Raw genomic sequence first — 56,597 nt, 5'->3', positions numbered from 1 at the left:
TGCCCTTCTTGGCGACACCGCTCGAGGACGTGGTGGAGACGCTGCCCTCGACGCCCGACGTCGTGGTGTACGCCTTGGACTTGCCGATGGTCATCTTCTTCTTGGAGGCGGCCTTCTGGTCGGTGTAACCGCCGAAGACCCACCACGCCGAGTCATTGCGGGCGATGTCCTCGGTGCCCTTGGCGCCCTGCTGGCCCTTGGTGCCCACGGCGGCGAGGGAGCTCGTCTCCTCGTTGCCGTCCTTGTCGTCGTCGGACGTGCACCACTTCTCCTTGAGGATGGCGGGTGCCGACATGCCGATGAGGACCGACCCGTCGCCCTTCTCGTCGTCCTCGAAGCCGATGAAGGTGTCGGGCGACCGGACGTCCCACTCGGCGGGCACGTCGAAGGCCGTACCCCACTTGGGGTTGACGACGACCTTCCAGCCCGCGATGGTCGGCTTCGCTCCGGCGTCCTCGCCGCGCGGGTTGTCCTCGGTGCTCTCCGACGCGGTCGGCGACGGGGAGGCCGAGGGAGCCGACTGGGTTTCCGACTTGTCCTTGTCCCCGTCGCCTCCGAGGACCAGGAAGCCCGTCACACCGGCCGCCACGACGACGGCCGTGGCCGCGATGATCGCGATCAGCTTCGTCCGGTTGCCGCCGCCTCCGCCCGGCGGCACCGGCGGGCCCGCGGGGGCCTGCGCGCCCCACTGCGGTTGCTGCCCGTACTGGGCCTGCTGGCCCGTCGACTGGTATCCGGGCTGCTGGTAGGGGTTGGGCTGCTGGTACCCCGGCTGTTGGTATCCCGGCTGTCCCGGCTGTCCCGACTGGTCGTACCCCGGCTGCTGGTACGGGTTCGGCTGCTGCGGTTGGTGCTCGCCCCCGGGCGGCTGCTGCTGTCCTGGCCACATGGCTCGCAACCATAGATGCGCCAGGGGGCGGGGTGCCACGAGAGTCCACGAAGCGCCTTTGCAGTCGGGACGAACGGCTCCAAAACACCCGAGGTTGACGACTTTTGCCCCGGCCCTCCGTCGGCCCTCCGGCGGCCGCCAGCCGCCAGCCGCCAGCCGCCGGCCGTCAGCCATCCGCCGGATCGTCGTACAGCCGAACCCTGCCGGTCGTCGCGTCCGGAGCCTCCTCGGACACCTCCTTGGGTCCGGCGAACGATCAGGCCACGAAATCCCGTTCGGCGTTCTTGCACGCGAACGTCGTCGACTTGCCGTCGGAAAGCTGGTCACCCCGGCTGCGACCACCACGGCCATCGCCGCGTCGCCCTGGCGTACGCCCACGACCGCCACCTTCGCCGCCCGGCCGCGGTACGGTCCCGCCGTCGTCGGCCGTCGACGTGCTCCAGGGTGGCTGCCGCTCTCCTGGTCACGTCAGCGGCAGCGATACGACGGTCACACGGACGTCCCTGGTCAGGACTGCCTACTCGTGGGTAACATCGTGGCATGAGCGCAGACCAGATGTCGATCGGCGAGATGCTCGCCGCCACGGTGCCGATGGCCAGGACCCTGAACCTGGAGTTCCTGGAGACCACGCCGGAGAAGGCCGTGGTGGCACTGCCGGACCAGGGCGGGTTCCACAATCACGTCGGTGGGCCGCATGCCGGCGCGATGTTCACGCTGGGTGAGTCGGCGAGCGGGGCGATCGTGCTCGCCGCGTTCGGCGACCAGCTCTCCCGTGCCGTGCCGCTCGCGGTCAGCGCGGAGATCGCGTACAAGAAGCTCGCGATGGGACCCGTCACGGCCACCGCCACGCTGGGCCGCCCCGCCGCCGAGGTCGTCGCCGAACTCGACGCCGGACAGCGCCCCGAGTTCCCCGTCGCCATCGCCATCCAGCGCGCCGACGGCGCCGTGACCGGAGAGATGACCGTCGTCTGGACCCTGCGCCCCAACTCCTGACCCAGGGCGTCTCCGCAGCCGCGTCCCGGGTGCCTTCCGGACCGCGGCACAGGGCGGCAACGCACTGATGCTCGCCGTGCTCACCGTGCACGGTGAGCATCAGTGCCGACTGTGGGACAACCTGTAGGACTCCGTCGCCGTCCGAGTAAGCGGGTAGGCTGCCCCGGCGTGCGCTCCGTCGTGAGCACGCGCCGGGGCAGCACGGGACTTTCACAACACCCCCTTGATCCGCTACACGGGAGGAACCGGCTTTGCACGTCCAGGAGTGGCTCGAAACAGTGCCCCCGCTCAGCATCTACCTGCTGGTGGGGCTGGTCATCGGCCTGGAGAGCCTGGGCATTCCGCTGCCGGGCGAGATCATCCTGGTCTCCTCCGCGCTGCTGGCCTCCCAGCACGGTGAGATCGACCCGTTCGTCCTCGGCGCCTGCGCCACCGCCGGCGCGATCATCGGCGACTCCATCGGCTACGCCATCGGCCGCAAGGGCGGCCGCCCGCTGCTGGACAAGCTCAATCGAAGGTTCCCCAAACACTTCAGCGAGAGCAACATCGCCGTCGCCGAGAGCTCCTTCGACCGGTGGGGTATGTGGGCCGTATTCTTCGGCCGCTTCATCGCCCTCCTCCGCATCTTCGCCGGCCCCCTCGCCGGTGTCCTCCAGATGCCCTACTGGCGCTTCCTCGTCGCCAACGTCCTCGGCGGCATCCTCTGGGCCGGCGGCACCACCGCCGTCATCTACTACGTCGGCGTCGTAGCCGAGGCCTGGCTCAAGCGCTTCTCCTGGCTGGGCCTGGTCCTGGCCGTCCTGATCGGCGTCACCTCGATGCTGGTGATCAAGCGCAAGGCGAAGAAGGCGGCGGAAGCGGCCGAGAAGACCGAAGGGGAACTGGTCACCGCCGCTGAGTGAGGTGCGCCCCAAAGGGACGCGGGGCTGTTTCGATGTGCGGCTCCGGCGCGTGGGTGCGACCAGCCACACACGACCCGTAGACCGCTATGCCCCGTACTCCTCCTGCGCTTTCCGGTGCGCCTTGGCCAGTTCCGTGTAATGCGTCCCGTTCAAGGTCACCAACTCACGCTCCTCATCGGTGAGCGGCCGCTTCACCTTCGCCGGCACCCCGGCGACCAGCGAACCGGGCGGCACCCGCATCCCCTGCGGCACCAACGCCTGCGCGGCCACAAGAGACCCCGCACCGATCACCGCGCCGTTCAGCACAGTCGCCCCCATCCCGATCAGACAGTCGTCCTCGACGGTCGCCCCGTGCACCACCGCGTTGTGTCCGATCGAGACCCGCTCACCGATCGAGACCGGGAACCCGGGGTCTACGTGCAGCGTGCAGTTGTCCTGGACGTTGGCGTCAGCGCCGATGACGATCGGCTCGAACTCGGCCCGCAGCACCGCCCCGTACCAGACGCTCGCCCCGGGCCGGAGCGTCACGTCGCCGATCACCACCGACGTGGGGGAGACGAACGCGGCCTCCTCCACATCCGGCTTCTTGCCGTCGAACGTCGTGATCAGGGCCCGCTGCCGGTTCATCGCCGCCTCCTGGTGGTGACCGTGGTGGCCTGTGATGGCCATGGTGATCAGTCCTCACCGGCACCGTAAGCCATGGGGCGCGCATCGCGTGGGGTGAAGATCACAGCCGTACGACGTCATGCGTGTGCCGCCCGGTGAGTACGGTGAGCGGGTGCCGAAGAGCAAGAACACGTTCTCGTCCTGGCGGGGCCGCCTCGTGCAGCGCGCCGTCCATGCGGGCTGGGCGTGGCTGCAGCGCACGGGGTCGGTGACCGCCGAGCGGCCCGGCCGCTTCCGCTTCGGCGCGATGGGAACCGGTACCAGGCTGGCCTTCCCGCTCGGCACGGTCTTCGGTGAGCCGTGGATCCATCTGGGCTCCCACTGCATCATCGGCGAGCAGGTCACGCTGACCGCCGGGCTGATGCCCGACCTGGACCTCGGCGCGGAACCGATCCTGCGCGTCGGAGACGGTGTCGTCCTCGGGCGGGGCAGCCATGTCATCGCCGACACCACCGTCACCATCGGCAGCGACTGCTACTTCGGGCCGTATGTGTATGTGACGTCCACTAACCACTCGTACGACGACCCGCACGAGCCGATCGGCAGGCAGTGGCCGCGTATGGACCCGGTGTCGATCGGGCCGGGGTGCTGGATCGGTACGGGTGCGGTGGTCCTGCCGGGCGCGCGGATCGGGCGGAACGTGGTGGTCGCCGCGGGGGCGGTGGTGCGGGGGGTGGTCCCGGATCACTCGGTCGTGGCCGGGGCGCCCGCGCGGGTCGTGCGCCGGTGGGATCCGGTCGAGGGGTGGCAGCCGCCGATCCGAACGCCTGCGCCTGTGCCGATTCCCGACGGGATCACGCCGGAGCAGCTGCTGGCGTTGGCCGAGTGGGATGCGGAAGAGGCGGGGGAGTCCGCGTAGGAGCTCGGGGGTGTGGTGCTTTGGCGGGTGCGGGTGCGGGTGATGGGTGGCTGGTGGCGCCCACGCGGCGGAGCCGCACATCGATACAGCCCCGTGCCCGTTGAGTTGGCCGGAGCGCAGATCGCTCGCCAGGGCGAAGGGTCTCGCCAGGCTGAAGGGTGAGGTCGTCGATCAGCCTCGCAGTACAGTTCGGTGAACGAAGGGTGTACCCATCCGTAGTTCGCTGCGTTGAACTCTGCCATTGAGAATATTGGACGGAATGTGTCGGATCTCGACCTGCTGACCCAGTCCCTGGCGCGGAACGTCAAGCGCTGGCGCACCGAGCGGGGGTTCACCCTGGACACCCTCGCGGCCCGCGCCGGAGTCAGCCGCGGCATGCTCATCCAGATCGAGCAGGCCCGCACCAACCCCAGCCTCGGCACCGTCGTCAAGATCGGCGACGCCCTCGGGGTGAGCATCACCACACTGCTCGACTACGAGCAGGGGCCCAAGGTCCGGGTGGTCCCGGCCGAGCAGGTGGTCCGGCTGTGGCACACCGAAGCGGGCAGCTACAGCAAGCTGCTGGCCGGTACGGAGGCGCCCGGCCCGCTGGAGATGTGGAACTGGCGGCTGATGCCGGGGGAGGGCAGCCGGTCGGATCCGCACCCCGTGGGCACGGTCGAGATCGCCCATGTCACGGCGGGCGAGCTGACCCTCACCGTCGAGGGCGCGGAGTACCGCGTCCCGGCCGGGTCGAGCGTCACCTTCGAGGCCAACGCGGCCCACGAGTACGCGAATCAGGGGGATGTGCCGACGGAGATGGTGCTGACGGTGTCGGTGCCGGCCGTGCACTGACACGCCGACCCCGCTGCCCGCGGGCCTTTGTTAGCGTGCGGCCCATGCACGCACCCATCGGAGACTTCGACCACGCCACCCCCGCCCCCGACTGCCTCGACGATCTCGTCGGCCCGGTCGCCGACGCCGTACGCGACTGGCCCGGCACTGTGCCCGCCGACCAGATCCTGTACGTCGAGACGGACCCGCGGTGGGCCGACACCGCGGTGTTCGTCCAGCACTACGGGCAGGAACTGCTCGAACAGTCCGCGAACTGCGTGGTCGTCGCGGGCAAGCGGGGCGGCGAGTCGAGCCTCGCCGCGTGTGTCGTGCTCTCCACCGCCCGCGTCGACGTCAACGGCGTGGTCCGCCGCCAACTCGGCGCCCGCAAGGCCTCGTTCGCGTCGATGGACGCCGCCACCGGCGAGACCGGGATGGAGTACGGCGGCATCACCCCCGTCGGGCTGCCCGCGTCGTGGCCGGTCCTGGTGGACTCGGCCGTGGTCGACCTGCCGTACGTCCTGGTCGGCAGCGGGCGGCGGCGCGGCAAGCTGCTGGTGCCGGGGAAGGCGTTCGCGGAGCTGCCGAACGCGGTGGTGCTGGAGGGGCTGGGGGTCGTCTGACAGGCCCCCCGGTGCCGGAACGCCGACGCCGGGCCCCGGGCGCATGGCCCGGAACCCGGCGACGTACGGCGGAAGGCCGACTCAGGCGGCGGTGCCCGCCTGGGCGGTGAGCTGGTTCAGGACCTCGGTGAGACCGGCGACGACCTCGGCGTCGTCGGCCGGGTGGGTCTCGGCGAAGCGGACGACGGAGCCGGGGATGGAGAGCTTGGCCTCCTCCAGGACCGTGGCACCGGCGATGCCGACGGACTTGCGGGTCTCGTCCTGCGCCCACACGCCGCCGAACTGGCCGAACGCGGTGCCGACCACGGCGACCGGCTTGCCGGTGAACGCGCCGGCGCCGTACGGGCGGGACAGCCAGTCGATGGCGTTCTTCAGGACGGCCGGGATGGTGCCGTTGTACTCGGGGGAGAAGAGCAGGAAGCCGTCGGCGCTGCCGGCGGCCTCACGCAGCCGCGCGGCGGTGGCCGGGAGGGCGGCCTCGGTGTCGATGTCCTCGTTGTAGAACGGGACCTCGGCCAGCCCCTCGTACAGCTCGATCTCGACGCCCTCGGGGGCGTGCTTCACGGCGGCCTCGGCGAGCTGGCGGTTGTGTGAACCGGCGCGAAGGCTGCCGACGAGCGCGAGGATGCGTACGGACATGAGCTGACTCCTAGCAAGGGTGTGCACGTGGGAAATGCTAAGCGGACCGGGGTCCGTTGAAATTTGTAGCACCTATCCGGACCGGGGTCCACTTGTCTGTGGTGAGCGTTACGCTCCATTCATGAAAGAGTCGCTGCCGCCCTTCCCGGCGCCTCAGGAACCCGACCCCCTCGACGGACTGCTGAGCCTCGCCCCGACCACCTCTGACCAGCCCCGACTGCGCGCGGACGCGGCCCGCAACCGCACCCGGCTGCTGGAGGTCGCCGCCCAGCTCGCGGCGGACTGCGGGGCCGCCAACCTGACCATGGAGGCCGTGGCGACCGCCGCCGAGGTGGGCAAGGGCACCGTCTTCCGGCGGTTCGGCGACCGGTTCGGGCTCATGGTCGCGCTTCTCGACCACCATGAGCGGGAGCTCCAGGCCGCGTTCCTGACCGGCCCGCCGCCCCTCGGCCCCGACGCGCCGCCCGTCGAGCGGCTCCGGGCGTTCGGCGCCGCCGTCATCCGGCACGAGTACGCCCACCGCGACCTCTACCTCGCCGCCCGCGCGGATGTCTCCCGCCGTCACACCAGCCCGGCCGCTCAGCTCCGCCTCGGCCACCTGTGCATGCTGCTGCGCCGCGCCGGGGCGACGGGCGACATCGAACTGCTGGCGCAGACCCTGCTGGGCTATCTGGACATCAACCTCGTCGAACATCTGGTGGGGCAGCGGGAGATGTCCCTCGACCGGCTGGAGGTGGGGTGGGGGGACCTGGTGGGGCGGCTGGTCGTGCCGGCGTAGCACCTGGGGCAGTCAATCGGGACGACCAAAGCGACCGCTTGGTAACTTGGAGGGCGGGTGTCGGGGACCGGCCTCGCACGCCGCGTGAGGGGGAGGGGTCACATGACCGACGAGAACGGCGTGAACGGCGAGAACGGCGAGAACGGCGAGAACGGCGAGAAGGGTGAGAACGGCGAGAAGGGCGAGAAGGGGCGCCCGGAAATCGTCGGCACCGGCTTCTTCGCCTCCGTGGACGATGTCGTTGCGCGGCTCGCCGAAGCGGGGTACCTGGCCTCGACGGCCGTCGCCACCACCGTCTTCCTGGCCGACCGGCTCGGCAAGCCGCTGCTGGTGGAAGGTCCGGCGGGCGTCGGCAAGACCGAGCTGGCCAAGGCCGTCGCCCGGGTCGGCGCCGCCCGCCTGGTCCGGCTCCAGTGCTACGAGGGCATCGACGAGTCCCGCGCCCTGTACGAGTGGAACCACGCCAAGCAACTGCTGCGCATCACCGCCGGGCGGGACGAGGCCTGGGACGAGACCCGCACCGACATCTTCAGCGACGAGTTCCTGCTCACCCGCCCCCTGCTGACCGCCATCCGGGGCGACGAGCCGACCGTGCTCCTCATCGACGAGACCGACAAGGCGGACGTCGAGGTCGAGGGGCTGCTGCTGGAGGTGCTCAGCGACTTCCAGGTCACCGTCCCGGAGCTGGGCACGATCACCGCCACCCAGCGCCCCTTCACCGTCCTCACCTCGAACGCCACCCGGGAGCTCTCCGAGGCCCTGCGCCGCCGCTGCCTCTTCCTCCATCTCGACTTCCCCGACGCCGAGTTGGAGCGGCGGATCGTACGGCTCAGGGTCCCGGGCCTGGACGCCACACTCGCCGACTCCCTCGTCCGCGTGGTCGGCGCGCTCCGCGAGATGGAGCTGCGCAAGGCCCCCTCCGTGGCCGAGACCATCGACTGGGCACGCACCCTGCTGGCTCTCGGCGCCGACACCCTCGACGAGACCGTCGTACGGGACAGCCTGGGCGTGATCCTCAAGCACCAGGACGACATCGAGAAGGCCGCGCGGAAGCTGACGCTGGTATGAGCGCCGGGGCCCGTGGTGCGAACACGGCTCCCGGCTCGCCGCTGACCGAGCGGCTGACCGCGTTCGTACGGGCGTTGCGCGGCCATGGGATTCGGATCGGGCCCGGCGAGACCGTGGACGCGGCGGCCGTGCTGGAGGTGCTGGGCCTCACCGACCGGGAGCGGATCCGGGAAGGGCTGGCGGCGGCGCTGCTGCGCGCCGACCGGCAGCGTGCAGTGTTCGACGCGGCCTTCGAGCTGTACTTCCCGCTCGGTGTGGGGGAGTTGACGGGAGCACGGGGTGCGTCGGCCGGGGACCGGGACGAGCTGCGCGACCGGCTCGCCGAGGCGCTGGCCGCGAACGACACGGCCGCGCTCACCCGACTCGCGGGTGAGGCCGTCGACCTGCTCGGCCGCTATGGCTCCCCGGGCTCGGACGGCTGGTCGGCCCACCAGACGCTGGACCGCCTCCGGCCGCAGACGCTGCTGGCGCGGATCCTGGCTGCCTCGCAGGGGTCGGGTGGGGAGGCTGGTTTCTTCGGTGCGGGTGCGGGTGCGGGTGCGGGTGCCGGTGGTGGGCCTGGTGGTGGTGGGCCTGGTGGTGGGTTCCGTATGGGATTCGGTGGCGGTTTCGCATTCGGCTCAGGAGTGGGCGAGGGCGCAGGCTCGGGATCCGGTCCCGCCTCCAGGGGTGGGGTCGGTTCCGGGCTCGGTTCGGGCGGGTTCACCGATCGGCTGGACGCCGACGAGATCCGGCGCCGTATCGAGGACTTCCGGAACCGGGTGCGTACCGAGGCGCGGCGGCGGGTCGCCGAGCGCCGGGGAGCGGAGATGATCGCCGAGCGGGGCATCGCGCCGAGCGCCGAACAGGTCGACTTCCTCGTCGCGAGCCGCGAGCAACTCGTCGAACTACGCCGTACCGTGCAGCCGTTGGCCCGCAAGCTCGCGACCCGGCTCGCCGCCCGGCGGCGCAGAGCCGCGCGCGGTCAGATCGACATCCGGCGCACGCTGCGGCGTTCGCTGTCCACGGGAGGTGTGCCGCTGCGCCCTGCCTACCGGCGGCGTCGGCCCGCCCGTCCGGAGATCGTGCTGCTGTGCGATGTGTCCGGATCGGTCGCCGGGTTCGCGAACTTCACGATGCTGCTGGTGCAGGCGATGCGGGACCAGTTCAGCAAGGTGAGGGTCTACGCCTTCGTCAACCGCGTCGACGAGGTCACCCACCTCGTCACCAACGGTGAGGCCGACCCCGCCGAACTCGGCCGTCGGATCGCCACCGAGGCCGCGATCTCCGGGTGGCACGGCAGCAGTGACTACGGGGCCGCGCTCGGCGAGTTCGCCGAGCGCCACCTCGACGCGGTGGGCCCGCGTACGTCGGTGATCGTCCTCGGTGACGCCCGCACCAACGGGTTCGACCCCAACGCGGCGGCCCTGCGGCGCGTGGTGGCCCGTGCCCGCCGCGTCCACTGGCTGAACCCCGAGTCGCCGGGCCAGTGGTCGACGGGCGACTCCGCCGCCCATGTCTATGCCGAGATAGTCGACATGCACGCCTGCCGGAACGCGCGGCGGCTGGGGGAGTTGGTGACGCGGCTGCTGCCGGTGTGAGGGGCTGGTGCGAGGGGGCTGGTGTGCGGCGGTCACCGCCTGCGGCTGCCGAGGTCACTCCCGGCCGGTGTCGATCACGCAGAAGCGGTTGCCCTCCGTGTCGGCGAGCACGACGAAATCGGCGTCCTCCGGGTAGAGGTCCCAGCCGACGCGGCGCGCTCCCAGTCCCAGCAGCCGCTCGACCTCGGCCGTCTGGTCCTCCGCGTTCCCCGCGTAGAGGTCCAGATGCACCCGGGGCCGCTCCTGCACCGGGGTCTCACTGAGGCCGAGGGAGATCTGGGCTCCGGCTCCCTCCGGATGCACCAGCACGACCCAGTCGTCCTCAGGCTCCTCGCGCGGCACGTACCCGAGGGCAGCCATCCAGAATGTGGCGGCCCGCCGTACGTCTGACGCGCCCAACACCACGGATCCGATTCTCAGCATGGTCCGATTCTCGCCCCTGCGGATCCGCCGCCCTGCGGCGATGCTGGAGACAGACCTCGACCTCAGGAGGTGCGCCCCATGTTCCGCACCGTCACCGTGGGCATCGACGGTTCGCGCGAGAGCCTGGCCGCGGCCGAATGGGCGGCTCGGGAGGCACGGCTCCGCGCGCTGCCGCTGCGGCTGGTCAACGTCTGGGAGCCGGTTCCCGAGCCGATGGGGCGGGCGCCGATGCTGGGGACCGAGACGGAACAGAACCGGCAGGCGGCCCAGGCGGCCCAGGCGGCCCAGGCGGCCCAGGCGGCCAAGGCGGCCCAGGCGGCCCAGAGGGCGCAGGCGGCCCAGAGGGCGCAGCATGGCCGGGGGCGGAGTGCGCACGGTGAGACGGGTGCGGGGAAGGTCCTGAGTGAGGCAGCCGACGGGATTCGGCTGCGCCACCCGGGTGTCGATGTCGCCGTCGAGCAGTTGTCGGGTCGGGCGTCGGAGGAACTGGTGAAGGCGGCTCCAGAGGCTGAGCTGCTGGTTCTCGGCTCCCGTGGGCTGAGTGGGATCGCCGGCTTTCTGCTGGGTTCCGTGGGGCTGCATGTGGTCGCGCACACCGAGCGGCCGGTCGTCCTCGTGCGGGCCGAGGAACGGGCCGCGGACGAGCACGCGCCCGGGCCGGCCGGTGCTCCCGCCGCCAGGACGCCGTTCCGGCCCGTCGTGCTCGGTCTGGACATCGCGCACCCGGATCACACGCTGATCCGATTCGCGTTCGAGGCCGCGGCGCTGCGGGAGACCGCGTTGCGCATCCTCCATGACTGGAGCCCGCCGCCCCGCTCCGGCCTGCGGGAGAGGCCCGGTCTGGGGGCCGATCTCGATGCCGGTCTGGGGCGTCTGGACGCCACCGCTCTGAGCGAGGTACTGGGTCCCTGGCGGCGGGAGTATCCGTCCGTCGAGGTGGTGGAGGAGTCGCGGCGGGGGAAGGCGGCGGACCACCTGCTGGAGGCGTCTCGGGAAGCCTCCCTGCTTGTCGTCGGGCGACATGTCCGGCATTCGCCGCTGGGGGCGCACATCGGTCCGGTCGCGCACGCGGTGCTTCATCATGCGGGGGTGCCGGTGGCGGTCGTCTCGCACGACTGAGGTCCCGGGTTCCGGACTTTCCTCGCCCCCGCCGCCCCTACCCAATCCCATCCCCAGGGGCTGCCGCCTTTTCGACCCCGCCGGGGCGGTGGGTTCGTTGCACGGTCACTCCGAGTCGGGCCGGCCGTGCGGCGACCGAACGCCGACCCCGGCGGTGCAGACGCTCGACGAAGGTCGGGCGCGGGTTGATCAGGGTCATGGTCATGGTCATGGTCACGGTCACGTCGTCGCGCCGCGTCAGGCGGTTGGCCGCCATGACACCGGCGTAACCGCCGCCGATCACGACCACTTCGGTGTTCTCGGTCATGGTGTCTCCTCCGCTTCCCAGGGATTCGACCTCAAGACACCGCCGGATCGGCCGCTGTGCCAGTGTGCGTGGATTTCGGGCTCGTGTGGTCCGCGTCGGTCGGACAGGCCGGGGCCGCTCAGCCCAGACGCGGGATCTCGATCGCCGGGCAGCGGTCCATGATCATGTCCAGCCCGGCCTCGCGGGTCCGGTGGTACGCCTCCTCGTCGATCACGCCCAGTTGGAACCAGACCGCCTTGGCGCCGATACGGGTGGCCTCGTCGGCGACGGGCCCCGCGAGGTCGCTGTTGACGAAGACGTCGACGACGTCCACCGGGAAGGGGATGTCGGAGAGGGCGGCGTAGCCCTGCTCGCCGTGTACCGTCTCGGCCTTGGGGTGCACCGGGACGACGCGCTTGCCGTAGCGCTGGAGGACCTCCGCGACGCCGTACGCCGCGCGATCGCGGTTGCCGGACAGGCCGACGACGGCCCAGGTGTCGCCGAGTTCCGTCAGAACCTTGCGGATCGTGGCGGGGTCGCCGTACATGCCGTCTCCTCTGTCCGTGTGGGAGCGCCCGGGTGCGGGGGCTGCCTGCGGCAACAGCGGGCGGTGCTCGGCGATTCCCGGGTCCCGGAACCTTGATTCGCATGCGATCGACGCGGCTCGGCGCCGGCTCGATGTCCGGCTCGATGTCCGGAATGCCGCCCTCCGTACTGCGTTCGGCCGTTCCCGCGCCTACGCTCACCCCGTGCTGCGTATCACCGACGCCCGGACCGGCGAGCCCGCCGAGATCCGCAGGGCGCTCACCCGGGTCCACGCCCATGTGCCGAGGGACGACGTCTCGGACCTGCGCGTCCTGCTGTTCGCCGACGTCCTCGCCCGTGCCCTGGAACTGGGCGGGAGCCCCGTCCTCCTGGTCGCCGACCCGCCCGCCGCGCTGCGGCAGCGCGCCGACGACCTCGGCATCCGGCCGACCGAGGCCACCGGGACGAGGGGCGGGCAGCGGGTGCTGCACGTGATCGGCTCGGGGAAGTCGATGGGCGGCGGTGACGGCGACGGTAACCGCGACGGTGACCGCGAGGGCGACGGCGACGGTCTCGCGGGCGGCATCGGTGGCGGCGCTGTCCGCTCCGGTGCCGGGGCCGATGCCGAGGTCAGGGTCGAGGTCGCCCCGGTGACCGGGCCCGAGGAGTCGGCCGCGTCGGGGACCACTCTCCGGCTCGCTCTCCTCACCCGCCCCCGCCGGTCCACCGTGACCCTCGACGCCGCCGCCCTGACCGAGGCCGCCGACGCGCTCGATCACTGGCGCAAGGCGGTGGCGGCCTGGGCGACGCGGCCGTCGAGGCCGATTCCCGAGCCCGTACGGCAGGCCCTGCGTGACGCCTGGGAGGACGACCTGGACGTACTCGCGGTGCTCGACGTGCTGCGGGACGTGGAGGGGGCGCAGGACGTGCCGGACGGTGCGCGGTTCGAGACGTACGCCTACGCGGACCGGCTCCTCGGCCTGGAGCTCACCCGAGAGATCGGAGCATGGGCATGATCGCGCGCGCCGGAGCAGGCCCCCTGCGCAGACTCGTCGTCCTGCGGCACGCCAAGTCCGCCTGGCCCGTGGGCGTACCCGACCACGAACGGCCCCTGGCGCCACGCGGCCGCCGCGACGCCCCCGCCGCCGGGCGGGCCCTCGTCGACGCGGACTGCCTGCCCGACCTGGCCGTGTGCTCCACGGCCGTACGGGCGCGCCAGACCTGGGAGCTGGCCTCCGCGCAGTGGGGGACGCCGCCGCTCGTACATCACGACGCGAGGGTGTACGCGGCCGACGTGCCGGAGCTGCTCGACGTGGTGCGCGAGGTCCCCGACCACGTGAGGACGCTGCTGCTCGTCGGACACAACCCGGGGCTCGAGGAACTGGTGCTGGACCTGGCCGGAGACGCCCTCGACGACGCGCTGGACGAGGTACGGACCAAATTCCCCACCTCGGCGATCGCCTGTCTCTCCTGGCACGGCGAGACCTGGGCCTCGCTCGCCCCGGGCACGGCACTGCTGACGGACATGACCGTGGCCAGGGGGAAGAGGGAGGCCTGACCGGGCGGCATCGGGCGGCCGAGCCGTGGCCCACGAGGCCTCGGGCCACCGGATCCCGGCGACCGAGCCTCGGACGATGCCCCGCGCTGGCGGGCGTCGGCCTGCGCATAGGCTGGCCGGATGCAGGACGAGTACCGCACCGTCGCCCGCGCCGGCGTGCACGAGACCGAGGTCAACCGCTCCCGGTTCCTGTGCGCGCTCGCCCCGGCGGCCACCGAGCGGGAGGCCCAGGACTTCGTCGCGGCCGTCCGCAAGGAGCACGCCGACGCCACGCACAACTGTTTCGCGTACGTCATCGGCGCCGACGCGGCCGTCCAGCGGGCGAGCGACGACGGGGAACCCGGCGGCACCGCCGGCGTCCCCATGCTGCAGATGCTGCTGCGCCGGGACATGCGGTACGTCGTCGCCGTAGTCACCCGGTACTACGGCGGGGTCAAACTGGGCGCGGGCGGCCTCATCAGGGCGTACGGCGGTGCCGTGGGCGAAGCCCTGGACGCGCTCGGCAGCATCACGCGCCGGCGCTTCCGGCTGGCCACGGTGACCGTCGACCACCAGCGCGCCGGCAAGGTGCAGAACGACCTGCGGTCCACCGGGCGCGAGGTCCGTGACGTGCGCTACGCGGAGGCCGTCACCATCGAGATCGGACTGCCCGACGCCGACGTGGACGCCTTCCGCGCCTGGCTCGCCGACACCACCGCCGGCACGGCCGGGTTCGAACTCGGGGGAGAGGCCTACGGGGACACGTGACCCCGGGCGCGTGACCGAAGTCCGCACTTCTTCTCCTCTCGGGCATCTACGGCGATTCTTCGTCAATCGCCGGTGGTCGACCGGGGTTCGTGGCGGATCAGGTGTGCGCAGGCGTTAGCGTGGTCGCTGCCAGGGTCGTCGGGGTCGTCGGGGTTGTCGAGGTCGTAGGGGGAGACGTGCGGGTCGGAGCGGTTTCGTGAGAGTGCTGCACACTTCCGACTGGCATCTCGGTCGAGCGTTCCACCGGGTGAACATGCTCGGCGCGCAGGCCGAGTTCATCGGTCATCTCGTCACGACCGTGCGGGAGCGCGACGTGGACGCGGTGGTCGTGGCGGGGGATGTGTACGACCGGGCGGTGCCGGCGCTGGCCGCGGTCGAGCTCTTCGACGACGCCCTGCACCGGCTGGCCGAGCTGGACGTGCCCACGGTGATGATCTCCGGAAACCACGACTCGGCGCGGCGGCTCGGCGTCGGCGCGGGCCTCATCGGCCGGGCGGGCATCCATCTGCGGACGGCGGCCTCGGCGGCCGGGACCCCGGTGATCCTGCCGGACACCCACGGCGACGTCGCCTTCTACGGGCTGCCGTATCTCGAACCCGCCCTGGTGAAGGACGAGTTCGGGGTGGAGAAGGCGGGCCACGAGGCGGTGCTCGCCGCCGCCATGGACCGGGTACGCGCCGACCTGGCCACCCGCCCGGCAGGCACCCGTTCCGTCGTCCTGGCCCATGCCTTCGTGACCGGCGGCGCGCCCAGCGACAGCGAGCGGGACATCTCCGTCGGCGGGGTCTCCTCCGTGCCCGCCGGTGTCTTCGACGGCGTCGACTACGTGGCACTGGGCCATCTGCACGGCAGCCAGGTCATCACCGAACGCGTGCGCTACTCCGGTTCCCCGCTGCCGTACTCCTTCTCCGAGACCGACCACCGCAAGAGCATGTGGCTGGTGGACCTCGGCGCCGACGGCTCGGTCGATGCCGAGCGGATCGACTGCCCCGTGCCCCGCCCGCTCGCCCGGATCCGGGGCCGGCTGGACGATCTGCTCGCCGAACCGGGGCTCGCCCGGCACGAGGAGGCGTGGGTCGAGGCCACGCTCACCGACCCGGTACGGCCCGCCGAGCCCATGGCCCGGCTGTGCGAGCGCTTCCCGCACACGATCAGCCTCGTCTTCGACCCCGAGCGTGCCCCCGGCGACCCCGACGTCTCCTACGCACGGCGCCTCGCCGGCCGCGACGACCAGCAGATCGCCGAGGACTTCGTGGCCCATGTCCGCGGTACCGGCCCCGACGAGCACGAACGGACCGTCCTCAGGGACGCGTTCGACGCCGTACGGGCCGACGAGACGGTCCGGGAGGTCTCCCGATGAGCCTTCCGATGAGCCGCCGGACGAGACGTCGGAGGAGTCGTCCGATGAGCCGCTCGTACTGGCTGAGCTGTCCGATGAGCCGCTCGCACCGGCTGAGCCGGATCCGTTCGGGAGGGTCCCGATGAGACTGCACCGGCTCGACATCACGGCCTTCGGCCCTTTCGGCGGCGCCCAGTCCGTCGACTTCGACGACCTCTCGGCCGCCGGGCTCTTCCTGCTGCACGGCCCGACCGGCGCCGGCAAGACCTCGGTTCTGGACGCCGTCTGCTACGCGCTGTACGGCTCGGTGCCGGGTGCCCGGCAGAGCGGCCAGGGCATGACCCTGCGCAGCGACCACGCGGCACCTTCGACGCGCACCGAGGTCCGCCTCGAACTCACCGTCGCCGGACGCCGGTTGGAGATCACCCGGCAACCGCCCTGGGAGCGGCCCAAGAAGGGGAACCGGCCTGGGACCACGGTCGACAAGGCGCAGAGCTGGCTGCGCGAGTACGACGCGGTCGCCGCTTCCTGGAAGGACCTCAGCCGCTCCCACCAGGAGATCGGCGAGGAGATCACCCAGGTGCTGGGGATGAGCCGGGAGCAGTTCTGCCAGGTCGTGCTGCTGCCGCAGGGCGACTTCGCGCGCTTCCTGCGTGCCGACGCCGAGGCGCGGGGCCGGCTGCTCGGCCGTCTCTTCGACACCCACCACTTCGCCGCCGTCGAGAAGCGGCTCGCCGACCGGCGCCGGGCGACCGAGGCCCAGGTCCGCGAGGGCGACGCGGAACTGCTCGCCGACGCCCACCGGATGCAGCAGGCGGCGGGGGACGCCCCGGAACTGCCCGAGCTGGCACCCGGCGACCCGGGTCTCGCCGACGCCGTGCTGGGCTGGGCCGCCGTCGCCCGCAGCACCGCCCGCGAACGGCTCACCATCGCCCACTGTGCGCGGGCGGCGGCCGAGTCGGCGAGGGCCGCCGCCGACCGCACGCTGGACGACGTACGCGAAGTGGCGCGGCTGCAACGCCGGTTCGCGGAGGCGCGGGAGCGCGCCGGGCGGCTGGAGGAGCGGGCCGACGCCCACCGGGACGACCGGGCGCGGATGGAGCGGGCCCGCAAGGCGGAGGCCGTCGCTCCGGCGCTGGAGCTGCGGGACGCGGCCGAGACCGAGCACCGGGGCGCGAGCGCGGCCGAGGCACGCGCGCGTGCCGGACTGCCGCAGACGCACGCCGACGCCGGTGCCGCCGGGCTCGCGACCGCCGCCCGCAAGGCCGCCGAAGAGCTGGGCGGGCTGGAGTCGGCCCGGCGCGCGGAGCAGCGACTGGCCGAACTCATCGCCGAGCGCGTGGAGTTGGACGGCGAGGAGCGGGCCGACGAGGACGTCCTCCAGGACGCCGAGGGCTGGCTGGTTGAGTGGGAGACGACCCGGGCGGAGCTGCGGACCCGCATCGAGGCCGCGCAGGAGGCCGCCACCCGTGCCGAACAGCTCGCCGTGCAGCGCGAACCCGCGGAGAAGCGGCTCGGGGCCGCCCGGCAGCGGGACCAGCTCGGCCGCGACACGGAGGACGCGCAGGCGCGCGTGCTCCGGCTGGCCGAGCTGGCGGTCGAGGCACGCGCCCACTGGCTGGACCTCAAGGAGCAGCGTCTGTCGGGCATCGCGGCGGAGCTCGCCGCCGAACTCGTCGAAGGGCAGCCGTGCGCCGTCTGCGGTGGCACGGAACATCCCGAGCCGGCTCGGAAGGTCGCCGGGCACGTGGACCGTGAGGCGGAGGAGCAGGCGCTCACCGCGTTCCAGCGGGCCGACGAGGAGCGTGCCGAGGCGGAACGGCGACTGGGTGTCGTACGGCAGGCGTACGCCGCCGCGAGCGCCGAGGCCGGTGACGCGCCGACGGATCAACTCACCTCGCTGGTCGCGGACTTGGAGGAGCGATACGCGCAGGCGCGGGCAGGTGCCTCCGGACTGCATCCCGCACAGGAAGCCCTGCTGCACGCCGAACGGGAGCGTGAGCGGCGGATCGCCGCCCAGCAGGAGGCCGCGGTGCGGGCCGCGTCCCGCAACACCCGGCGGGACGCGTCGGAGCGGGAACGGGCCGCCCTGGAAGGGGAGTTGACCCAGGCTCGGGGCGACGCCGAGAGCGTGGCCGCGCGGGCCGCCCAGCTGGAGCGGCGGGCCGCGCTCCTCAGCGAGGCCGCCGAGGCCGTGCGGGCGGCCGACGACACCGCGCAGCGGCTCAAGGACGCCGACGCCCGCCTCGCCGACGCGGCCTTCCGCGCCGGGTTCGACACCCCGCAGGCCGCTGCCGCCGCCGTCCTCGACGACGCCGCCCACCGGGACCTCCAACACCGCCTCGACGCCTGGCAGTCGGAGGAGGCGACCGTGCGGGCCGTGCTCGCCGAGGCCGAGACGGCGGCCGCCGCCCAGCGGCCACCCGCCGACCTCTCGACCGCCGAGCGGGACGCCACGGCGGCCGCCCGGCGGCTCCAGGACACCGTCTCCGCGTGGGACGCCGCCGAGCGGCGCCGCGCCGAACTGGACCGGCTGTCCGCGCGGGCCGGCGCCTCCGTACGCCGGCTGGCGCCGCTGCGGGAGGAGTACGACCGCGTCGCCCGGATGGCGGGGCTCGCCGCCGGCACCTCCGCCGACAACGAGCGCAGGATGCGCCTGGAGGCGTACGTCCTCGCCGCCCGCCTGGAACAGGTCGCCGCCGCCGCGACCGTACGGCTCCAGCGCATGTCCTCCGGCCGCTACACCCTCGTCCACTCCGACGACCGGGCCGGGCGTGGTCGCAGCGGGCTCGGGCTGCATGTCGTCGACGCCTGGACCGGGCGGGAGCGGGACACGGCCACGCTCTCCGGCGGCGAGACGTTCTTCGCCTCCCTCGCGCTCGCCCTGGGCCTGGCCGACGTCGTCACCGACGAGGCGGGCGGCGTACGCCTCGACACCCTCTTCATCGACGAGGGGTTCGGCAGCCTCGACGACCAGACCCTCGACGAGGTCCTCGACGTCCTCGACGCGCTGCGCGAACGCGACCGCAGTGTCGGCATCGTCAGCCACGTCGCCGATCTGCGGCGGCGCGTCCACGCGCAGCTGGAGGTCGTGAAGGAGCGGACGGGGTCGGTAGTGCGGCAGCGAGGTCAGTGACCCAGGGGCCGCCGGGGGAGCGGTGAGGAGTAGACGACGCTCGTCGTGACCGACCCCAGCGCGCCGATCTTGCCCGACACCTCCTCCAGGTGACGCATCGAACGGGCGGCGACCTTGATCACGAAGCAGTCGTCGCCCGTGACGTGGTGCGCCTCCAGGATCTCGGGGGTGACGGCGACGAGGTCGTGGAACGGCTTGTAGTTGCCGGTCGGGTACCGCAGCCGCACGAACGCCAGGATCGGCAGCCCCAGCCGCTCCGGGTCCACGACGGCCGCGTACCCCTGGATCACGCCCGCCTCCTCCAGCCGCCGCACCCGCTCGGTCACGGCGCTCGCCGACATCGACACGGCACGGGCCAGCTCGGCGAAGCTGGCCCGGCCCTCGCGCTGGAGGACTTCGAGAATGCGCCAGTCGGTGCCGTCGGGCTCGTACGGGGAATTCATGCTCATGTCCGATGAATAGCAGGGGAATCCCTGGCTGATCAAGGCCCGGACCGTGAAATGCCCCTTCTGGAAGTGGATCACCGACCGTAGATTTCTGGTCAGGGAAACAAGGGAGTTCCGCGAGGGAAAGGCCAGCTCATGAGCGTCACCACCACGTCCGCCGTCAACCCCGTCCTGCGCGTCGCCCCGGCGGCCCCCGCCGAGGCCGCCGCGTACTTCCGGGCCGGCCTCGTCTTCCACGCCGACGCGTCCGACGTGGCCGCCGCCCTCGCCGCCGACGGCGACCCCGGGTTCGTGGTCCTCGACTCCCGCTCCACCGAGTCCTGGGACCAGGGCCACATCCCGGGCGCGGTCCACCTGCCCACCGCGCTCATCCCCGAGCAGGCCGAGCAACTCCTCGACAGGTCCGTCCCGGTCGTCACCTACTGCTGGGGCCCCGGCTGCAACGGCGCGACCCGCGCCGCCCTCGCCCTCGCCGAACTCGGCTTCCAGGTCAAGGAGATGCTCGGCGGCTTCGAGTACTGGGCGCGCGAGGGCTTCGCGTACGAGACCTGGGAGGGCGCGGCACGGCGCGAGGCCGACCCGCTGACCGCACCGGTGGACGCCGACGACTGCGGTTGCTGACAAGCTGTCAAGAAGGGTGCAAGGGGGGCCAGTTCGGTCACGCCGGTCGCCGTGTAGCTTCTGGGCATGGCTGGATACGCGGATGCGGCGGTGGTTCCCGATGTGGTGCGGTGGGTGGAGTCGAGCGGCGGACCGCTCATAGCGCTACCGGAAGCGGTCCTGTCGTTCTGGGCGGGCGCCGACGGCGACGAGACGTCGTCCGACTACGACCGTGCCTGTGACATCGACGGACACGTCGGCCTGCTGCCGGTCGGCGACACCCGCGCCCTGGTCCTCGGCCACGAACCCGCCTCCACCGCGTACCTGCCCGAGCACGGCACCTTCGTACGCTGGTACGCGGCCGACTCCGTGGCCGAACTCCTCGCGGACGTCCCGGCGGCGCTCGACGCGGCCACCTGGGAGCCGGAGGCGGAGTGGCGGGTGCCGGGGCCGGTCGTCCTGTTCGACGCCGCCTGGCCCGGGGCCGCCTTCCGGGAGACGGACCATGTGCGGGTGGAGCTGGACCCCGGCCACTACGGGGTTCGCGCCGCCTATGTCTCGACCGGGCCGGAGACATGGCTCGGCCTCGTCCAGGTGAGACCTCTGACGGACTGAGCCGGTTGACGGACTGAGCCGGTTGACGGACTGAGCCGGTTGACGGACTGAGCCGGTTGACGGACTGAACCGGCGCGGCGGCCGAGCCCGGCCGCAGGGGGCGGTGGGCCCGGCCGCCCCGGATCAGAGCCGGGACAGCTCGTCCACCAGGTCGTCCAGGCCGAGGGACCCCTGGGACAGCGCGGCCATGTGCCAGGCCTTGGCGTCGAAGGCGTCACCGTGGCGCCGCTTCGCGTTCTCACGGCCCAGCAGCCAGGCGCGTTCGCCGAGCTTGTAGCCGATGGCCTGGCCCGGAATCGTCAGATAGCGGGTCAGCTCGCTCTCCACGAAGTCCGCGGGGCGGCTGCTGTGGGCGCCGAAGAACTCCTGGGCCAGCTCGACGGTCCAGCGCTCGCCCGGGTGGAAGGGGGAGTCCGCCGGAATCTCCAGCTCCAGGTGCATGCCGATGTCGACGATGACCCGGGCCGCACGCATCATCTGCGCGTCCAGGTACCCGAGCCGTTCCTCCGCGTCCTTGAGGAAGCCCAGCTCGTCCATGAGCCGCTCCGCGTACAGCGCCCAGCCCTCGGCGTTGGCGCTGACCTGGCCGGTCGTGGCCTGGTAGCGGGAGAGGTCGTCCTTGACGTACACCCACTGCGCGAGCTGGAGGTGGTGACCGGGGACGCCCTCGTGGTACCAGGTGGAGACCAGGTCGTACACCGGGAAGCGGGTCGCCCCCATCGTCGGCAGCCAGGTGCGGCCCGGGCGGGAGAAGTCCTCGGTCGGGGCCGAGTAGTACGGGGCCGCCGCGCCGCCGGGCGGGGCGATGCACGACTCGACCTTGCGGACCGGCTCGGCGAGGTCGAAGTGGGTGCCGTCCAGCGCCTCGATCGCCTCGTCCATCAGGGACTGCAGCCAGTCGCGGACCTCGTCGACACCCTCGATGTGCCGGCCGTGCTCGTCCAGGTGCGCGAGCGCCACCCACGGTGTCTCGGCGCCGGGCAGGATCTTCGCGGCCTCCTCCTTCATCTCGCCGAGCAGCCGGTGGAACTCGGCCCAGCCGTACACGTACGCCTCGTCGAGATCCAGGTCCGAACCCGTGAAGTAGCGGACCAGCCTGCCGTAGCGCTCCCGGCCTACCGTGTCCGGCGCGCCCTCTACCGCCGGGGCGTACACGTCGCGCATCCAGTCACGCAGCTCCACCACGGCCCGGGTCGCCGCGCGGGCGGCCTCGTCCAGCTCGGCGCGCAGCGACTCGGGGCCGGCCGACGCGAAGTCCTCGAACCAGCCGCGCCCCGAACCGTCCGTGTCCGCCCACTCGGTGAGCTGGCCGACGAAGGTCGCGGTCGGGCGCGGGCCCGCGTACAGCTTCCGTTCCAGGCCGAGCGCGAGGGACTCGCGGTAACCGGCGTACGCCGTCGGCACCGCGCGCAGCCGCTCCGCGATCGCCGCCCAGTCCTCCTCGGTCTCGGCCGGGGTGATGGTGAACACCTCGCGCACCTTATGCGGCGGCCTGCCCATGTTGCCGACCGCGCGCAGGCCCTCGTCGGCCTCGAGCACGGCCAGCTCCGCCGTCAGCCGCTCGCGCAGCAGGCGCGCGCACCGGCGCTCGGCGTCACTGCCCGCGCCCGGCTGCCGCTCCGCCTCGTCGAGCCGCGCGAGCGTCGTCCGGATCAGCTCCGCGCGGGCCTCCTGACCCGTCGGCGACGTATCGGGCAGCCTGCTGGAACTCTCCTTCACACCCAGGTACGTGCCGGTCACGGGGTCGAGGGCGATGAGGTCGTCGACGTACGCGTCGGCGACCTCGCGGGGCAGGGGGCTCTTGGTGTCAGACATGCGGGCAATCTTGGTACGGCGGCGGGGCATCGTCAGCTGCTTAACGGGCGCATGAGCCTTACGTCGGCCGGATTCCGCTCAAGGCGTGATCCGAATCCAGGGGATTGCAGGCGAGGGCCGGAGGGTGCGAGGCGTGGGCCGGCGGTTCAGGGAACGGGCCGTTCGACGTCCGGCGGCAGCAGCGGACCGCACTCCCACTGCTGGAAGATCAGCCGGGTCTCCACCCGCGCCACCTCGCGCTGTGACGTGAACTCGTCGAGGACCAGCCGCTGCAGATCCGCCATGTCCGCGACCGCCACATGCACCAGATAGTCGTCCGGCCCGGTGAGGTGGTAGACGGTCCGCGACTCCGGCAGCGCCCGGATCCGCTCCACGAACGGCCCCACCAGCTCCCGCCGATGCGGCCTGACCTGCACCGACAGCAGCGCCTCCAGACCACGCCCGAGCTTGGCCGGATCCAGCCGCAGTTGATGGCCGAGGATCACGCCCGCGCGGCGCAGCCGCGTCACCCGGTCCAGACAGGTCGACGGCGCGACCCCGACCTGCGCCGCGAGATCCCGGTACGTCGTCCGGGCGTCGTTCTGCAACAGCCGCAGCAGATGGAGGTCCACCGGATCGAGTACGACGGATTCGGCCATTGTTCGAACGTAACACGGTGTTCGACCGCCGTGTCCCGGTCGATGTTCACTCTGGCGTCCATGAACTCAGCGAGCACGCACGCGTACGACCACGCACGCACCACGCCGAGAGCACTGGCCACCGAGGCGGTGCACGCCGGCCGCGACGACCTCGCGCGCCAGGGCCTGCACGCGCCGCCGATCGATCTGTCGACCACCTACCCGTCGTACGACAGCCGGGGCGAGGCCGCCCGTATCGACGCCTTCGCCGGCGACGGCGCCGAGCCGGAGGGCCCGCCGATCTACGGACGGCTCGGCAACCCGACCGTCGCCCGCTTCGAGACCGCCCTCGCCCGCCTCGAAGGCACCGAGAGCGCGGTCGCCTTCGCCAGCGGCATGGCAGCGTTGAGCGCCGTACTCCTCGTCCGCGCCTCGATGGGCCTGCGCCACGTCGTCGCCGTACGACCCCTCTACGGCTGCAGCGACCATCTCCTCACCGCCGGGCTGCTCGGCACCGAGGTCACCTGGGTCGACCCGGCCGGTGTCGCGGACGCGCTGCGTCCCGACACGGGCCTGGTCCTGGTCGAGTCCCCGGCCAACCCGACCCTCGCCGAACTCGACCTTCGCGCACTCGCCCATGCCTGCGGCTCGGTCCCGCTCCTCGCGGACAACACCTTCGCCACGCCCGTCCTGCAACGCCCGGTCGAACAGGGCGCCCGGCTCGTCCTGCACAGCGCCACCAAGTACCTCGGCGGCCACGGGGACGTCATGGCCGGGGTCGTGGCCTGCGACGAGGAGTTCGCCGGGCGGCTGCGCCAGGTCCGCTTCGCCACCGGCGGCGTCCTCCATCCGCTCGCCGGCTATCTGCTGCTGCGCGGCCTGTCGACCCTCCCGGTACGCGTCCGCGCGGCCTCCGTGACCGCCGCGGAACTCGTCCGCCGCCTCGCCGCCGACCCGCGCGTCGCCCGCGTCCACTACCCGCGCATCGGCGGCGCCATGATCGCCTTCGAGGTCCACGGCGCCCCCCACGAGGTCATCGCCGCCGTCCGCCTGATCACCCCCGCCGTCAGCCTCGGCAGCGTCGACACCCTCATCCAGCACCCGGCCTCCATCAGCCACCGCATCGTGGACGAGACGGACCGGCGGGGTGCGGGGGTCAGCGACCGGCTGCTGCGGATGTCGGTGGGGCTGGAGGACGTGGAGGACCTGTGGGCGGACCTGGACGGGGCGTTGGGGAAGGGGGCGGACGGGGCGCTGGCAGCGGACGCCACTGGTGACCGGTCCGCGCTGTCGGTGGGACCGGTCTGAGCCCGGGCTTGCGGGGCGCTGGTGACAGGGCCCCGCCAACCACGCCCCTTCAGGGGCGCGGGGAACTGCGCGACGAGCCTCCACACACCTGCACCTGCACCCACACCCGCACCCGACAACGGCCCACAGGCCCCGTCCGCCGTGTTACTCGGTCATTCCAACCGGCCGTTCACGAAGACGCGCCGCGCGCGAAGCGACCGCCACCTCATCATCCAGCCGCGCGGTGATCACCAGCGTCCCCTCCTCGATCTGATAGTCGAGTGGCAGTTCGAGCCCTCGCATCGCCGCGACCATCCCCGTGTTGGACGACTGCGTCACCACGTACACGTTCGCGCAGCCCGTCTCGGCCGCCATGTCCACCAGCCTGCGGAGCAGCTCGCTGCCGATCCCGCGCCGCTGCCACTCGTCCTCGATGAGCAGCGCGATCTCGGTCTCGTCACCGTCCCAGAGGAGGTGACCCATTCCGACAAGGCGTCCCGAGGCCGTCTGCGCGGCGAGCGTCCGCCCGAAGCGCGGGCTCAGCAGATGCTTGAGGTAGCGGTCCGCGTCGCCGACCGGCCCGTGGTACCGCATGCTCAGCGTGCGCGCGGAGCACCGCTCGTGCATCGCCTTCGCCGCCCGCAGGTCCCCGCCGTCGGCGCGCCGCACCGTGATGTCGTTGCCCTCCGGCAGCGTCAGCACGTCCTGGCTGCGCGGGATCCGCGGCCCCAGCCGCGCGTCCAGCTCCACCAGAGCCCGCGCCCGCGCGAACTCCGTCGGGGTGAACGGCAGATACGGCCGCTCCACCGTGATCACCCCACCCTCCGGCGCCCGCAGCCGCATCACCGTCTCCTCCAGGGCCCCCTCGACCGGGGCGCTCTCCTGAGCCCGGCCCGAGCCGGGAGCGATGGCGGGCAGTGAGCGGATGGTGCAGCGGCCCAGCAACTGCCGCAGCGCGAGCGGGAGTTCCGCCGCGTCCAGCGCCGTACGCGTGGCCAGGCCGAGGATCCGCGTCGGCGCGTCCACCAGGTCGTGGGCGTCACCGCGCTCGATCCAGGTCCCGGTGCCGCCCGCCTCCGACACGGCCCGGCCGATCTCGGTGGCCGACAGCTCCTCGGGCGCCCGGAGCAGGAACTCGTCCACCGTGCCCTCGGCCAGCGGATGCGTCTGCAGGCTAAGGATGTCGACCCTGTGCTCCGCCAACGCCGTGCACAGCGCGGCCAGCGAACCCGGTTCGTCCTTCACCGTCGTCCGCATCCGCCACATCAGGGTCGCACCGGTGACCACCGGGGCGACCGCCTCGGACGGCCCGGCCTGCTGCCCTTCGGCGAGCGGCGGCCGGGCGCCGGTATCACTCGTCGGCGGCGCGTGACCGTGGCGCCGTTCCCACCAGCTACGGAACCCGGTCGTGGCCGACATCAGCAGGTGGTGCACCGGGCGGGCGTTTTTCGCCCGCGTCACATCAGACATGTCTGGAGTCATGTGGCCACTGTGAACGAACGGTGTTGCGTGATCACGAACGCTTTGTGACTGACCGGTAAAAGCATCGTTCCGCACCTTTTGTTGCTCTTTGTATGACTGATCCTGTCGGAACCGATGCCAACGGTGACCGCAGAGGTCAGACGGCCGCGACTTCCTCCAGCGCCGCACGCAACCGCCGGGCCTGGGTCACCAGGCGGGACGAGCCCCGGCGCTCCGCCACCTCCGCGAGATACGGCAGTTCCCCGTGTGCCCCGAACCGCTCCGCGCATTCGGCGGCGACGGCCACGAGATCCCCGAGACCGCGCGGCGGCGTCTTCGTCCTGTCCTCGCCCGCGAGTTCGGCGAGCAGCGGCGGCAGTACCTCCCGCAACACCGACCAGGCGGTGCCGTACGCTCCGGTCGCCGCGGCCGTCCGTATCGCCTCGGCGAGCCGCGACGGCTTCACGCTCCCCAACACCGTCAGCTTCCCCAGGTCGGCACCGAGCCGCACCGCGTCCAACTGCCCACGCGCCGTCAGTACCAGCAGGGCGTCCACGGCGGCGAGCCGGTCCTCCGGGCGTCGCGCGCCCAGCCCGTACGCGACGCAGAGATGCACGGCCGGCCCCGCTTCGCCCTCCGCCTCGGCCAGCGCCGGCAGGAACGAGAATCCAGCCCTCGCGCCGTCGTCGACGACGCTCATCGAAAGATCGCGCAGGACGCGCCCCGCCACGAGCTCCGGTCGATGCGGCACCATCGCCAGCCAGTGGCGCCAGTTCGTGTCGTTCCAGTGCGGGCAGTACGAGCGCTCCGCGTACACGGACAACGGGCGGCCCAGCCGACGGAACTCCGGCGGGAACGACTCGCCCTGCAACTCCGGCAGTTCACCGAACTCCACCAGTATCCGCGGCCCGGCCGTACGGCTCCGCTCGACGGGCTGGGACGGCACGTCGGTCAGCAGCCATTCCGCCAGCCGGTCGCCTTCTCTCGTGCCCAGCTTCCGAGCCGCCGCCGCGGCGGACGCGAGCGCGGCGGCGTCGTCGCGGCGCACGCGGAGCCGTGCCTGTGCGAAGTCCGCCTCGCCCGGACGGGCACCCGACTGCCGGTAGACGTCCAGCCGTGCCACCAGTTCGGCAGGTTCCAGCGAACCCGTGCTCCATGTGGGCGTCGAGAGCAGGAACGGCAGCGGGTCGGTGCGGATCCGGTACGAGATCTCCCGCAGCCGGGCGTCGAAGGCCCAGAGCAGACCGTCGTGCACACAGCCGGACGACGCGCCCGCCCCGTGGCGCACCGGACGCAGCGTCTCGGTGTCCACCCGCTCGAAGAGCGTGGCGATGACGAGCGACAGGCCGTGCGGCGCATTGCGGAAGTGCTGGTTGAGGGACGCCGGACCCATCCCTTCCCACCAACTGCCCGCTTTCGTCGTCCCGAGCGCCTCCACCAGCGCCTCCCGGTCCCGGTGCGCATGCCGTACGAGCCCGTCCAGTATCCGCTCGAACACGGCGCCCTCGTCGCGTGCGGCCAGCAGGGCGCCGACCTCCTCGGTGAGCTCGGCCAACGTCTCCGGCGCCGGCGCGAGCCGCGTCGGCAGGGGCACGGGCGGCAGCAGTTCCTCGTACACCTCGGGGGCGGTCCCCGCGGCCGCGACACCGAGGTGCTGCTGGGCCCGGGCGCGCAGGCCGGGGCTCAACAGGGAGGCGGAGTCGGCGATTTCGTCCCGTGAGCCGATCGCGTCGTCGCCGCTTCCGGAGCCGAGGTCGCCGAGGTGTCGCTCCACCAGCTTCAGTGCCCGCTCCTGCACATCCGTGTCCTCGTGCCCGAAGGCCTGGGCCACCACGGGCAGCAGCTCGGCCACGGTGGACGGATCCCGCTTGAGCACCTTGCCCAGCAGCACGAGCTGGGCCCGGACGAGCTTCTTCTCGGTGCGGAAGAGCACCGCCCCGGACAACTCGGCGAGCCGACGCGACCCCAACTCGTCGTCCAGCGCGAGGCCCGCGAGAATGGACTGGGCGTGCGCGGCCACCGTGGAGGGCGCGTCGGAGCACAGTGCCGTCCAGTCCGCGATCCGCTCGCGCTGTTCGTCGCGGGTGAGGTCGAGGGCGGTCAACAGGCCCAGGAAGACCTTGTTGTCCGCCGTGGAGCCACCGCCGCGCAGCAGCCGGGCCACGCACCCGTCGACCATGACCTTGCGGTCCAGGAGGCCTACCCGAGTCAGCTGGGTCAGGGCGTACGTCCAGTTGTTCAGGCCGTCGCCGTACCGCCAGTCGCTGCGGGCGCCGATCTCCTCGATCTCGAACAGCGCGGCGACTAGCTCCCCGAGATGCGGGTCCTTCCGCAGGTTCCCGATGACCGTGCCCGCACTCCGGCGCGCCCGGCTGATGTGGTCCATCCAGCCCCGCACATAGGCCTCGGACGTGGGCACCGGGCAGCCCGCGAGCCGAACGAGGCCGGCCATCAGCTCGTACGGGACGTCCGCGGAGAGCGGGCGCTCCGCCAGCCGGCGCACGAGGTCGGCGAGCCAGTCGGGATCGCGGTCGCCGAGCACGTCGATCAGGACCGACGGCGGTGCCTGCCGCCAGCGCAGCTCGGACCCGGTGAGCCAGGTCGCCACGGCGGCGGCGCCCGTCTGACAGGCCGCTCCCGCCGCGTGCAGCGTCGGATACGCCCGCTGAGCCGGGAACTGCCAGGACTCCGACCGCAGTTCCTTGCGCAACTGCTTCAACTCCGGCATGCACGCGCGCCGTTCGGCGTCCGTCATACCGTCCACCAGAGCGATCAGGTCACTCATGTTCCCCGACCGTACCGCCTGGATCAGTGACTCCGAACTCACCGCACACCCCCGTCGATCAGTGCCTCGCCCGATCCCGCGTCGGCCTGTGTTCCATCCGGCTCCGCCGCCACGCCCCGGCGGACCACACGCACCGCCAGGGCGTGCTTGCAGGGGCCGCGACCGCCCCTGTACTTCGCCCACCAGAGGCAGGAGCAGCTCAGGGTGCCCGCGCTGTCCCGTACCCGGTGGACATGACCGTCTTCGGCGGTCACCGTGGCGAGGTCGCCCTCCAGGGAGACCGCTCCCGCGGCCACGAGGGCGCGGGCCGAGCGCAGGCGGGGGTTGTGGCGCTCGACGCGGTCGGCGTCGTAGGGCAGTTCGCGGTGGAAGTACGCGGCCTCCGCCGTGTCGTAGCCGACGCGTCCCGAGGTGCCCAGCCGGGTCAGTGCCGCCCGCACCCGGTCGGCCGGGAGGCCGGAGGAGGCGCCGAGGTCCCCGACGTCGATGCGCGGCTCCCAGGCGAGGAGGACCGCGATCAGCTCCGCGTCCTCGGCGGCCTCGTCGGTGGCCAGGGCCTCCAGCACACCGCCCTCGCCGGAGAAGCCCCGCGCGGTCTCCGGGGACAATGTGAGGGTGAGTCGCATGCCGGGGAGCACGACCTCCCAGGCGCCGGCCGAGGCGGCTTCACCGGCGGCCGGCGGGCCGTAGACACGCAGGGCCGTGGCATGGCGCAGGACCCGCTGCAGGGCGACCAGCCGCTCCGGGCCCGGCAGACACACCGCGCCCGGGACGGGCCGGGTGGTCGGCCGCAGGGCGCGTCCGGCGGGCACGACCCACTGGGTGCCCCGCGAGGCCCCTCGAGAGCCACCACGCGGCAGCGACCGCAGGAACCGCACGGCCTCGGCGGCGGGCAGCTCGGCCCGCAGGTCGAACCCGGCCGCGATCACCTGGGCCTCGGCGAAACCGCGCAGCCAGCGGTCCGGCAGTGGCACCTTCTTCTCCACCACCGGACCGTTCAGAGTGGTCACCGCCAACTCCTCGGGACCGACCCGCAGATGGAGCGGATCGTCCCCGCCGACCCGGGACAGCGCCTCCCGCAGCGGGTTGTTGACGTCCACATTGGTCGTGCCGTGCCCCACCTCGCCGCCGTCGAGGCCAGGCTCCAGCACGTCCAGGCGGGCGTAGACCCCGCCGCAGCCCGAGAACGACTCGAACCGCAGCCGGTCCCCGTTGCCCGTCACCACCGGGTCCAGCGAGGCCCGCAGCTGCTGCTGGTGGTACCGCGCCGCCGCCACGTCGGCCACCGCCAGCAGCCCCGCCGCAGCCACCTGAGGGGAGGTCAGGAAGCCCGTGAAGAACCGCGGATGGTCCTCGACCCCCGTCGGGGTCGCACCCCGCGAGGTCTCGAGCCCCAGCCGCTGTCCGCCCGCCACGGACTCCAGCACGGAGGGTCGGGTGTAGGCCACGGCCTGCAAAGATCGCGTCATGGGAAAACCGTAGAAGCGACCACTGACAATCGGCCCTGACCTGCGAAAACGCGCGGCCGGGGCGAGGGTCGGCGGGCCCGTGAAGCGGCGGATCGACGGGGCGGCGGGGTGGCGGGGCGCAGCGAGGTGGCCTACGACATTCGGGTCACTGCCCGACGAGACCCGGCTGGAGCACCTTCGTGTACAGCACGGTCCCGTCCTGCTCCCGCAGCCGTACCGTCAACTCCCCGCTGTGGCCGTCGATGTCGACCTCGCCGAAGAACTGGTAGCCGCCCGCCGGTGACACGTTCGCCGTGGTCGGCGCCTTCAAGAACACCCGCTCGGGGCCGAAGGTGTTGTCCAGCGCGTTCGCCGGGAAGGCACCGGCGTTGAGCGGGCCGGAGACGAACTCCCAGAACGGCTCGAAGTCGGTGAAGGCGGCCCGCGACGGCTGGTAGTGCTGCGCCGAGGTGTAGTGCACATCGGCCGTCAGCCACACCGTGCCGGTGATCTTCCGGTGCTTGACGAACCGCAGCAGCTCGGCGATCTGCAGCTCCCGCCCGAGCGGCGCGCCCGGGTCGCCCTGCGCCACGGCCTCGATGTTCGGCTTGCCGTCCCCGGTGTCCGGCACGACCAGGCCGAGCGGCATGTCGGAGGCGATCACCTTCCAGACCGCGCGCGACCGCGACAGCTCCCGCTTGAGCCACTCCAACTGCTCGGCGCCGAGAATGCCCACCGGGTCGGTGGTCTGCGTGTCGGGCGAGTTGGCGTTGCGGTACGTCCGCATGTCCAGCACGAACACGTCCAGCAGGGGGCCGTGGCGCATCACGCGGTGCACCCGGCCCTCCCGGGCGCCCGGCCGCAGCGTGGAGATCGGGAAGTACTCGCTGAAGGCCCGCCGTGCCCGTGCCGCCAGCACGTCCACGCTCTTCTCGGTGTACCGGGTGTCGGTGAGGATCTCGCCCGGGTACCAGTTGTTGGTGACCTCGTGGTCGTCCCACTGCACGATCGCCGGGACCTGGGCGTTGAACCGCTTCAGGTTCTCGTCCAGCAGGTTGTAGCGGAAGTTGCCCCGGAACTCGGCGAGCGTCTCCGCGACCTTGGACTTCTCCTCGGTGGTGATGTTCCGCCAGGTACTGCCGTCGGGAAGCGCCGCCGTCGCCGCGATCGGGCCGTCGGCGTAGATCGTGTCGCCGCTGAACAGGAAGAAGTCCGGGTCCAGCGCGCCCATCGCGTCGAAGATGCGGTAGCCGCCACGGTCCGGGTTGATGCCCCAGCCCTGCCCGGCCAGGTCGCCCGACCACACGAACCGCGCCCCGGAGCGCCGTTTCAGCGACGTCGTACGGAACGTGCCGGTGACCGGCTCACCGGTGCGGCGCGGGTCGTCCGGGTCGGCGAGCAGCACCCGGTAGTGGATCTGCTCGCCCGAGGGCAGACCGCGCAGCCGCGTCGTACCGGTGAAGTCCGTGCCGGCGCCGAGCAGCGGGCCGTGCCATCTGCGCGGGTTGCGGAACGACTCGGTGGCGGACGTCTCGACGATCATCCGCGCCGGACGGTCCGACCGCACCCACACCAGCCCGGAGTGCGCGGTCACGTCCCCGGCCTGCACACCCCAGCCGGCCTTCGGCCGCCCCGACAGGGCCAGCGCCGGCACCGAACCGAGCGCGACGGAACCGGGCAGCGCCAGGGCCGCCGACGCGGCGAGCGAGCCGCGCAGCACGCTGCGGCGACCGGGCAGGGAACTCGGCGGACGGTGTGACATGAATGCGCCTCCAGCGACGGATCCGGCCAATGTGCACAGCCACAACTACTGGTACGCCGCAGCGCACACGGAAACGACAAGTGAACAACTGACCGGGTAGGAAAAGGAACCGTCGTGCGGCTCGTCCGGCGGGTGCGGGTGGGTGGGGGTCTCTCGCGCGGTTCCCGCCCCTTGAAGGGGCGCGGGGAACCGCGCGAACAAGGTCCGGGGCGGAGCCCCGAGGCGGGACGAAGGGGCGCAGCCTCTGGGGAGGGGACGGGCAGGGGCCGGCGGGGCGAGGAGGCGCAGGTCAGCCAACTGCCGACGCCAGCACCTCCACCCCCTCCCGAAGCCGTGCGGGAGACAGATGCGCGTACCCCAGCACCAACCGCACCTCCTCGTCCGGCACCCGCCCGTACTGCGCCAGCCCCCGCACAGCGACCCCCGCAGCCGCAGCTCGCTCCAGGAAGCGGTCGAGGGGCCCGTACCGATCGGGCAGCGCGGCGATGACATGCAGCCCGGCCGCGATCCCGGACACCTCCGCCCCGGGAAAGTGCTTGTCCAGCGCGGAGACCAGCGCGTCACGCCGCTCCCGATAGGCCCGCTGACACCGCCGTAGCTGCCGGTCGTAGTCCCCCCGCTCCACGAACCGCGCGAAGAGCGCCTGGTCGATGGTGGGATGGCCGAGATCCATGGTCCTTTTGCGCTCGACGACCTCCTCCGCCAGCGACGCCGGAACGAGGAGCCAGCCGAGCCGCAGCCCGGGCGCGAGGGACTTGCTGACGGACCCGGCGTACGCCACCCGCTCGGGGTCGAGTCCCTGCAGGGCGCCCACGGGCGCGCGGTCGTAGCGGAAGTCGCCGTCGTAGTCGTCCTCGACGATCAGCCCGTCCACCGCCCGTGCCCAGTCGAGCAGTTCGGCCCGCCGCCGCGCGGAGTACGCGATCCCAGACGGGAACTGATGCGCCGCCGTCGTCACCACCGCCCGCACCCCCGACTCCCGCAACGGCCCGACGGCCAGCCCCTCCTCGTCCAGCGGGATCGGCACGGTGCCGAGCCCGGCGGCTGCGTACAGCGTCCCGTGCTCGGGGCTGCCCGGGTCCTCGACACCGGCGACACGTATCCCGCGCGCGTGGAGCACGAATCCGAGCAGGGTCGTCGCCTGCGCCACCCCGGAGACGACGACGATCCGCTCGGGGTCGGCGACCACACCCCGGCGCCGGACGAGCAGTTCGGCGAGCGCGGTACGCAGCCGGGGCAGCCCGCGCGGGTCCGGGTACCCCAGCGCCTGATGCGGCAGCTCCGCGAGCACCCCGCGCTGGGCCGCCGCCCACGCGGCGCGCGGGAACAGCGACAGGTCCGGCGTCCCGGGTACGAAGTCGGCGCGGGCACCGGGGGAGCGCGGAGCGAGATCACGCGCGCGTGGGAGGGCGGCCCGCACGGCGGCGCCCACCCAGGTCCCGGCACCCCGACCGCTGCGCAGATAGCCTTCCGCGACCAACTGCTCGTACGCCTCCGTCACCAGCCCGCGCGACACCCCGAGGTCGGCGGCCAGCTCCCGGCTCGACGGCAGGCGCGTCCCTCGTGCGAGCCGCCCCGACCGGATCGCCTCCCGCAGTGCCGCCTGCAACGAACGACCACGCGCGCGTGCGGGCGCGTCGGCGACCGGCAGCAGCAACTCCCAGGCGGCGGCCCAGGGAGCGGACGCCGAGGGCGCACCGGCCCCCGAAGCGCCGTCCCCCGAATTGGTCCCTGATGACGTCATGGAAGTGGACCTTAAACCGGACCGCCCGCCTCCCTAGCGTCACGACCATGAAAGCCACGACCGCGAAAGCCACGACCGCGAAAGTCGCGACCGGGAAAGCCACGGCGATGAACGCCAAGACCGCCCACGGAACCCTCCTCGCCGCCTCAGCCTGCGTCCTCGTCGGCGCTTCCTTCACCGCCAACAGCCTCCTGGGCGACTACCCGTACGCAGGCGGCCAGTTCCTCCGCTACGGCCTCGCCTGCCTCCTGCTGCTCCCGTTCCTCGGCCGGGACGCCACGGCACTCCTGCGTCGCCTCACCGCACGGCAGTGGGCGCGGCTGGGGCTGCTCGCGGCGGTCGGCATGGTCGGCTTCAACGTCGCTGTGATCGCCGCCGAACGCACGGCGGAACCGGCGGTACCGGGTGTCTTCGTCGGCTGTGCCCCGGTGGTCGTGGCCGTCCTCGTACCGCTGTTGGAGGACCGGCGTCCCCAACGGCTGGTGCTCTACGGGGCGTCATTGGTCGCGGCCGGCGCGTTCACCGTCCAGGGATGGGGCCGTACGGACGCCGTGGGCATCGCCTTCTCGGTGTGCGCGCTGGCGGGCGAGGTCGGCTTCGCGGTGCTGGCCGTGCCGGTGCTGCGACCGCTCGGACCGAGGCTGCTGTCGGCGACCGTGTGCGCGGTCGCCGCGATCGAGTCGGCTGCCGTCGGCGTGGTCGTCGACGGGGGCGCCTGGCTGCGCCGCCCGGACGGCACGGAGACCGCCGCGCTGCTGTGGCAGGCGGCGGTCGTCACGGTCGTCGGGTTCGTGTGCTGGTACATGGGCATGCAGCGCATCGGCGCCGAGCGCGCCACCCTGTTCTCCGGTCTCATCCCGGTGGCCGCCGCCTGTACGGCGCCTCTCGTCGGCACGGGTTCCTACGGCGCCGCGCAGGCCGTGGGCAGCGCGCTGGTGGGCGTCGGAGTCGCCCTGGGATCGGGGGCGTTGACCCGCCGTCGGTCAGCGGCTGCCGTCGAGGATGACGCGGGCGACCAGGGCGGGGTCGTCGTTCATGGGGCAGTGGCCGCAGCCGGGCAGCCGCACCAGCCGTGCCCCGGGGATGACCTGCTTGGCCCGGACGCCCTGGCGGCGCACGAGCAGCCAGTCCCGTGTACCCCAGGCCACCGTGACGGGCAGGCCCGGGATGTCATCGGTGAACAGGACGCTGCCACCGGCCCGAAGGGTGTCGTCGAACCCGGTGGCCCCCGCCAGCGCGAGCGTCTCGGCGACCACCGCCTCGGGTGAACGGCGGCTCGGGCGGGCGTAGATGGTGCTCGTCAGGGCGGCGCGGCCGGCCGCCGAACGGGACAACCGCTCGACCAGCGACAGCGGCAGCCGCCGCGAGATGTGCCGCATGGTGAGCAGGACGCCGAACGCGTAACGCCGCTCGGCCTCGTTCCAGAACCCGGCCGGGGACAGGGCCGTGACGGATCGTACGAGCTTCTCGCGGCCCAGCTCCAGGGCGAGCAGACCGCCCAGGGAGTTGCCCGCCACATGGGGGCGGTCGAGCTCCAGGGCCTCGCAGAAGGCGCCGAACACGGCGGTCGTCGTGGGCAGGTCGTAGGTGAGGCCGTCCGGCAGCGCGGGGGACTCGCCGAAGCCGGGGAGGTCCACGGTGATGACCTCGCGTTCAGCTGCCAGGATGTGCGTCACCGGGTCCCAGGCCTGCCGGTGGTGGCCGATGCCGTGCAGCAGAAGCAGCGGCTCGCCGGTGCCCTCACGCGTGTACGAGACCGTCACGGGCCGCGGGCCGAGCGGGGAGGGGACCTGGAAGGAGACCGTGGCGGCGGACATGGTGCAGCTCCTCGTCTGGGAGGTGGGCGCGCTGATGTACGGATTCGTAGACAGCTTGTCAGCAACCGCTACCGGCGGGTAGTCCCTGTGAGTAACAAGCCCGCGCGCGTCCCCGGAATCGCCTGGACAGGGCCGCGTCCCACGGGATGGGATGGAACGGTGACCACCGACATCACGACCGACGTCTTCGAAGAGCACCGCCCCGTCCTCATGGGAGTCGCCTACCGCATGCTCGGCCGGGTCGCCGACGCCGAGGACGTGGTCCAGGAGGCCTGGCTGCGCTGGTCCGGCGCCGACCGCTCCGACGTACGCGAACCGCGCGGCTACCTGGTCCGTGTCACCACCCGGCTCGCCATCGACCGGCTGCGCCAGGTGCAGTCGCGCAACGAGGCGTACCCCGGTCCGTGGCTGCCCGAGCCGTACGTCACCGACTACGGGGCCACCGTCCCGGACACCGCCGAGCGGGCCGTCCTCACCGACACCGTCTCGCTCGCCGTCCTCGTCGTCATGGAGTCCCTCTCGCCCCTGGAGCGCGCGGTGTTCGTGCTCCGGGAGGCCTTCGGCTATCCGCACACCGAGATCGCGGCCATGATCGACCGCACCGAGCCCGCCGTGCGCCAGCTCGCCGGGCGGGCCCGCCGACACGTCGACGAGCGGCGCCCGCGCTACGAGGTCGACCCGGCCGAACGCCGTGAGCTGACCGAACGGTTCCTCGCCGCCGCGGCCGGCGGCGACCTGGACGGACTGATGTCGCTGCTGGCCCCGGACGTCCGTCTGGTGGGCGACGGCGGCGGCCTGAGCAAGGCCCCGGTGCGTGTCCTCGAAACCGCCGACAAGGTGGGACGGTTCCTGCACGGCACGGCCGGCAAGGGCATCGCCGACGCGTCGTTCCGCTTCATGGAGATCAACGGCGGCTTCGCGGTGGTCCTCCTGTCCGGCACCAAGGTCGACAGCGTGTTCCAACTCGATGTCGCGGACGGACGCATCCAGTGCGTCTACATCGTGCGCAACCCGGAGAAGCTGATCTCCCTGACGGTGGGGCAGTAGTCCGTACACCCCCGTTCCCCGCCCCTTTCCCACAGGCCGTTCGCTTCACGGCCGTGAAGCCTCGATGAACGCTGTCGGGCGTCCGACCTGTCGGATGCCCGAGCGTTCGATGATTGGTCTTGACCAAGGGTGGGGGCAGGCCTATGGTCGCAAGAAAGTGCAACAACCTTTAATAAACAAGGCGCTAAAAACGCAGCCGGGCCACGGCGAAGCAGCGGAGGACAGGGTGGGGACCCAGCAGCTGGAATCGGTGCCGGAACCGAAGTACTGGCATCTGAAGACCGTGCTCAGTGAGGCATTGGACTCCGAGTTCTCGGTGGGCGAGATCCTGCCCAACGAACGTGACCTCGCGGCCCGCTTCGGCGTCGCCCGGGCCACCCTCCGCCAAGCGCTGGAGCAGCTCGAGCTGGAGGGCCGTCTGCAGCGCCGTCGCGGCGTCGGCACCACCGTGGCGCCCCCGCGCGTGGGCGTCGCGGTCGGCACCGAACAGCACGCGTGGCCGGGCACCGTCGGCGATGCGTGGCAGGCCGTGGACTGCACGGCCTCGGCGCCGCCCGCCGCGGTCGCCGGCATCCTGGAGAGCGTGCACGGCGAGCAGGTGCACGTCGTGCGCCGCTCCCGTATGTCGCACGGCCAGCCCGTCGCCGCCGAGCTGCTCTACATCCCGGCGGACTCGGTGCCCGCACTCTCCGCCATAGACACACCCTCCGGCACGGCACGCGCGCGTGCCGTGCTGCGTGAGCTGCAGCGCCTGGAGCTGGAGGGGCAGGACCGCTCGGTGGAGCTGGGCTCGGCCCGCGCGGACGACGCCAAGGAGCTCGACCGGCTGCCCGGCGCGCCCGTCCTCGTCGTCACCACCCGCTTCTTCGCGGAGGGGCGCACAGCGGCCGTCTCCATGGCCACCTACCGCGCTGACACGTGCCGCCTGACCTTCGGCGACTCGGGCGGCGTCGAGATCCATCACGGCCCGGAGCGCCGCGCGTCCTGACGCCGCGGGCAGCCCGTCAAGCCGCACCCGCCGCGCCCCGGACTTCCGGGGCGCGGTGTTTTGCGGCGGCTGCGGCGTCGACGGCCTCATAGGTACGGCGTCGGCTCGCGAAGGCAGAGCTGCCGAACGGCGACGGTCGCGAGGTTTCAGTGCCCGCAGGGCCAGAGCTGCTGTCCGAGGATGGGTGCGAGGGCTCAGGGGCCTGCCACGGCAGAGCTGTCGGCCGGCGACGGGCGCGAGGTCTCAGCGGCGCGCCGTCACCGTGCCCTCCACCGCGAACAGCTGTTCCTCGACGTGGTCCAGGGCCAGCCGGAGCGCGCCCATGGCGACGGCCGTCTCGCCCAGCCGGGAGAGGGCGACACGGGGTGGGCGCAGGCAGTAGCGGGCCAGCTCGTGGCGGAGGGGGTCGAGTACGTCGTCGATGCCGGTCGCCCAGCCGCCGACGACGACGAGTTCGGGATCGAGGGCGAGGACGAGGGCCGTCACGTCGTGGACGAGCCGTTGTATGAAGCGGTCGACGGCCTCGCGGGCCCGCTCGTCGCCCTCGCGCGCGTGCTTGAAGACCTCGGCGACCGCCTGCTCGTCGAGCGGATGCAGCGGCTCGCCCGTCGTCGACAGCAGCGCCTCCGGGGTGGCCTCGCGGCCCAGCAGGTGCAGCGCGCCGATCTCGCCGGCCGCGCCGCCGTAGCCCCGGTGCAGCCGCCCGCCGATCAGCGAACCGGCGCCCGGGCTCAGCCCCGCCAGCACGAACACCACGTCGTCGGACTCGGCGGCCACGCCCTTCCAGTGCTCGGCGACCGCCGCCGCGTTGGCGTCGTTCTCGACCAGGACGGAGCACTTGAAGGAACGGCTCAGCCGCTCGCCCAGGTTCAGGCCCGTCCACTCCGGCAGAGCCGCGCACAGACGTACGGCGCCGTCCGCCTCGATGATCCCCGGACTGCCCACGCCGACCGCGCGCAGCGAACCGCGCGAGACACCGGACCTGCGGAGCAGCTCGGCGACGGTAGAGCGCAGACGCTCCAGCCGGTCGTCCGCCGACGCCGACTCGGAGACGTCCTTGGACAGCGAGCCCAGTACCCGCCCGTCGAGGTCCGCGAGCAGCGCGGTCACATGGTGCGAGCCCACGTCCAGGCCCAGCAGATGGCCCGCCTCGGCCCGGAACCGGTAGTGCCGTGCCGGGCGCCCCTGCCGCCGGGCGGCACCCTCCTCGGCGGCCTGCTCGACCACCAGCCCGGCCTCGACCAGGCCCTCTACGACGCCCTCGACCGTGGGCCGGGACAGCCCGGTGACCCTGGTGATCTCGGTGAGCGTCGCGTGGTCCGTGGCCCGCAGCGCGTGCAGCACCACGGCCGAGTTGATTCTTCGGAGCAGAGAAGGATCCCCGCCGGTCAGTCGCCCCAACGTCCGTCCTCCCAGCTCGCGCCCGTGTTTGCCGGATCGTACTCGCCGCGACGCACCCCGGCGAGTGGCTTCAGCCCCCGACCGACGGACCAACCGGCACGGACCGACGAACATGCGCCGACTGACGAGTACGCACCGACCCACCGGTAGTCCCACGCCCGACGGACCGGCCGGCATTGACCGACGTCGCATCGGCCGACGGCCATCGCTCGACGGGCATCGGTCGACGGGCATCGGTCGACGGGCACCGGCCGACGGGCACCGGCCGACCGGCAGCGACCGACGGGCACCGGCCGACGGGCACCGGCCGACGGGCACCGGCCGACCGGCAGCGACCGACCGGCACCGACCGACCGGCAGCGACCGACGGGCACCGGCCGACCGGCAGCGGCCGACCGGCAGCGGCCGACCGGCAGCGACCGACCGGCACCGACCGACGCGCTCGCACCGGACCGGACGACGCGCTCGTGGCCCCCACTGTCACCGCCTGCGAACCGTCCGACGCCCACGGCTTCGCGAGTACGGCCCCGACGTACGACTCCACCGGCTCGGTGCCGAAGACCCCAAGGGGCGCCTGACGCCACGCCAATTGTCAGTGGTGCGCGCTTTACTGGACGGCATGACCATCGCGCGGCATCTCGTCACGATCGACCGGCTGTGCTCCGAGGAGTTCCCCGCGGCGCACGGCCGGTCGGCGACGGGCACAGCCGGCCCCGGTTACCACATCGCCGAGTTAGGGACGAGCCGGGACTTCTGGGGCGAGGACGGCACGGAACGGGAGGAGACGGAGGCCCAGTTCGAGGCGGACAGGGACGCGCTGTCGGAGCGGCTCGCCGAGCGCTGGGGACCCCCGGACGTCTTCAGCCTCTGGAGCGTGTCCAGCCGTTACCTGGAAGGCGAGGACATACCAGAGCCCTGGGGACCGCTCAGCTCGCACGTGCCCGACGTGCATCTGTGGCAGGCGGACGGCCACGGCCGCTGGGTCGCCCTCGGCGTCTCCCAGTGGGACAAGGAACTGCCGTTCCAACTCGTCGCGCTGATAACGGAGACCGACCCACCGTGACGGGCTGACCCGCACCCACGAACCCCGACCGGTCAGCCCTCCGCGGCCGCCCGCAACCGCCCGAACTCCTCCGCCATCGTCGCCGCCGTCCAGTGCGCGTTCAGCCCGCTGGGGTTGGGCAGCACCCAGACACGCGAGGCCCCGATCATCCGCTCCTGCGGCCCGACGGCGGCCTTGCGGTCACCGAAGGCGGCGCGGTACGCGCTCACGCCGACCACCGCGAGCCGGCGCGGCCGGAGCCGCTCCACCTTGGCGGTCAACAGGCGCCCGCCCTCGACGTACTCCTCCGCCGTCAGCTCCTCGGCCCGTGCCGTGGCCCGCGCGACGACGTTCGTGATGCCGAGCCCGTACGACGGCAGCTCGCCCTGCTCGGACGGCTTGAGGAGCCGGGGCGTGAAGCCGGACAGATGCAGGACGGGCCAGAAGCGGTTGCCGGGGCGGGCGAAGTGGTGGCCGGTCGCCGCCGTCATCAGCCCCGGGTTGATACCGCAGAAAAGGACCCGGAGGCCGTCCGCGGTGACATCCGGCACCAGCCGGTCGCGGGCGGCCTCCAGTTCGGCCTGGGTGTAGCGGGTCAGAGGATCGCTCCCGGCGTGTAGCCGGCGGCCTCCGGGCGCTGCTTCACGATCTCCTCGATCCGGCCGACGACGAGGGCGACCTGGTCGGCCGCGGCGCCCGTGAAGGAGAGCTTGTCGGCCATCAGCGCGTCCAGCTGGGCGCGGTCCAGCGGGATGCGGTCGTCGGCGGCGAGCTTGTCGAGCAGCTCGTTGCGCTCGGCGCCCTGCTCGCGCATGGCGAGCGCGGAGGCGACCGCGTTCTCCTTGATGGCCTCGTGCGCGACCTCACGGCCGACGCCGGCGCGCACCGCGCCCATCAGCACCTTGGTCGTGGCGAGGAACGGCAGATAGCGGTCCAGCTCACGGGCGACGACGGCCGGGAAGGCACCGAACTCGTCGAGGACGGTCATGAAGGTCTCCAGCAGGCCGTCGAGTGCGAAGAACGCGTCGGGGAGTGCGACCCGGCGCACCACCGAGCAGGACACGTCGCCCTCGTTCCACTGGTCGCCGGCCAGCTCGCCGGTCATCGAGGCGTAGCCGCGCAGGATGACCATGAGGCCGTTGACGCGCTCGCAGGAGCGGGTGTTCATCTTGTGCGGCATGGCGGACGAACCGACCTGCCCCGGCTTGAAGCCCTCGGTCACCAGCTCGTGCCCGGCCATCAGCCGGATGGTCTTCGCCAGCGAGGACGGCGCCGCCGCCAGCTGCACCAGCGCGGTCACCACGTCGTAGTCCAGCGAGCGCGGGTAGACCTGGCCGACCGAGGTGAACGCCTGCGCGAAGCCGAGGTGCCCGGCGATCCGGTCCTCCAGTTCCGCCAGCTTGGCGGCGTCGCCGCCCAGCAGGTCCAGCATGTCCTGGGCCGTGCCCACCGGGCCCTTGATGCCGCGCAGCGGATAGCGGCCGAGCAGCTCCTCGACCCGGCCGTACGCCACGAGCAGCTCGTCGGCGGCGGTCGCGAACCGCTTGCCGAGGGTGGTGGCCTGCGCGGCCACGTTGTGCGAGCGGCCGGCCATGACCAGCTCGCCGTACTCACCGGCCAGCTTGCCGAGGCGGGCCAGCACCGCCACCGCACGGTCGCGGACCAGCTCCAGCGAGAGCCTGATCTGCAGCTGCTCGACGTTCTCGGTCAGGTCGCGGGACGTCATGCCCTTGTGCACGTGCTCGTGTCCGGCGAGGTCGTTGAACTCCTCGATCCGCGCCTTCACGTCGTGCCGCGTGACCTTCTCGCGCTCGGCGATGGAGGCCAGGTCGACTGTGTCGAGGACCCGCTCGTAGTCGGCGAGCGCCTCGTCCGGCACCTCGATGCCGAGGTCCTTCTGGGCCTGCAGCACGGCCAGCCAGAGCTGCCGCTCGAGCCTCACCTTCTGCTCGGGCGACCAGAGCGTGGCGAGCTCGGCGGAGGCGTAGCGTCCGGCGAGGACGTTCGGGATGCGGGGCTTGGCTGGCGCAGAAGTCACGTGGACGGATTCTACTGGCGATTCGTGCAGGTGAGCGCAGCGGGCCTCTTCGGAGGAACCTACGAAGCCCCGTCACGTCAGGCGCCGGACCACGGCAGGCATCGGACCACGCCTGCCACCGACCACGGCAGCCATCGCCGCCACCTGCGCCTACGCGCTCACCGCCCGTCGGCGATCTCCGCCAGGATGTCCCCGTGGCACAGCTCCGGTGCGCACCAGCAGGCCAGCGTCTTCCCGCGCAGCTCCGGCACCAGGGCCAGCAGTTCGGGGTCGGCCATCAGATACTCCCGGTACTTCGCCATCACCTCGGCCCGCGTCCCGTCGCGCTTCTTCTTCTCGGTGTCGTACTGGAACGGGTTGAAGAGCGGATGCTGCGCCAGATCCCAGTGGCCCATGGTCCAGCGGCGGCCGATGTACACCAGGTCGCTGGGGGCGTACTCCAACCGGGGGCCGAAGTCGCGGATACGGCCCTTGAGGTTGATCACGGTCGTGGTCACACACGCCTCCCGGTACGGCGGCTCCTTACGCTACTGGCCCCTCGTACGGCAGCAACTCGGGTCGCTTGGCCGGCATGCCGTCCCCCGAGGAGCGGCCCGTGAGGCGGCGGCCTATCCACGGCAGCAGGTACTGCCGGGCGAACCGCGCGTGGGCCACCTGACGTGCGGTCCAGCCGGGCGGCGGCGTCACGGGCATCGGCATCCGCCACCGCGCGTCCTCCGCCTCGTAGCCGAGCGCCTGCCAGACCGCCTCGGCGACCCGGCGGTGCCCGTCGGCCGTCAGGTGCAGCCGGTCCACGTCCCACAGGCGTGGATCGCCCAGCGAAGGCGCGCCGTACAGGTCGACGACGAGGGCGCCGTGCCGGGCGGCCAGCTCGTCGACGCAGACGAACAGCTCCTCCATGCGCGGGCGGAACCGCTCCAGGACGGGGCCCTGGCGGCCGGGGCTGCGCATCAGGACGAGCTGCTTGCAGGAGGGGGCAAGGCGCTCCACGGCCTCCTCCAGCAGGCCGCGCACCCGGCCCATGTCGCACTTGGGCCGGAGCGTGTCGTTCAGGCCGCCGACCAGTGTGATCACGTCCGCCTCCATCGCGGCGGCGACCTCCACCTGCTCGGCGACGATCTGCGCGATCAGCTTTCCGCGCACCGCGAGGTTGGCGTACCGGAAGCCGGGCGTCCGCGCGGCCATGCGGCTCGCGAGGAGATCTGCCCAGCCCCGGTACGAACCGTCGGGGAGGAGGTCGGACATGCCCTCGGTGAAGGAGTCGCCGACCGTGACAAGGCTGGAGTATGTGGGATTCGTCTGCATGGCGGAAACGATGCTAACGCGTTCACATACCCGACGGTCGGTCGGCCTCTTCGCCTCGGGCGGGACCTTGGGCGGGCCTCGGGCGGGTCACACGGCCGGCTGCCCGAACAGCTCCCGCAGCACGTCCTCCATGGTCACGATGCCCGCGAGCCGCCCGTCCGCGCCCAGCACGGCCGCCAGGTGCGTCCGGCTGCGGCGCATCGCGGTGAGCACGTCGTCCAACGGTGTGGTCTCCCGGACCCGGGCGATCGACCGCATGTCCCGGACGGAGAACGGCACGTCGCGCGGGGTCGCGTCGAGCGCGTCCTTCACATGGAGATAGCCCACGATCCGGCGCCCCTCGTCGACCACGGGGAAGCGCGAGAACCCGGACTCGGCCGACAGCCGTTCCAACTCCTCCGGGGTGACACCCATGCCCGCGTAGACGACACGCTCCAGGGGGAGCACGACATCGCGCACGGGCCGGCGGCCCAGCTCCAGCGCGTCGCGCAGCCGCTCCTGCGCACGGTCGTCGATGAGTCCGGCCTTACTGGAGTCCCGGACGAGACGGGCGAGTTCGGTGTCCGAGAAGGTCGCCGTGACCTCGTCCTTCGTCTCGATCCGCATCAGCTTCAGCAGGGCGTTGGCGAAGGCATTGACCGTGAAGATCACCGGGCGCAGCGCCCGCGACAGCGTCACCAGCGGCGGGCCGAGCAGCAGGGCGCTGCGCACTGGCTCCGCCAGGGCGATGTTCTTCGGCACCATCTCGCCGAGCAGCATGTGGAGGTACGTGGCGAGCGCCAGCGCGATCACGAAGGACACCACGTGGCCCGCGCCCTCCGGCACGCCCATCGCGTGGAACAGCGGCTCCAGCAGGTGCTCGATCGCGGGCTCCGCGACCACACCGAGGACGAGGGTGCACAGCGTGATGCCGAGCTGTGCGGCCGCCATCAGCGCGGACACGTGCTGCAGACCCCACATCACGTTGCGCGCCCGCCGGTCGCCCTGTTCGGCGTACGGTTCGATCTGGCTGCGGCGCACCGAGATCAGGGCGAACTCGGCGCCCACGAAGAAGGCGTTGACGACCAGCGTCGCGAAACCGATCAGCAGCTGGACGGCGGTCATCGCGTCTCCTCCTCGTGCTCCTCGTCGGACGTGGCCGGCGCGTGCAGCAGCACCCGTGCGGCCCGGCGCCCGGCGGCGTCCACCACCTCGAGCCGCCAGCCGATGACCTCGACGGTGTCGCCGACGGCCGGAATACGGCCCAGCTCGGTGGCGATCAGGCCCGCGAGCGTCTCGTACGGTCCCTCCGGCGCGCGCAGGCCCACGCGGGCCAGCTGGTCGGTGCGGGCCGAGCCGTCGGCCGAGTAGAGCTCGCGGCCGTGCTCGTCGGTGCCGACGGGGGCCAGGTCGGGTGTCTCGTGCGGGTCGTGCTCGTCCCGCACCTCGCCGACGACCTCCTCGACGATGTCCTCCAGGGTCACGACGCCGGCGGTCCCGCCGTACTCGTCGATGACGACGGCCATCGTGCGCTTGCCCGAGAGCCGGTCGAGGACCCGGTCGACGGTCAGTGACTCGGGGACGAGCAGCGGCTCGCGCAGCAGCTCCGCCACGGAGGTGCGCAGCCGGCGCTCGGCGGGCACGGCGAGGATGTCCTTGATGTGCACGGTGCCGACGACCGAGTCGAGGCTGCCGCGGTAGACGGGGAAGCGGGACAGGCCGGTGGCCCGGGTCGCGTTCGCCACGTCCTCGCAGGTCGCCTGGGCGTCGAGGGCGATGACCTGGACGCGCGGGGTCATCACGTTCTCCGCGGTCAGATCAGCCAGGTTCAGCGTCCGCACGAACAGCTCGGCGGTGTCCGCCTCCAGGGCGCCCTCCCTGGCCGAGTGCCGGGCGAGGGCCACCAGCTCCTGAGGGCCGCGCGCGGAGGCCAGCTCCTCCGCGGGCTCGATGCCGAAGAGGCGTACGAGACGGTTGGCGGTGTTGTTGAGATGGGTGATGAACGGCCGGAACGCGGCGCTGAACCAGCGCTGCGGGTTCGCCACCTTCTTCGCCACCGGCAGCGGCGCGGAGATCGCCCAGTTCTTGGGCACCAGCTCGCCGACGACCATCAGCACGACGGTCGACAGGGCCGTACCGATCACCAGCGCCACCGAACTCGACACGGAGCCCGGTATGCCGGCCGCCTCCAGCGGGCCGGCGATCAGCTTGGCGATGGACGGCTCGGCGAGCATGCCGACCACCAGGTTGGTGACGGTGATGCCGAGCTGGGCGCCGGAGAGCTGGAACGTCAGATTCCGTACGGCCTTGAGGGCGCCGGCGGCACCCCGCTCGCCGCGCTCCACGGCCCGCTCCAGCCGGCCTCGGTCGACCGTGGTCAGCGAGAACTCGGCGGCGACGAAGGCACCACAGATCAGCGAGAGCAGCACCGCCACCAGAAGGAGGAGCACTTCGGTCATCGGGTCACCTCCGTCCCATGATCGGGCAGGGGCGGGAGGATCGCGCGACGTCGTGCACCGGCTCGGGTACGTGGTGTACCGGGTCCCGTACTGGGAGGCTCGCCCATGGGCGGACGCTCACAACCTTTCCGTAGAGGTTGACTGGCCCACCCATGGTAAAGGATCGGCAAAGTACCTTCCCGTCGTCTCAGTGCCCCGGCGCTCAGCCGTTGCGTCCCTCCGAGGACCTCACTCCCCGAGCGGCACCCACCGCCGCCACTTCTCCTCGGGCGCGTACCCGGCTCTCCTCGGGCGCGTACCCGGCCGCACGCCACGCATGTTGGGCCGTCTCGTTCCGGACGAGCACCATCGCGTCACCGCGTCGTCCCCCGAGCCGTACGAACCGCTCCTCGGCCGCGGTGAGCTGCGCCGAGCCGGTGCCCTTCCGGCGCCGCTCCGGGTGGACCGCGAGCCGGTAGGGATGGCACCGTCGGCCGTCGCACCTCGGCAGCTCACAAACATCCGCTGAGTGCTGCCCGTGCCTACAGCGGCTTGACCCAGCGCCGCCAGTGGTCCTCGCGATGGTAACCAGTCGCAGCCCAGGTGTGGTGTGCCCGTTCGTTGGCTTCCAGGACCATGGCGTCGACCCGTCGCCCGCCCAGGGCGGCGAATCGTCGTTCTGCGGCTTCCAACAGGGCGGTGGCGATGCCTTGTCGACGGTGGTCGGGGTGTACGGCCAGTCGGTAGGCGGAGCATCGCCATCCGTCGAAGCCGGCTATGACGGTTCCGGTGAGGAGGCCGTCGCGCTCTGCGAGGAGCAGGGCTTCGGGGTCTCGTGTGATGAGTCGGGCCACTCCGTGGTGGTCGTCGCTGATGCTGGTTCCTTCCGCGGCTTCGCGCCAGAACTGCAACACGGTGTCGACGTCCGAGTGGGTGGCGCAGCGGATGTGGAGATCGCTCATGGGGGTGAGCCAAGCAGAGCGCTCGCCTGTCTGGCGACCGGTTTCTGTGCCGACGAATCGACGGAGGGGTGGGCTTGATCCCGGGAGGTCAACCGGGTTGAGGGCAATCCGTTCAGCGGCGCCTTGCCGGGTCGGTCCGTGCCCGGCTCGGCCCTGCCGCCGTAGCTGGACGCATTGTCCACTCCAGCGGATGCCGGACGGGAGCGCGCATCCGGTGGACCATTGAGCCGGTCGGTCGTGCGCACGATGCCCGGTGTGGGCGTTGCGGGCGATGTTTTGACGCTGAAATGACGCTCCCGGCTGCATCACGCACACTCAAGGGCCCCTGGAAAGCGCCGGGGAGCGGTGGGGCCTCATGATCCAAGCCGCCGCCGCGCCGTCGCGGGTGGCGCCCTGGGGGCACACCGACCAGACGGACGCCGTGTGTGTGCGTGGGGGCTGGGACCTGGAGGGCTGCTCCTGGCGGGCTGCTTCTCGTCGACCAAAGCCCCCACGAAGCGCGCCACCCGCCGCCGACCCCGCATCGGAGTAACTCGCCTCTCCTGGGCTGCGCGGTCACTTTCGGCGGTATCAGCAGCACCATCACGTTTCCTCAGGGCTCCGGGTAGAACTGGCGGGCCCAGTGGCGGAACAAGCCGATGGCCTCGTCGCTCGCGGCGAGGCGAGGTCGTGGCTCGTAGCGTTTGGTGTTCCAGATCCTCAGGTCCTGATGGACCTTGCTGACCGCGGTGCGCAGCATCGCGTGGGCGAAGGCCCGGTGCAGGCCACGCCGTGGGAGCGACGCTTCAGTGGCGTCCTGCTTGTGGATGTCTGCACAGGCCGTCGCGACCAGCATCTGGCTGCGTCGCGGGCCGGTCGGTGTGTGCATCGCCCACAGGTAGCTGACGAGTCCGAGCGAGGGCAGCGGGAGCTCGACGCGGAGATATCCCAGCCCGGCCAGGAGGAACGTATGGTCGGCCTGGATCTTCTGCTTGAGGGCGGGAGGTCGGTCCGGCCCAAGGCGCAGACGCATGCGCAGGAGCGGGCCTTGGGCCGTCGGCGGGTCGAGTTCCTGCACGGACACCTGGTGCAGGACCGGGAGATGCCGGTAGTCGAGGGTGTTCTCGATGATCTCCTGGGCGTAGGTGTGCACTTCCGTGCTCCAGGCGGCCGTCGGAACGACCCCCGCCTGGGCGGTGCCGGGGACTTCCCAGGCGGGTGGAGCGCCATCGGGTTCGTACCAGGCGAAGAGGAAGCCGTTGCGCTCGCTGATGGTGTGGTGCTGCAGGCGGGCGCGCGGGGGCGGGCCGGCGGGCGTGCCGACGCAGGTGCCGTCGGGGGCGAAGGCGAAGCGATGGAAGGGGCATACCAGGTTCTGTCCCTCCACGGTGCCGCCCGCCCCCAGATGAGCGCCCAGGTGCGGGCAGTAGGGATGCACCGCGCGGGGCCGGCCGTCGCGGGTGCGGTAGAGGACGATGTCCTCGTCCATGAAACGACGGGTCAGGACGTCGCCGGGCGCCAGTTCTCGTGAACGCGCCAAACAGAACCAGCCACTGGGGTAGGGAAGATACCGCCCCGGCTCGTCGACGGCGGCGTGCGGACCGGGAGACCTGGGCAGTTCGTCCCTCGTCGTCATGGCTGGCAGCCAAACACAGGGAAACGCACCGCATTCAGCCCACCCGGCAAGATCACCCTTATGAGGTATCTACCGGCCACATCACCACAGGCGATCGCGGGTGATCCTACGATCGGGCGCTCTGAGTGAGTGGTCAGGGGCGGTTCGGCATCAGCGCCGGGATGCCCACGAGGCAGACAGGGGGCGGCGCTGGTGGCCGAAGACAGCATCGACAACCATCGTCATGAAGCGGAAGTCGTCGTCATCGGGGCCGGCCTCTCCGGCGTGGCCGCAGTGATCGCGCTGCGCCGTGCCGGCTTCGACGACGTCGTCGTGTTGGAGAAGTCCGGTCGCCTCGGCGGGACTTGGCGCGACAACACCTACCCAGGATGCGGCTGCGACGTACCGTCGGTGCTGTACGAATACTCCTTCGCACCCCACGCGTGGAGCCGGGGCTTCGCCGACCGGTCCGAAATCCTCGACTACCTCGACACCACCGCGGCAACGCACGGCGCGCACAAAGCGATCCGCTACGACACCGAGGTACTGAGCGGCCGCTGGGAGCCGGAAGCGCACCGCTGGAACCTGCGGACCACGTCGGGCACGTACACCGCCCGCGTGGTGATCGTCGCCACCGGCCCCTGGCACCGGCCCCGCCATCCCGACTTCCCCGGCCTCGGCACCTTCCCCGGCACCGCCTTCCACTCCGCCCGCTGGAACCACGAAGTCGACCTGACCGGACGGCGCGTGGCAGTGGTGGGCACCGGAGCGTCCACCGTTCAGTTCCTGCCCGAGATTCAGCCGAAGGCGGCTCATGTCGACGTTTTCCAGAGCACACCGCAGTGGGTACTTCCGAAACCTGACTACCCGCTTCCGCCGGGACTCCACCGCTTCTTCGAACACCACCCGGCAGCGCGCCGCGGACTACGCGGCCTGCACCACTGGACTCAGGAAGCCATCGGCGTACCCCTGCGTCACCCCCGCCTGCTGCGGCCCTTGGAGGCCCTGGCCCGCTTCCATCTGCGTACCTCGGTACGGGACCCCGCCCTGCGTCGGGCCCTTACTCCTGACTACCGCTTCGGCGGCCGCCGCCTGATCACATCCGGTACCTACTACGCTGCCCTCACCCGGCCCAACGTGCGGCTGCATCCCACGCGCGTGACCGCTGTGGAGGGCACCGACGTCATCGGCGCCGACGGCACCCGCACCCGCGCCGACATCATCGTCCTCGCGACCGGATATCACATCGGGGACATCCCGCTGGCCCCCCATCTGCACGGCACCGAGGGCACATTGGCCCAGTCCTGGGCCGACAGCCGCCGTGCCTACCTGGGCACCAGCGTCAGCGGATTCCCCAACCTCTTCCTGCTCATCGGCCCGAATCTGCTCACCGGCACCACCGCTGTCCCCACCGTCCTCGAAGCCCAACTCCGCTACGTCACCGCCGCCCTCGACCAACTGCGTGCCAGCGGGGCGTCCGCACTGGATGTCAAGCCCGAGGCCGAAGCAGCCCACCAGCAGGCCCTGCGCGAGGCGCTGCGCGGCACCGTCTACAACGCCGTCGGCGGCACCGGTTACTACTTCGGTCTCCCGGGCATCAACACCTTCTGCTGGCCCTGGTCGACCGCCAGGCTCGTCAAGCGCCTGCACGCCTTCGACCCGGAGGTCTACACCTGGTCGCTGCCGCTGCCGGCCCAGGCTGGCGGTCGGCGGGATGGTCTGCCCGCCCGTCCCTCGGGCCGACTGCCGTAGGTCCCGGTCACGCGCTCGTCGAGGGTGGTGGGTAGACCTGGCGGACCCAGCGGCGCGGCCCAGCGCCTTGAAAACGCCTCCTCCATCCACTAGCCATGGGGAATGACCTGCTAAAAAGCTGTTTCCCAGCGCTGTCCTCCGGGGTGCGGGGGTCACGCCGGAGATCGTGGTCGGTGTGGGAGCACACCACCCGCATCGTCACCAACCGCGGCGCCGACGGAACACCCTCGCAGGCGGGGATCACAGGGCCGCTTCCAGTTGCGACCCCTCGGAGAGTCGATGAGGACGCGTTGCCCAGCATGGGGGGCGCTGCACCTACGGCACGTTGTGACCTCTCGCACTGGCGATGAGGACTGCGGTCCGGCCGTGCTGCCAGGTGCCGTACCAGTAGTGGTGACTCCTCGCAGGACGGTGAGGGTTCGTACGAACTGCTGTCACCTGGCTTGGAGTTGACATTGTGACCGTCGAAGCCGGCGATGACCGTGCCCACCAGTTCACCGTCCAGCTCGGCGGGGATCAGTGTCTCGGGGTCACGGGCCACCAGCCGCTCGGCCCTTCGCGGTCGTCGCTGATGCTCGTGCCCTCGGCGGTGGAACCCAACCGGTCCCGCCCGACCTCGCGCCCGCTCGCGTCACCAGCCGTGCAGGGCCTGGACGACCTTCGCGAAGACCTCCATGTTCGGCTCCAGGACGGTCAGATACGAGAATCCGTACCGCTCCCGCTGCGCCAGCACCTGGTCGACGATCTCCTCCAGAGTCCCCACGAGGACCAGCGGCAGCTCGAGGACCTGCTCCTCGCTGAGGTTCGGGAGGTGGCTGCGCCACGGCCGCACGGCGGCGCCGCGGTCCTCGGTGATCTCGACGATCTGGATCAGCAGGTTGAGTTCGGCGGGTTCCTTCCGCCCGGCGGCGAACTGCTGGTACCGCCCGACCCGTTCGTCGAGTTCCTCGGCGGTTATCGGTTCCAGCTTGCCGCCCGCCACCGTCCGCGCGCCCGTGAACGCCGCGATGTCCGCGTGCTCGGCGGTGATCCGCAGCATCCGGTCGCCGTTGGCACCGATGAGCAGCGGCACCCGGGGCCGCTGCGCGGGAAGCGGTATGGGGGTCCCCCCGCTGGAGCGCAGCCGAGAGTGGGGGAGCTCCTCGGAGCCGAGGAGCCGGTCCAACTCCTCGACGGTGCGCAGCAGATGGTCGACCCGCTCGCCCGGCGACCCCCATGGCAGACCGGCCTTCTCATGCTCGGCCGGTACGTACCCGGTGCCGAGCCCCAGCTCCAGACGCCCGCCGGTCAGCGCGTCCGTGGTGGCCACCTCGCGCGCCAGCAGTGTCGGGTTCCAGAAGCCCGCGTTCAGCACGAACGTGCCGAGCCGTGGCTGTTCGGTCGCCTCCGCCGCTGCGACCAAAGACGGGAACGGGGCCGGCATACCCAGATGGTCCGGAACCAGGATCACGTCGTAACCGAGCTGTTCGGCGCGGCGGCACTTGGTGCGCCACTCCTCGGCCGAAGTGGGGCTGAGCAGATTGACTCCGAAGCGGAACGGGCGCGGCATGAACTCTCCTCACCTTCAAGGGACTTGAGCCGACATACCGGCGAGTACATCACTCGTCCGCGAGTGCCGCCAGCACATGCGCGCGCCCAGCACCGCGATCCGCGAGCCCCTCACTCGTGCGCGATTGCGGTCAGTACGTTCATCCGGGACGCCCGCAGCGCGGGCAGCAGGGCGGCCACGACTCCCACCACCGCCGAGCCGATCACCACGGCGACGACCGTGCCCCAGGGGATCGCCAGCGCCTTCATGCCCTGCAGCGCCAGCACCTGCTGCACACACACGCCCCAGACCAGGCCCAGCGCGAGCCCGAGGACCGCCCCGAACACGGCGATCACCACCGACTCCAGCCGGATCATCCGCCGCAACTGCCGCCGGGACAGCCCGATCGCCCGCAGCAGCCCGATCTCCCGGGTGCGCTCCACCACCGACAGGGCGAGGGTGTTGACGACCCCGAGCACCGCGATGACGATCGCGAGGCCGAGCAATGCGTAGACCAGATAGAGGAGTACGGCGATCTGGTTGCGGATCAGCTCCTTGTAGTCGGCCTGGTCGCGGACCTGGACCTGCGGATACGCGTCCAGCGTCCGCTCCAGGTTCGCGCGCAGCTCGTCGGCGCCGACGCCGGAGCCGGCGTTCACGTAGAGCGACGAGTCCTGCCCCTCGGGCACGTACTTCTCGATGGTGCCCATCCCGAAGTACAGCCCGCCCTGCATGCCGAAGCCGTCGGCGGTGTCCTGGTCGGTGAGCGCGCCGACCTTCAGCTCGGCGTTCTTCCCGGCCGGGAACTGGACGGGGATCGTGCTGCCGACCGTGACGTCGTGGTCCCGCGCGAAGTCCACGTCCATGGTGATGGCGCCGTCGGCCAGCGCGGCGGCGCTGTCGCCCTCGGCGTAAGTGACGTTGGCGACCTCGTCGAGCTGTGCGTCGTAGGCCGCGGCGGTCGTCTCGACCCGCTTGCCGTCCGGCAGCCGTACCGCCACCGGGGTGAACCGCTGCCGTACGACGAGGCCGGCGCCGTCCGTGGCGCGGACCTTGTCGGTGACCTCCTGCGGGAACGGCAGGAAGTTCTGGTTCTGGATGACGAAGTCGGCGCCGAGCGTGTTGTCGATCTCGTCGTCGAAGGACTTGGCCATCGACGCACTGGCCACGGACATCCCGCCTACCAGCGCGATCCCCACCATCAGCGCGGCGGCGGTGGCCCCGGTCCGGCGCGGATTGCGCAGGGCGTTGCGCTGGCTCATCCGGCCGACGGAGCCGAACAGCGCGGGGAACGCGCCGCCGAGAACCCGGATCACCGGCCGTACGAGCAGCGGTCCCGCGATGACGGTCGCGACGAGGGTGAGGACCACGCCGAGGCCGAGCAGGGAGGCCGCCGAACCCGTGTCCGACGCCGCCGCGCATCCCACGAGCGCGGCGGCACCGGCCGCCCCGACGACCCCGCCGACCACCGCGCGGACCTTCAGCGGCCGTCCCACCCCGGCGATCTCGGCGTCCGAGAGCGCCGCCATCGGTGACACGGTCGACGCCCGCCGCGCCGGCAGGTAGGCCGCCACGAAGGTGACGCCGAGCCCGACGACGTACGCCGCGATCGGCGTCCCCACGCCGATCACCATCTCGGTCGAGCTCAGGTTCATGCCGAAGGCGCCCATGAGCTCGATCAGCCCGAAGGCCAGTGCGATGCCCGCGGCGAGGCCGAGCGTCGACCCGACCAGGCCGAGCAGCGCCGCCTCGGTCAGCACCGACCGCCGTACCTGCCGCCGGTCGGCGCCCAGCGCGCGCAACAGCCCCAGTTCACGGGTGCGTTGGGCGATGAGCATGGAGAAGGTGTTGACGATGAGGAACACCCCGACGAGCGTGGCGATCCCGGCGAAGCCGAGCATCACGTACTTGATGACGTCGAGGAATCCGCCGAGCGAGGCCGCGGCCGACTCGGCCTGCTCGTCGGCGGTCTGGTAGTCGTATGCCGTCGGCCCCAGCTCGTCGGCGATCCGCTCCTTGAGCAGGTCGTCGCTCACACCCGCCTCGGCGGTCACCGAGATGGTGGTGGCGGCGTCGGGATCGCCCAGCAGCTCGGACTGCGCGGCCCGGGTGTCGAGGAAGACCAGCGCGGCACCCGGGTTGGTGGTGGTGAAGGTGGCGATGCCGACGATCTCCACCTCGAAGGAGCCCGGCTGGGCGAGCACCGTCAGGGTGTCGCCGATCTGCACGTCCTTGTTCTTCGCGGTGTCCGCGTCGAGCAGCGCCTCGCCGGGGCCCTGCGGCGCGTGTCCGTCGGTCAGCTCCACCGGGCTGCGGTCGGTGAGGTACCAGTTGGTGGCGATGGTGGGGGCGCCCGTCGTCGGCCCCACCGACTCGTTCTCGCTGTCGACGACCGTGACGTTCTCGACGGCCGCGTCGACATGGGTGTCCGCGACGCCGTCGATCCCCGCGACCCGCTGCGCGAGCGAGGCGGGCACGGTCTCGACGGCCCCGGTCGGCAGCTGTCCCGACAGGTCGTCGTCCTTCGGGCCCACGGTCACATCGGCCGAGGTGGAGGCGAAGAGCCGGTCGAAGGTACGGGTGACCGTGTCCGAGAAGATCAGGCTGCCCGCGACGAACGCCACGGACAGGACGACCGCCAGCGCCGAGAGCAGCAGCCGCCCCTTGTGCGCGAGGAAACTCCGCAGGGTCGCCTTCAGCACGGTGTCAGTCCTTGTCGAGGTCGATGGACTCGCCGGTGGGCCCGTTGGCGGGTTCGCTCGTGGGGGCGGCGGTGGGGCCGCTCTCGCCGTCGAAAGTCGCCCGGATCGTGTCGATGCCGGGGGTCTGGGAGCTTCCCCCGGAAAAGAGGCGCATGCGTTCCAGGACGGCTTCGGCCGTGGGGTGCTCCATCCGGTCCACGATCCGCCCGTCCGCGAGGAAGAGCACCAGGTCGGAGTGGGCGGCGGCCCCCGGGTCGTGGGTGACCATGACGACCGTCTGGCCCAGCTGGTCGACCGCCTCGCGCAGGAAGCCGAGCACTTCGAGCCCGGCGCGGGAGTCGAGGTTGCCGGTCGGCTCGTCCGCGAAGATCAGCTCGGGCCGGGAGGCGAGCGCGCGGGCGCAGGCGACGCGTTGCTGCTGGCCGCCGGAGAGCTGGGAGGGCCGGTGCTTGAGCCGGTCCCGCAGCCCGAGCGTGTCGATGACCTGGTCCAGCCACTTCTCGTCGGGCTTCTTGCCCGCGATGTCCATCGGCAGGGTGATGTTCTCGGCCGCGTTCAGCGTGGGGATCAGGTTGAAGGACTGGAACATGAAGCCGATCCGGTCCCGGCGCAACCGGGTCAGCTCGCGGTCCTTGAGCCCCGTGATCTCGGTGTCACCGAGCCACACCTGTCCGGCCGACACGGTGTCGAGCCCCGCCAGGCAGTGCATCAATGTGGACTTACCCGAACCCGAGGGGCCCATGACCGCGGTGAAGCGGCCGCGCGCGATGTCCACGTCGACCGAGTCGAGGGCGAGCACCGTCGTCTCACCCGAGCCGTACGCCTTCGTCAGGCCCCGGGCGCGGGCGGCGATGCCGTCGGCTTCCGCGCGGCCGAGGGTGTGCTCAGCGGCAGCAGTGGACAAAACGGCCTCCAGGCTCGAACCAGTTCGAATTCCGGGCGTTCCCGGCCGAGCCTAGTGTGACTCAGGGCACAGCAGGAATCCCCCCGAAGTCCGAGGCCGTCTCCGTCGCAGGTCGGGTTTCCGATATCGATGTAAGGGGCATCCAGAATGAGTCCTCGGGGGTGGTGCGCGGCAAGGCGCCCTTGCTTCCGCTAGCACTCCGGCGCTAGCGTCGAGTCATGGCCAAGACCCAGCTGAATGTACGGGTGGACGAGGGCACGGCCCGAGCCGCCCGTGAACGAGCCCTGGAGCGCGGGATGAGTGTGAACCGGTACATCGAGGAGTTGGTCAAACAGGACACCGGCGAAGCGGGCCACACCTTCGTCGAGTCCGCCGCCGACTTCATGAAGCAGTACGAGGCGGTCTTCGTCGAGGAGTTCGGGGCGGAGCTCGAAGGCCGGCGCGAGGGACGTCACTGATCCCTTGAGTCAGCTCAGAATCGACCTCGCCTGGCTCCTGATGGTCGCCGAACAGAAGACGCCCGGAGATCCCCAGGTCACCGACTGGGGTGCCCTCGTCGCGGCCGTCGCCCGGCACGAGGCCGAGATCTTCGACGTCCCCGTCTACGACACCCCGCACGCCCGAGCCGCCGCCCTCCTCCAACTCCTCATGCACGTCCCGGCGTTGGAGCGCTCCAACGCGCTCTTCGCCTCCGCCGTCGCCTACGGCTACCTCGTGGCCAGCGGCGTCAAGGTCGTCACCTCCGCCGAGCAGGTGCGCGAACTCGCCAGGCTGGTGAAGAGCGGCGACGCGAGCGTGCACGACATCACGCGGGAGTTGCGCCAGTGGAGTCTGTGATGTCGGGCCGCCGGGCCCGGCCCACCACGCAGTAGGAGGTGGGCAGCCGCGGCCCCTGCTCGGGCATCAGGACCTCCCGGACCGTCCCGATCTCGAACCCGGCGGACCGGATCGTGCCGACCGGGTCGCGGGACACATGGCAGCCGCCGAACAGCAGCGGCCACACCGTGCCGTCCAGCGCCCGCTGGGCTGTCCGCATCGCCCGTCCGCCGCCCCGGCCGTGCTCGAAGAACCGCAGCTCACCGCCGGGGCGCAGTACCCGTCGCACCTCGTTCAGCGAGCGCCGTACGTCCCGCACACTGCACAGCACCAGCGACACGACGGCCGCGTCGAACGCCTCGCTCTTGACCGGCAGTGCCTCCGCCGCGCCCGGCACCACGTCCACCGGCACCTCGGCGCGCAGGGCGGATTCCAGAGCCAACTGCCGCAGGGAGTGCTCCGGTTCGATCGCCACCACCTCCGAGACCGTGCTCGGGTAGCGCGCGAAGTTCAGGCCGTTGCCGGCGCCGATCTCGATGACCCGCCCCGAGAGCCCGGCGAGCAGCTCGTCGCGCAAGGGACCGATCCTCGGCTCCGCCGACACGCTCAGTCTGGCGTAGAAACGGGCGAAGAGGGGGTGGTGCACGGCGTCCTTCGTCGCGCGGGCGCGGGCCATGAGGACCTCCCGAAGAGGACGGCAGATACCGAGATTGTCCCCCGTGAAGCACCGGCTCACCCGTCGCACAGCCGTGGGGAACGGC

At 71.9% G+C, this 56,597-nt stretch carries 51 protein-coding genes and 4 pseudogenes (1 of these 55 running past the window's edge); 25 read left to right on the top strand and 30 right to left on the bottom strand.

Annotation, left to right across the window (positions count from 1 at the left end; genetic code table 11):
* Positions 1-889 carry the 5' portion of a hypothetical protein gene (locus ACFU53_RS04645; protein ID WP_383986011.1) on the bottom strand. 170 nt of this gene lie to the left of the window's left edge, so the window shows 889 of its 1,059 coding nt (coding positions 1-889); it begins with the start codon at positions 887-889; its stop codon lies beyond the left edge, outside the window.
* Positions 890-1,429: 540 nt separating this feature from the next.
* Here ACFU53_RS04645 and ACFU53_RS04640 point away from each other — a divergent pair.
* Together ACFU53_RS04640 and ACFU53_RS04635 are read left to right on the top strand one after the other, a co-directional pair.
* Positions 1,430-1,882: a DUF4442 domain-containing protein gene (locus tag ACFU53_RS04640; RefSeq protein WP_383986010.1), complete on the top strand. Its 453-nt coding sequence runs from the start codon at positions 1,430-1,432 to the stop codon at positions 1,880-1,882.
* A 251-nt stretch (positions 1,883-2,133) separates the two neighbouring features.
* On the top strand, positions 2,134-2,784 hold the full coding sequence (locus ACFU53_RS04635) for a DedA family protein (RefSeq protein WP_383986008.1): 651 nt from the start codon (positions 2,134-2,136) through the stop codon (positions 2,782-2,784).
* An 84-nt stretch (positions 2,785-2,868) separates the two neighbouring features.
* Here ACFU53_RS04635 and ACFU53_RS04630 read toward each other — a convergent pair whose 3' ends face one another.
* Positions 2,869-3,411, bottom strand: a complete 543-nt coding sequence (locus tag ACFU53_RS04630; RefSeq protein ID WP_383986083.1) for a gamma carbonic anhydrase family protein — start codon at positions 3,409-3,411, stop codon at positions 2,869-2,871.
* A gap of 118 nt (positions 3,412-3,529) precedes the next feature.
* Here ACFU53_RS04630 and ACFU53_RS04625 point away from each other — a divergent pair, with 118 nt between their 5' ends.
* From ACFU53_RS04625 to ACFU53_RS04615, 3 genes are all read left to right on the top strand, one after another.
* Positions 3,530-4,309 (top strand): acyltransferase, encoded by a 780-nt coding sequence (locus ACFU53_RS04625; protein WP_383986006.1) that lies wholly within the window; start codon positions 3,530-3,532, stop codon positions 4,307-4,309.
* Positions 4,310-4,570: 261 nt separating this feature from the next.
* Positions 4,571-5,143, top strand: a complete 573-nt coding sequence (locus ACFU53_RS04620) for a helix-turn-helix domain-containing protein (RefSeq protein WP_383986004.1) — start codon at positions 4,571-4,573, stop codon at positions 5,141-5,143.
* A 44-nt stretch (positions 5,144-5,187) separates the two neighbouring features.
* Positions 5,188-5,745, top strand: a complete 558-nt coding sequence (locus tag ACFU53_RS04615) for a YbaK/EbsC family protein (RefSeq protein WP_383986002.1) — start codon at positions 5,188-5,190, stop codon at positions 5,743-5,745.
* An 81-nt stretch (positions 5,746-5,826) separates the two neighbouring features.
* Here the strand turns inward: ACFU53_RS04615 and ACFU53_RS04610 are convergent, their stop codons facing one another.
* Positions 5,827-6,384, bottom strand: a complete 558-nt coding sequence (locus ACFU53_RS04610) for an NADPH-dependent FMN reductase (RefSeq protein ID WP_383986000.1) — start codon at positions 6,382-6,384, stop codon at positions 5,827-5,829.
* A 121-nt stretch (positions 6,385-6,505) separates the two neighbouring features.
* Between ACFU53_RS04610 and ACFU53_RS04605 the strand changes: the two genes are divergently transcribed.
* From ACFU53_RS04605 to ACFU53_RS04595, 3 genes are all read left to right on the top strand, one after another.
* Entirely contained in the window at positions 6,506-7,162 is a 657-nt protein-coding gene (locus ACFU53_RS04605) for a TetR/AcrR family transcriptional regulator (RefSeq protein WP_383985998.1), read from the top strand.
* A 102-nt stretch (positions 7,163-7,264) separates the two neighbouring features.
* Positions 7,265-8,230 carry an AAA family ATPase gene (locus tag ACFU53_RS04600; protein WP_383985996.1) on the top strand — a complete coding sequence of 322 codons (966 nt, stop codon included), beginning with the start codon at positions 7,265-7,267 and terminating at the stop codon, positions 8,228-8,230.
* Entirely contained in the window at positions 8,227-9,810 is a 1,584-nt protein-coding gene (locus ACFU53_RS04595; protein WP_383985994.1) for a VWA domain-containing protein, read from the top strand. The genes ACFU53_RS04600 and ACFU53_RS04595 overlap by 4 nt, the downstream gene beginning before the upstream one ends.
* A gap of 54 nt (positions 9,811-9,864) precedes the next feature.
* Here the strand turns inward: ACFU53_RS04595 and ACFU53_RS04590 are convergent, their stop codons facing one another.
* Positions 9,865-10,233 (bottom strand): VOC family protein, encoded by a 369-nt coding sequence (locus tag ACFU53_RS04590; protein ID WP_383985992.1) that lies wholly within the window; start codon positions 10,231-10,233, stop codon positions 9,865-9,867.
* 78 nt (positions 10,234-10,311) lie between these two features.
* Here ACFU53_RS04590 and ACFU53_RS04585 point away from each other — a divergent pair, with 78 nt between their 5' ends.
* Positions 10,312-11,352 (top strand): universal stress protein, encoded by a 1,041-nt coding sequence (locus tag ACFU53_RS04585; protein WP_383985990.1) that lies wholly within the window; start codon positions 10,312-10,314, stop codon positions 11,350-11,352.
* A gap of 157 nt (positions 11,353-11,509) precedes the next feature.
* Here ACFU53_RS04585 and ACFU53_RS04580 read toward each other — a convergent pair.
* Positions 11,510-11,659, bottom strand: a pseudogene (locus ACFU53_RS04580) (NAD-binding protein); the annotation flags it as partial.
* Positions 11,660-11,777: 118 nt separating this feature from the next.
* Positions 11,778-12,185 (bottom strand): CoA-binding protein, encoded by a 408-nt coding sequence (locus tag ACFU53_RS04575; protein ID WP_383985988.1) that lies wholly within the window; start codon positions 12,183-12,185, stop codon positions 11,778-11,780.
* A 202-nt stretch (positions 12,186-12,387) separates the two neighbouring features.
* Here ACFU53_RS04575 and ACFU53_RS04570 point away from each other — a divergent pair, with 202 nt between their 5' ends.
* The 5 genes from ACFU53_RS04570 to ACFU53_RS04550 all read left to right on the top strand — a co-directional run bounded on the left by ACFU53_RS04570 (position 12,388) and on the right by ACFU53_RS04550 (position 18,943).
* On the top strand, positions 12,388-13,179 hold the full coding sequence (locus ACFU53_RS04570) for a hypothetical protein (protein ID WP_383985986.1): 792 nt from the start codon (positions 12,388-12,390) through the stop codon (positions 13,177-13,179).
* Positions 13,176-13,721 (top strand): SixA phosphatase family protein, encoded by a 546-nt coding sequence (locus ACFU53_RS04565; RefSeq protein WP_383986081.1) that lies wholly within the window; start codon positions 13,176-13,178, stop codon positions 13,719-13,721. Before ACFU53_RS04570 ends, ACFU53_RS04565 begins: the two co-directional genes overlap by 4 nt.
* 120 nt (positions 13,722-13,841) lie before the next feature.
* Positions 13,842-14,468 (top strand): YigZ family protein, encoded by a 627-nt coding sequence (locus ACFU53_RS04560; protein ID WP_383985984.1) that lies wholly within the window; start codon positions 13,842-13,844, stop codon positions 14,466-14,468.
* Positions 14,469-14,664: 196 nt separating this feature from the next.
* Positions 14,665-15,828, top strand: a complete 1,164-nt coding sequence (locus ACFU53_RS04555; RefSeq protein WP_383985982.1) for an exonuclease SbcCD subunit D — start codon at positions 14,665-14,667, stop codon at positions 15,826-15,828.
* A 121-nt stretch (positions 15,829-15,949) separates the two neighbouring features.
* Entirely contained in the window at positions 15,950-18,943 is a 2,994-nt protein-coding gene (locus ACFU53_RS04550) for an AAA family ATPase (protein ID WP_383985980.1), read from the top strand.
* On the opposite strand, the gene ACFU53_RS04545 is transcribed toward ACFU53_RS04550, so the two are convergent.
* Entirely contained in the window at positions 18,937-19,392 is a 456-nt protein-coding gene (locus tag ACFU53_RS04545; RefSeq protein WP_383985978.1) for an Lrp/AsnC family transcriptional regulator, read from the bottom strand. The two genes, ACFU53_RS04550 and ACFU53_RS04545, sit on opposite strands and share 7 nt — an antisense overlap.
* A 132-nt stretch (positions 19,393-19,524) precedes the next feature.
* Between ACFU53_RS04545 and ACFU53_RS04540 the strand changes: the two genes are divergently transcribed.
* Both ACFU53_RS04540 and ACFU53_RS04535 read left to right on the top strand, forming a co-directional pair.
* Positions 19,525-20,010: a rhodanese-like domain-containing protein gene (locus ACFU53_RS04540; protein ID WP_383985976.1), complete on the top strand. Its 486-nt coding sequence runs from the start codon at positions 19,525-19,527 to the stop codon at positions 20,008-20,010.
* Between the two features lie 66 nt (positions 20,011-20,076).
* A complete protein-coding gene (locus tag ACFU53_RS04535) occupies positions 20,077-20,604 on the top strand; it encodes an immunity 21 family protein (protein ID WP_383985975.1) in 528 nt (175 codons plus the stop codon).
* 123 nt (positions 20,605-20,727) lie between these two features.
* Here ACFU53_RS04535 and ACFU53_RS04530 read toward each other — a convergent pair whose 3' ends face one another.
* Complete coding sequence (locus ACFU53_RS04530) at positions 20,728-22,419, bottom strand: DUF885 domain-containing protein (RefSeq protein ID WP_383985973.1); 1,692 nt, start codon at positions 22,417-22,419, stop codon at positions 20,728-20,730.
* Between the two features lie 146 nt (positions 22,420-22,565).
* Entirely contained in the window at positions 22,566-23,057 is a 492-nt protein-coding gene (locus tag ACFU53_RS04525) for an Lrp/AsnC family transcriptional regulator (RefSeq protein WP_383985971.1), read from the bottom strand.
* A 60-nt stretch (positions 23,058-23,117) separates the two neighbouring features.
* On the opposite strand from ACFU53_RS04525, the gene ACFU53_RS04520 reads away from it, so the two are divergent.
* Positions 23,118-24,344 carry a trans-sulfuration enzyme family protein gene (locus tag ACFU53_RS04520; protein ID WP_383985969.1) on the top strand — a complete coding sequence of 409 codons (1,227 nt, stop codon included), beginning with the start codon at positions 23,118-23,120 and terminating at the stop codon, positions 24,342-24,344.
* A 144-nt stretch (positions 24,345-24,488) separates the two neighbouring features.
* On the opposite strand, the gene ACFU53_RS04515 is transcribed toward ACFU53_RS04520, so the two are convergent.
* From ACFU53_RS04515 to ACFU53_RS04495, 5 genes are all read right to left on the bottom strand, one after another.
* The gene (locus ACFU53_RS04515) at positions 24,489-25,793 is read right to left on the bottom strand and encodes a GNAT family N-acetyltransferase (protein WP_383985967.1); all 1,305 of its coding nucleotides are present in this window, start codon (positions 25,791-25,793) and stop codon (positions 24,489-24,491) included.
* A 148-nt stretch (positions 25,794-25,941) separates the two neighbouring features.
* Positions 25,942-28,611, bottom strand: coding sequence for a DUF6493 family protein (locus tag ACFU53_RS04510; RefSeq protein WP_383985965.1), 2,670 nt, complete (start codon positions 28,609-28,611; stop codon positions 25,942-25,944).
* Positions 28,608-30,038 carry an SWIM zinc finger family protein gene (locus tag ACFU53_RS04505; RefSeq protein WP_383985963.1) on the bottom strand — a complete coding sequence of 477 codons (1,431 nt, stop codon included), beginning with the start codon at positions 30,036-30,038 and terminating at the stop codon, positions 28,608-28,610. The genes ACFU53_RS04510 and ACFU53_RS04505 overlap by 4 nt, the downstream gene beginning before the upstream one ends.
* 145 nt (positions 30,039-30,183) lie before the next feature.
* The gene (locus ACFU53_RS04500; RefSeq protein WP_383985961.1) at positions 30,184-31,779 is read right to left on the bottom strand and encodes an alkaline phosphatase D family protein; all 1,596 of its coding nucleotides are present in this window, start codon (positions 31,777-31,779) and stop codon (positions 30,184-30,186) included.
* Positions 31,780-32,068: 289 nt separating this feature from the next.
* Entirely contained in the window at positions 32,069-33,523 is a 1,455-nt protein-coding gene (locus tag ACFU53_RS04495; protein ID WP_383985959.1) for a PLP-dependent aminotransferase family protein, read from the bottom strand.
* On the opposite strand from ACFU53_RS04495, the pseudogene ACFU53_RS04490 reads away from it, so the two are divergent.
* A pseudogene (locus ACFU53_RS04490) lies at positions 33,514-34,419 on the top strand (EamA family transporter); the annotation flags it as partial. The gene ACFU53_RS04495 and the pseudogene ACFU53_RS04490 overlap by 10 nt on opposite strands.
* Before the next feature lie 87 nt (positions 34,420-34,506).
* On the opposite strand, the gene ACFU53_RS04485 reads toward ACFU53_RS04490, so the two are convergent.
* Positions 34,507-35,340 carry an alpha/beta fold hydrolase gene (locus ACFU53_RS04485; RefSeq protein WP_383985957.1) on the bottom strand — a complete coding sequence of 278 codons (834 nt, stop codon included), beginning with the start codon at positions 35,338-35,340 and terminating at the stop codon, positions 34,507-34,509.
* A 159-nt stretch (positions 35,341-35,499) separates the two neighbouring features.
* On the opposite strand from ACFU53_RS04485, the gene ACFU53_RS04480 reads away from it, so the two are divergent.
* Positions 35,500-36,387 (top strand): RNA polymerase sigma-70 factor, encoded by an 888-nt coding sequence (locus tag ACFU53_RS04480; RefSeq protein WP_383985955.1) that lies wholly within the window; start codon positions 35,500-35,502, stop codon positions 36,385-36,387.
* A gap of 226 nt (positions 36,388-36,613) precedes the next feature.
* Complete coding sequence (locus tag ACFU53_RS04475) at positions 36,614-37,375, top strand: GntR family transcriptional regulator (protein WP_383985953.1); 762 nt, start codon at positions 36,614-36,616, stop codon at positions 37,373-37,375.
* A 243-nt stretch (positions 37,376-37,618) separates the two neighbouring features.
* Here the strand turns inward: ACFU53_RS04475 and ACFU53_RS04470 are convergent, their stop codons facing one another.
* Entirely contained in the window at positions 37,619-38,776 is a 1,158-nt protein-coding gene (locus ACFU53_RS04470) for an ROK family transcriptional regulator (RefSeq protein WP_383985951.1), read from the bottom strand.
* Between the two features lie 176 nt (positions 38,777-38,952).
* On the opposite strand from ACFU53_RS04470, the gene ACFU53_RS04465 reads away from it, so the two are divergent.
* A complete protein-coding gene (locus tag ACFU53_RS04465) occupies positions 38,953-39,354 on the top strand; it encodes a hypothetical protein (protein ID WP_383985950.1) in 402 nt (133 codons plus the stop codon).
* A 41-nt stretch (positions 39,355-39,395) separates the two neighbouring features.
* Positions 39,396-39,839 (top strand): hypothetical protein, encoded by a 444-nt coding sequence (locus tag ACFU53_RS04460; protein ID WP_383985948.1) that lies wholly within the window; start codon positions 39,396-39,398, stop codon positions 39,837-39,839.
* A 32-nt stretch (positions 39,840-39,871) separates the two neighbouring features.
* On the opposite strand, the gene mug is transcribed toward ACFU53_RS04460, so the two are convergent.
* From mug to ACFU53_RS04415, 9 genes and pseudogenes are all read right to left on the bottom strand, one after another.
* Positions 39,872-40,369 (bottom strand): G/U mismatch-specific DNA glycosylase, encoded by a 498-nt coding sequence (gene mug, locus ACFU53_RS04455; protein WP_383985946.1) that lies wholly within the window; start codon positions 40,367-40,369, stop codon positions 39,872-39,874.
* 44 nt (positions 40,370-40,413) lie between these two features.
* On the bottom strand, positions 40,414-41,856 hold the full coding sequence (gene purB, locus ACFU53_RS04450) for an adenylosuccinate lyase (protein WP_383985944.1): 1,443 nt from the start codon (positions 41,854-41,856) through the stop codon (positions 40,414-40,416).
* 158 nt (positions 41,857-42,014) lie between these two features.
* Complete coding sequence (locus ACFU53_RS04445) at positions 42,015-42,353, bottom strand: DUF4326 domain-containing protein (protein ID WP_383985942.1); 339 nt, start codon at positions 42,351-42,353, stop codon at positions 42,015-42,017.
* 25 nt (positions 42,354-42,378) lie between these two features.
* A complete protein-coding gene (locus ACFU53_RS04440; RefSeq protein WP_383985940.1) occupies positions 42,379-43,161 on the bottom strand; it encodes an SGNH/GDSL hydrolase family protein in 783 nt (260 codons plus the stop codon).
* A gap of 87 nt (positions 43,162-43,248) precedes the next feature.
* The gene (locus ACFU53_RS04435) at positions 43,249-44,265 is read right to left on the bottom strand and encodes a hemolysin family protein (protein ID WP_383985938.1); all 1,017 of its coding nucleotides are present in this window, start codon (positions 44,263-44,265) and stop codon (positions 43,249-43,251) included.
* Positions 44,262-45,599 carry a hemolysin family protein gene (locus ACFU53_RS04430; protein WP_383985936.1) on the bottom strand — a complete coding sequence of 446 codons (1,338 nt, stop codon included), beginning with the start codon at positions 45,597-45,599 and terminating at the stop codon, positions 44,262-44,264. The genes ACFU53_RS04435 and ACFU53_RS04430 overlap by 4 nt, the downstream gene beginning before the upstream one ends.
* Before the next feature lie 202 nt (positions 45,600-45,801).
* Positions 45,802-46,068, bottom strand: a pseudogene (locus tag ACFU53_RS04425) (GNAT family N-acetyltransferase); the annotation flags it as partial.
* A 52-nt stretch (positions 46,069-46,120) separates the two neighbouring features.
* On the bottom strand, positions 46,121-46,540 hold the full coding sequence (locus ACFU53_RS04420) for a GNAT family N-acetyltransferase (RefSeq protein ID WP_383985935.1): 420 nt from the start codon (positions 46,538-46,540) through the stop codon (positions 46,121-46,123).
* Between the two features lie 592 nt (positions 46,541-47,132).
* Positions 47,133-48,155, bottom strand: coding sequence for a Rieske 2Fe-2S domain-containing protein (locus ACFU53_RS04415; protein WP_383985933.1), 1,023 nt, complete (start codon positions 48,153-48,155; stop codon positions 47,133-47,135).
* A 192-nt stretch (positions 48,156-48,347) separates the two neighbouring features.
* Between ACFU53_RS04415 and ACFU53_RS04410 the strand changes: the two genes are divergently transcribed.
* Positions 48,348-49,886: a flavin-containing monooxygenase gene (locus ACFU53_RS04410; RefSeq protein WP_383985932.1), complete on the top strand. Its 1,539-nt coding sequence runs from the start codon at positions 48,348-48,350 to the stop codon at positions 49,884-49,886.
* 460 nt (positions 49,887-50,346) lie between these two features.
* Here ACFU53_RS04410 and ACFU53_RS04405 read toward each other — a convergent pair.
* From ACFU53_RS04405 to ACFU53_RS04390, 4 genes and pseudogenes are all read right to left on the bottom strand, one after another.
* Positions 50,347-50,486 (bottom strand): annotated as a pseudogene (locus tag ACFU53_RS04405) (GNAT family N-acetyltransferase); the annotation flags it as partial.
* A 31-nt stretch (positions 50,487-50,517) separates the two neighbouring features.
* Entirely contained in the window at positions 50,518-51,435 is a 918-nt protein-coding gene (locus ACFU53_RS04400; RefSeq protein ID WP_383985930.1) for an LLM class F420-dependent oxidoreductase, read from the bottom strand.
* Between the two features lie 110 nt (positions 51,436-51,545).
* Positions 51,546-54,116 carry an ABC transporter permease gene (locus tag ACFU53_RS04395; protein WP_383985928.1) on the bottom strand — a complete coding sequence of 857 codons (2,571 nt, stop codon included), beginning with the start codon at positions 54,114-54,116 and terminating at the stop codon, positions 51,546-51,548.
* Positions 54,117-54,120: 4 nt separating this feature from the next.
* Positions 54,121-55,020 (bottom strand): ABC transporter ATP-binding protein, encoded by a 900-nt coding sequence (locus tag ACFU53_RS04390; RefSeq protein ID WP_383985926.1) that lies wholly within the window; start codon positions 55,018-55,020, stop codon positions 54,121-54,123.
* Positions 55,021-55,238: 218 nt separating this feature from the next.
* On the opposite strand from ACFU53_RS04390, the gene ACFU53_RS04385 reads away from it, so the two are divergent.
* On the top strand, positions 55,239-55,478 hold the full coding sequence (locus ACFU53_RS04385; RefSeq protein WP_383985924.1) for a toxin-antitoxin system HicB family antitoxin: 240 nt from the start codon (positions 55,239-55,241) through the stop codon (positions 55,476-55,478).
* A gap of 4 nt (positions 55,479-55,482) precedes the next feature.
* Positions 55,483-55,857, top strand: a complete 375-nt coding sequence (locus ACFU53_RS04380; protein WP_383985922.1) for a fic family toxin-antitoxin system, toxin component — start codon at positions 55,483-55,485, stop codon at positions 55,855-55,857.
* Here the strand turns inward: ACFU53_RS04380 and ACFU53_RS04375 are convergent.
* On the bottom strand, positions 55,826-56,512 hold the full coding sequence (locus ACFU53_RS04375; protein ID WP_383986080.1) for a class I SAM-dependent methyltransferase: 687 nt from the start codon (positions 56,510-56,512) through the stop codon (positions 55,826-55,828). The two genes, ACFU53_RS04380 and ACFU53_RS04375, sit on opposite strands and share 32 nt — an antisense overlap.
* Positions 56,513-56,597: the final 85 nt, after the last annotated feature.

The organism is Streptomyces sp. NPDC057474, assembly GCF_042802555.1.
GTDB lineage: Bacteria > Actinomycetota > Actinomycetes > Streptomycetales > Streptomycetaceae > Streptomyces.
This window is presented reverse-complemented; position numbering and strand designations above follow the sequence as displayed.

Coding starts and splice junctions, on each gene's coding strand:
- ACFU53_RS04505 (WP_383985963.1), bottom strand. CDS start 30,038: ATGACGCGATCTTTGCAGGCCGTGGCCTACACCCGACCCTCCGTGCTG.
- ACFU53_RS04430 (WP_383985936.1), bottom strand. CDS start 45,599: ATGACCGAAGTGCTCCTCCTTCTGGTGGCGGTGCTGCTCTCGCTGATC.
- ACFU53_RS04440 (WP_383985940.1), bottom strand. CDS start 43,161: ATGCAGACGAATCCCACATACTCCAGCCTTGTCACGGTCGGCGACTCC.
- ACFU53_RS04530 (WP_383985973.1), bottom strand. CDS start 22,419: ATGTCTGACACCAAGAGCCCCCTGCCCCGCGAGGTCGCCGACGCGTAC.
- ACFU53_RS04400 (WP_383985930.1), bottom strand. CDS start 51,435: ATGCCGCGCCCGTTCCGCTTCGGAGTCAATCTGCTCAGCCCCACTTCG.
- ACFU53_RS04420 (WP_383985935.1), bottom strand. CDS start 46,540: ATGAGCGATCTCCACATCCGCTGCGCCACCCACTCGGACGTCGACACC.
- ACFU53_RS04415 (WP_383985933.1), bottom strand. CDS start 48,155: ATGACGACGAGGGACGAACTGCCCAGGTCTCCCGGTCCGCACGCCGCC.
- ACFU53_RS04560 (WP_383985984.1), top strand. CDS start 13,842: ATGCAGGACGAGTACCGCACCGTCGCCCGCGCCGGCGTGCACGAGACC.
- ACFU53_RS04590 (WP_383985992.1), bottom strand. CDS start 10,233: ATGCTGAGAATCGGATCCGTGGTGTTGGGCGCGTCAGACGTACGGCGG.
- ACFU53_RS04535 (WP_383985975.1), top strand. CDS start 20,077: ATGGCTGGATACGCGGATGCGGCGGTGGTTCCCGATGTGGTGCGGTGG.
- ACFU53_RS04520 (WP_383985969.1), top strand. CDS start 23,118: ATGAACTCAGCGAGCACGCACGCGTACGACCACGCACGCACCACGCCG.
- ACFU53_RS04600 (WP_383985996.1), top strand. CDS start 7,265: ATGACCGACGAGAACGGCGTGAACGGCGAGAACGGCGAGAACGGCGAG.
- ACFU53_RS04500 (WP_383985961.1), bottom strand. CDS start 31,779: ATGTCACACCGTCCGCCGAGTTCCCTGCCCGGTCGCCGCAGCGTGCTG.
- ACFU53_RS04585 (WP_383985990.1), top strand. CDS start 10,312: ATGTTCCGCACCGTCACCGTGGGCATCGACGGTTCGCGCGAGAGCCTG.
- ACFU53_RS04460 (WP_383985948.1), top strand. CDS start 39,396: ATGACCATCGCGCGGCATCTCGTCACGATCGACCGGCTGTGCTCCGAG.
- ACFU53_RS04575 (WP_383985988.1), bottom strand. CDS start 12,185: ATGTACGGCGACCCCGCCACGATCCGCAAGGTTCTGACGGAACTCGGC.
- ACFU53_RS04640 (WP_383986010.1), top strand. CDS start 1,430: ATGAGCGCAGACCAGATGTCGATCGGCGAGATGCTCGCCGCCACGGTG.
- ACFU53_RS04435 (WP_383985938.1), bottom strand. CDS start 44,265: ATGACCGCCGTCCAGCTGCTGATCGGTTTCGCGACGCTGGTCGTCAAC.
- ACFU53_RS04630 (WP_383986083.1), bottom strand. CDS start 3,411: ATGAACCGGCAGCGGGCCCTGATCACGACGTTCGACGGCAAGAAGCCG.
- ACFU53_RS04625 (WP_383986006.1), top strand. CDS start 3,530: ATGCGTGTGCCGCCCGGTGAGTACGGTGAGCGGGTGCCGAAGAGCAAG.
- ACFU53_RS04615 (WP_383986002.1), top strand. CDS start 5,188: ATGCACGCACCCATCGGAGACTTCGACCACGCCACCCCCGCCCCCGAC.
- ACFU53_RS04495 (WP_383985959.1), bottom strand. CDS start 33,523: ATGACGTCATCAGGGACCAATTCGGGGGACGGCGCTTCGGGGGCCGGT.
- ACFU53_RS04525 (WP_383985971.1), bottom strand. CDS start 23,057: ATGGCCGAATCCGTCGTACTCGATCCGGTGGACCTCCATCTGCTGCGG.
- ACFU53_RS04385 (WP_383985924.1), top strand. CDS start 55,239: ATGGCCAAGACCCAGCTGAATGTACGGGTGGACGAGGGCACGGCCCGA.
- ACFU53_RS04610 (WP_383986000.1), bottom strand. CDS start 6,384: ATGTCCGTACGCATCCTCGCGCTCGTCGGCAGCCTTCGCGCCGGTTCA.
- ACFU53_RS04550 (WP_383985980.1), top strand. CDS start 15,950: ATGAGACTGCACCGGCTCGACATCACGGCCTTCGGCCCTTTCGGCGGC.
- ACFU53_RS04595 (WP_383985994.1), top strand. CDS start 8,227: ATGAGCGCCGGGGCCCGTGGTGCGAACACGGCTCCCGGCTCGCCGCTG.
- ACFU53_RS04485 (WP_383985957.1), bottom strand. CDS start 35,340: ATGTCCGCCGCCACGGTCTCCTTCCAGGTCCCCTCCCCGCTCGGCCCG.
- ACFU53_RS04515 (WP_383985967.1), bottom strand. CDS start 25,793: ATGTCTGATGTGACGCGGGCGAAAAACGCCCGCCCGGTGCACCACCTG.
- ACFU53_RS04375 (WP_383986080.1), bottom strand. CDS start 56,512: ATGGCCCGCGCCCGCGCGACGAAGGACGCCGTGCACCACCCCCTCTTC.
- ACFU53_RS04605 (WP_383985998.1), top strand. CDS start 6,506: ATGAAAGAGTCGCTGCCGCCCTTCCCGGCGCCTCAGGAACCCGACCCC.
- ACFU53_RS04565 (WP_383986081.1), top strand. CDS start 13,176: ATGATCGCGCGCGCCGGAGCAGGCCCCCTGCGCAGACTCGTCGTCCTG.
- ACFU53_RS04540 (WP_383985976.1), top strand. CDS start 19,525: ATGAGCGTCACCACCACGTCCGCCGTCAACCCCGTCCTGCGCGTCGCC.
- ACFU53_RS04545 (WP_383985978.1), bottom strand. CDS start 19,392: ATGAGCATGAATTCCCCGTACGAGCCCGACGGCACCGACTGGCGCATT.